Annotated in this window: 52 protein-coding genes and 2 tRNA genes (1 of these 54 running past the window's edge); 27 read left to right on the forward strand and 27 right to left on the reverse strand. The window is 29.7% G+C overall.

What is annotated here, in order from left to right; translation table 11 throughout:
- On the forward strand, window positions 1–438 hold a 438-nt coding region (locus tag HKP59_RS11960; RefSeq protein WP_291807236.1), incomplete at its 5' end, for a FecR family protein.
- Window positions 435–2984 (forward strand): TonB-dependent receptor plug domain-containing protein, encoded by a 2550-nt coding sequence (locus HKP59_RS11965; protein ID WP_291807239.1) that lies wholly within the window; start codon window positions 435–437, stop codon window positions 2982–2984. The genes HKP59_RS11960 and HKP59_RS11965, both read left to right, overlap by 4 nt.
- Before the next feature lie 339 nt (window positions 2985–3323).
- On the opposite strand, the gene HKP59_RS11970 is transcribed toward HKP59_RS11965, so the two are convergent.
- Window positions 3324–3395, reverse strand: a tRNA-Arg gene (locus HKP59_RS11970).
- A 208-nt stretch (window positions 3396–3603) separates the two neighbouring features.
- Between HKP59_RS11970 and HKP59_RS11975 the strand changes: the two genes are divergently transcribed.
- Window positions 3604–4137, forward strand: coding sequence for a DUF4395 domain-containing protein (locus HKP59_RS11975; RefSeq protein ID WP_291807242.1), 534 nt, complete (start codon window positions 3604–3606; stop codon window positions 4135–4137).
- A 16-nt stretch (window positions 4138–4153) separates the two neighbouring features.
- On the opposite strand, the gene HKP59_RS11980 is transcribed toward HKP59_RS11975, so the two are convergent.
- The 4 genes from HKP59_RS11980 to HKP59_RS11995 form a co-directional block, all read right to left on the reverse strand.
- Entirely contained in the window at window positions 4154–4561 is a 408-nt protein-coding gene (locus HKP59_RS11980; protein WP_291807245.1) for a hypothetical protein, read from the reverse strand.
- A 179-nt stretch (window positions 4562–4740) separates the two neighbouring features.
- Window positions 4741–6969, reverse strand: coding sequence for a TonB-dependent receptor (locus tag HKP59_RS11985; protein ID WP_291807248.1), 2229 nt, complete (start codon window positions 6967–6969; stop codon window positions 4741–4743).
- A gap of 349 nt (window positions 6970–7318) precedes the next feature.
- Complete coding sequence (locus tag HKP59_RS11990; RefSeq protein ID WP_291807251.1) at window positions 7319–7681, reverse strand: response regulator; 363 nt, start codon at window positions 7679–7681, stop codon at window positions 7319–7321.
- A gap of 317 nt (window positions 7682–7998) precedes the next feature.
- Window positions 7999–10893: a PAS domain S-box protein gene (locus tag HKP59_RS11995; protein ID WP_291807254.1), complete on the reverse strand. Its 2895-nt coding sequence runs from the start codon at window positions 10891–10893 to the stop codon at window positions 7999–8001.
- A gap of 706 nt (window positions 10894–11599) precedes the next feature.
- Between HKP59_RS11995 and HKP59_RS12000 the strand changes: the two genes are divergently transcribed.
- A complete protein-coding gene (locus tag HKP59_RS12000) occupies window positions 11600–11926 on the forward strand; it encodes a hypothetical protein (RefSeq protein ID WP_291807257.1) in 327 nt (108 codons plus the stop codon).
- 212 nt (window positions 11927–12138) lie between these two features.
- Here HKP59_RS12000 and HKP59_RS12005 read toward each other — a convergent pair.
- Window positions 12139–12212, reverse strand: a tRNA-Asn gene (locus HKP59_RS12005).
- A gap of 301 nt (window positions 12213–12513) precedes the next feature.
- Between HKP59_RS12005 and HKP59_RS12010 the strand changes: the two genes are divergently transcribed.
- Window positions 12514–15249, forward strand: a complete 2736-nt coding sequence (locus HKP59_RS12010) for a 2-oxoglutarate dehydrogenase E1 component (protein WP_291807261.1) — start codon at window positions 12514–12516, stop codon at window positions 15247–15249.
- A gap of 35 nt (window positions 15250–15284) precedes the next feature.
- Window positions 15285–16484, forward strand: coding sequence for a 2-oxoglutarate dehydrogenase complex dihydrolipoyllysine-residue succinyltransferase (gene odhB / locus HKP59_RS12015; RefSeq protein ID WP_291807264.1), 1200 nt, complete (start codon window positions 15285–15287; stop codon window positions 16482–16484).
- Window positions 16485–16538: 54 nt separating this feature from the next.
- On the opposite strand, the gene HKP59_RS12020 is transcribed toward odhB, so the two are convergent.
- From HKP59_RS12020 to HKP59_RS12035, 4 genes are all read right to left on the reverse strand, one after another.
- Window positions 16539–16991: a retropepsin-like aspartic protease gene (locus tag HKP59_RS12020; protein ID WP_291807267.1), complete on the reverse strand. Its 453-nt coding sequence runs from the start codon at window positions 16989–16991 to the stop codon at window positions 16539–16541.
- A gap of 22 nt (window positions 16992–17013) precedes the next feature.
- Window positions 17014–19686: a CHAT domain-containing protein gene (locus tag HKP59_RS12025; protein WP_291807269.1), complete on the reverse strand. Its 2673-nt coding sequence runs from the start codon at window positions 19684–19686 to the stop codon at window positions 17014–17016.
- A 6-nt stretch (window positions 19687–19692) separates the two neighbouring features.
- Window positions 19693–21687 carry a PKD domain-containing protein gene (locus HKP59_RS12030; protein ID WP_291807271.1) on the reverse strand — a complete coding sequence of 665 codons (1995 nt, stop codon included), beginning with the start codon at window positions 21685–21687 and terminating at the stop codon, window positions 19693–19695.
- 152 nt (window positions 21688–21839) lie between these two features.
- Window positions 21840–22889 (reverse strand): hypothetical protein, encoded by a 1050-nt coding sequence (locus HKP59_RS12035; RefSeq protein WP_291807273.1) that lies wholly within the window; start codon window positions 22887–22889, stop codon window positions 21840–21842.
- A 118-nt stretch (window positions 22890–23007) separates the two neighbouring features.
- Between HKP59_RS12035 and HKP59_RS12040 the strand changes: the two genes are divergently transcribed.
- From HKP59_RS12040 to HKP59_RS12065, 6 genes are all read left to right on the forward strand, one after another.
- A complete protein-coding gene (locus HKP59_RS12040; RefSeq protein WP_291807275.1) occupies window positions 23008–23589 on the forward strand; it encodes a sigma-70 family RNA polymerase sigma factor in 582 nt (193 codons plus the stop codon).
- Window position 23590: 1 nt separating this feature from the next.
- Window positions 23591–24331 (forward strand): hypothetical protein, encoded by a 741-nt coding sequence (locus tag HKP59_RS12045; RefSeq protein ID WP_291807277.1) that lies wholly within the window; start codon window positions 23591–23593, stop codon window positions 24329–24331.
- A gap of 139 nt (window positions 24332–24470) precedes the next feature.
- On the forward strand, window positions 24471–25238 hold the full coding sequence (locus tag HKP59_RS12050) for a TatD family hydrolase (protein ID WP_291807278.1): 768 nt from the start codon (window positions 24471–24473) through the stop codon (window positions 25236–25238).
- Window positions 25228–25710, forward strand: a complete 483-nt coding sequence (locus HKP59_RS12055) for a methylated-DNA--[protein]-cysteine S-methyltransferase (RefSeq protein ID WP_291807279.1) — start codon at window positions 25228–25230, stop codon at window positions 25708–25710. Before HKP59_RS12050 ends, HKP59_RS12055 begins: the two co-directional genes overlap by 11 nt.
- Window positions 25711–25743: 33 nt before the next feature.
- A complete protein-coding gene (locus HKP59_RS12060) occupies window positions 25744–29136 on the forward strand; it encodes a hypothetical protein (RefSeq protein ID WP_291807280.1) in 3393 nt (1130 codons plus the stop codon).
- A 62-nt stretch (window positions 29137–29198) separates the two neighbouring features.
- The gene (locus HKP59_RS12065; protein WP_291807282.1) at window positions 29199–29771 is read left to right on the forward strand and encodes a DUF3575 domain-containing protein; all 573 of its coding nucleotides are present in this window, start codon (window positions 29199–29201) and stop codon (window positions 29769–29771) included.
- A gap of 81 nt (window positions 29772–29852) precedes the next feature.
- On the opposite strand, the gene HKP59_RS12070 is transcribed toward HKP59_RS12065, so the two are convergent.
- Together HKP59_RS12070 and HKP59_RS12075 are read right to left on the reverse strand one after the other, a co-directional pair.
- Window positions 29853–31394, reverse strand: coding sequence for a glycine--tRNA ligase (locus tag HKP59_RS12070; RefSeq protein WP_291807285.1), 1542 nt, complete (start codon window positions 31392–31394; stop codon window positions 29853–29855).
- Window positions 31395–31502: 108 nt separating this feature from the next.
- Window positions 31503–32384: a hypothetical protein gene (locus HKP59_RS12075; protein ID WP_291807287.1), complete on the reverse strand. Its 882-nt coding sequence runs from the start codon at window positions 32382–32384 to the stop codon at window positions 31503–31505.
- Between the two features lie 184 nt (window positions 32385–32568).
- Between HKP59_RS12075 and HKP59_RS12080 the strand changes: the two genes are divergently transcribed.
- The 3 genes from HKP59_RS12080 to HKP59_RS12090 all read left to right on the forward strand — a co-directional run bounded on the left by HKP59_RS12080 (window position 32569) and on the right by HKP59_RS12090 (window position 35806).
- Window positions 32569–33255: a phosphoribosyltransferase family protein gene (locus HKP59_RS12080; RefSeq protein ID WP_291807290.1), complete on the forward strand. Its 687-nt coding sequence runs from the start codon at window positions 32569–32571 to the stop codon at window positions 33253–33255.
- Between the two features lie 84 nt (window positions 33256–33339).
- Window positions 33340–34941, forward strand: coding sequence for an Ig-like domain-containing protein (locus tag HKP59_RS12085; protein WP_291807292.1), 1602 nt, complete (start codon window positions 33340–33342; stop codon window positions 34939–34941).
- 70 nt (window positions 34942–35011) lie between these two features.
- Window positions 35012–35806: a glutamate dehydrogenase gene (locus tag HKP59_RS12090; protein WP_291807295.1), complete on the forward strand. Its 795-nt coding sequence runs from the start codon at window positions 35012–35014 to the stop codon at window positions 35804–35806.
- On the opposite strand, the gene HKP59_RS12095 is transcribed toward HKP59_RS12090, so the two are convergent.
- The 3 genes from HKP59_RS12095 to HKP59_RS12105 are packed head-to-tail and all read right to left on the reverse strand — an operon-like array spanning window position 35798 to window position 38684.
- Window positions 35798–36943, reverse strand: a complete 1146-nt coding sequence (locus tag HKP59_RS12095; RefSeq protein WP_291807296.1) for a cystathionine gamma-synthase — start codon at window positions 36941–36943, stop codon at window positions 35798–35800. The two genes, HKP59_RS12090 and HKP59_RS12095, sit on opposite strands and share 9 nt — an antisense overlap.
- A gap of 45 nt (window positions 36944–36988) precedes the next feature.
- Complete coding sequence (locus HKP59_RS12100; protein WP_291807297.1) at window positions 36989–38227, reverse strand: sodium:proton antiporter; 1239 nt, start codon at window positions 38225–38227, stop codon at window positions 36989–36991.
- A gap of 1 nt (window position 38228) precedes the next feature.
- A complete protein-coding gene (locus HKP59_RS12105) occupies window positions 38229–38684 on the reverse strand; it encodes a DinB family protein (protein ID WP_291807298.1) in 456 nt (151 codons plus the stop codon).
- Between the two features lie 80 nt (window positions 38685–38764).
- Here HKP59_RS12105 and HKP59_RS12110 point away from each other — a divergent pair, with 80 nt between their 5' ends.
- On the forward strand, window positions 38765–39106 hold the full coding sequence (locus tag HKP59_RS12110; protein ID WP_291807300.1) for an ArsC/Spx/MgsR family protein: 342 nt from the start codon (window positions 38765–38767) through the stop codon (window positions 39104–39106).
- A gap of 22 nt (window positions 39107–39128) precedes the next feature.
- On the opposite strand, the gene HKP59_RS12115 is transcribed toward HKP59_RS12110, so the two are convergent.
- The 5 genes from HKP59_RS12115 to HKP59_RS12135 are packed head-to-tail and all read right to left on the reverse strand — an operon-like array spanning window position 39129 to window position 43169.
- On the reverse strand, window positions 39129–40196 hold the full coding sequence (locus tag HKP59_RS12115) for a DUF3089 domain-containing protein (RefSeq protein ID WP_291807302.1): 1068 nt from the start codon (window positions 40194–40196) through the stop codon (window positions 39129–39131).
- The gene (locus HKP59_RS12120; RefSeq protein ID WP_291807304.1) at window positions 40193–40795 is read right to left on the reverse strand and encodes a DUF4254 domain-containing protein; all 603 of its coding nucleotides are present in this window, start codon (window positions 40793–40795) and stop codon (window positions 40193–40195) included. The genes HKP59_RS12115 and HKP59_RS12120 overlap by 4 nt, the downstream gene beginning before the upstream one ends.
- Complete coding sequence (locus tag HKP59_RS12125) at window positions 40792–41793, reverse strand: DNA adenine methylase (protein WP_291807306.1); 1002 nt, start codon at window positions 41791–41793, stop codon at window positions 40792–40794. Before HKP59_RS12125 ends, HKP59_RS12120 begins: the two co-directional genes overlap by 4 nt.
- Window positions 41794–41799: 6 nt before the next feature.
- Window positions 41800–42435: a hypothetical protein gene (locus HKP59_RS12130; protein ID WP_291807308.1), complete on the reverse strand. Its 636-nt coding sequence runs from the start codon at window positions 42433–42435 to the stop codon at window positions 41800–41802.
- Between the two features lie 5 nt (window positions 42436–42440).
- Window positions 42441–43169: a hypothetical protein gene (locus HKP59_RS12135; RefSeq protein WP_291807310.1), complete on the reverse strand. Its 729-nt coding sequence runs from the start codon at window positions 43167–43169 to the stop codon at window positions 42441–42443.
- Window positions 43170–43306: 137 nt separating this feature from the next.
- Between HKP59_RS12135 and HKP59_RS12140 the strand changes: the two genes are divergently transcribed.
- From HKP59_RS12140 to mscL, 3 genes are all read left to right on the forward strand, one after another.
- Window positions 43307–43927: a thymidine kinase gene (locus HKP59_RS12140; protein ID WP_291807312.1), complete on the forward strand. Its 621-nt coding sequence runs from the start codon at window positions 43307–43309 to the stop codon at window positions 43925–43927.
- Complete coding sequence (gene alr / locus HKP59_RS12145) at window positions 43917–45020, forward strand: alanine racemase (protein WP_291807313.1); 1104 nt, start codon at window positions 43917–43919, stop codon at window positions 45018–45020. Before HKP59_RS12140 ends, alr begins: the two co-directional genes overlap by 11 nt.
- A gap of 69 nt (window positions 45021–45089) precedes the next feature.
- Window positions 45090–45494, forward strand: a complete 405-nt coding sequence (gene mscL / locus HKP59_RS12150; RefSeq protein ID WP_291807381.1) for a large-conductance mechanosensitive channel protein MscL — start codon at window positions 45090–45092, stop codon at window positions 45492–45494.
- Between the two features lie 49 nt (window positions 45495–45543).
- Here the strand turns inward: mscL and HKP59_RS12155 are convergent, their stop codons facing one another.
- From HKP59_RS12155 to HKP59_RS12180, 6 genes are all read right to left on the reverse strand, one after another.
- A complete protein-coding gene (locus tag HKP59_RS12155; protein WP_291807315.1) occupies window positions 45544–46089 on the reverse strand; it encodes an MOSC domain-containing protein in 546 nt (181 codons plus the stop codon).
- Window positions 46086–47582 (reverse strand): GH3 auxin-responsive promoter family protein, encoded by a 1497-nt coding sequence (locus tag HKP59_RS12160; RefSeq protein ID WP_291807317.1) that lies wholly within the window; start codon window positions 47580–47582, stop codon window positions 46086–46088. Before HKP59_RS12160 ends, HKP59_RS12155 begins: the two co-directional genes overlap by 4 nt.
- 3 nt (window positions 47583–47585) lie before the next feature.
- Window positions 47586–48455, reverse strand: coding sequence for a M23 family metallopeptidase (locus HKP59_RS12165; protein WP_291807319.1), 870 nt, complete (start codon window positions 48453–48455; stop codon window positions 47586–47588).
- An 85-nt stretch (window positions 48456–48540) separates the two neighbouring features.
- Window positions 48541–49122, reverse strand: coding sequence for a nicotinate (nicotinamide) nucleotide adenylyltransferase (nadD, locus tag HKP59_RS12170; RefSeq protein ID WP_291807322.1), 582 nt, complete (start codon window positions 49120–49122; stop codon window positions 48541–48543).
- Entirely contained in the window at window positions 49123–49701 is a 579-nt protein-coding gene (gene gmk, locus HKP59_RS12175; RefSeq protein WP_291807325.1) for a guanylate kinase, read from the reverse strand.
- Window positions 49702–49707: 6 nt separating this feature from the next.
- Window positions 49708–50565: a YicC/YloC family endoribonuclease gene (locus HKP59_RS12180; protein ID WP_291807327.1), complete on the reverse strand. Its 858-nt coding sequence runs from the start codon at window positions 50563–50565 to the stop codon at window positions 49708–49710.
- Window positions 50566–50646: 81 nt separating this feature from the next.
- Between HKP59_RS12180 and HKP59_RS12185 the strand changes: the two genes are divergently transcribed.
- Window positions 50647–51681 (forward strand): glycosyltransferase family 9 protein, encoded by a 1035-nt coding sequence (locus tag HKP59_RS12185; RefSeq protein ID WP_291807330.1) that lies wholly within the window; start codon window positions 50647–50649, stop codon window positions 51679–51681.
- Window positions 51682–51729: 48 nt separating this feature from the next.
- Here the strand turns inward: HKP59_RS12185 and lysM are convergent, their stop codons facing one another.
- Entirely contained in the window at window positions 51730–52197 is a 468-nt protein-coding gene (lysM, locus tag HKP59_RS12190) for a peptidoglycan-binding protein LysM (RefSeq protein ID WP_291807332.1), read from the reverse strand.
- Window positions 52198–52307: 110 nt separating this feature from the next.
- Here lysM and upp point away from each other — a divergent pair, with 110 nt between their 5' ends.
- The 7 genes from upp to HKP59_RS12225 form a co-directional block, all read left to right on the forward strand.
- Entirely contained in the window at window positions 52308–52958 is a 651-nt protein-coding gene (upp, locus tag HKP59_RS12195) for a uracil phosphoribosyltransferase (RefSeq protein WP_291807335.1), read from the forward strand.
- 958 nt (window positions 52959–53916) lie between these two features.
- A complete protein-coding gene (locus HKP59_RS12200) occupies window positions 53917–54114 on the forward strand; it encodes a uracil phosphoribosyltransferase (protein WP_291807338.1) in 198 nt (65 codons plus the stop codon).
- 48 nt (window positions 54115–54162) lie between these two features.
- On the forward strand, window positions 54163–54834 hold the full coding sequence (gene trmB / locus HKP59_RS12205) for a tRNA (guanosine(46)-N7)-methyltransferase TrmB (RefSeq protein ID WP_291807341.1): 672 nt from the start codon (window positions 54163–54165) through the stop codon (window positions 54832–54834).
- Between the two features lie 17 nt (window positions 54835–54851).
- Complete coding sequence (locus HKP59_RS12210) at window positions 54852–55190, forward strand: MGMT family protein (protein ID WP_291807344.1); 339 nt, start codon at window positions 54852–54854, stop codon at window positions 55188–55190.
- A 107-nt stretch (window positions 55191–55297) separates the two neighbouring features.
- The gene (locus HKP59_RS12215) at window positions 55298–56422 is read left to right on the forward strand and encodes an Mrp/NBP35 family ATP-binding protein (RefSeq protein ID WP_291807347.1); all 1125 of its coding nucleotides are present in this window, start codon (window positions 55298–55300) and stop codon (window positions 56420–56422) included.
- A gap of 6 nt (window positions 56423–56428) precedes the next feature.
- Window positions 56429–56677 carry a NifU family protein gene (locus HKP59_RS12220; protein WP_291807350.1) on the forward strand — a complete coding sequence of 83 codons (249 nt, stop codon included), beginning with the start codon at window positions 56429–56431 and terminating at the stop codon, window positions 56675–56677.
- A 303-nt stretch (window positions 56678–56980) separates the two neighbouring features.
- A protein-coding gene (locus HKP59_RS12225; protein ID WP_291807353.1) for a homogentisate 1,2-dioxygenase crosses the window boundary here: on the forward strand, window positions 56981–57671 show its 5' portion. 470 nt of this gene lie beyond the right edge of the window; 691 of the gene's 1161 nt are visible here — the first part of the coding sequence; it begins with the start codon at window positions 56981–56983; the stop codon falls past the right edge of the window.

Consider the following 57671-nt stretch of genomic DNA (forward strand, 5'->3'; position numbering starts at 1 on the left):
GTAAATACCAATTTAGGTTCAGTTAGTGTATTGGGAACACAATTTAATGTTCAAGTAAGAGATGCTTATTTTGAAGTTTTTTGTTATGAGGGTTTGGTAAGTGTAAATTACAATAACGAAACCATAAAATTACCTGCTGGCACTTCTTTTAAAGTATTAAACTCAAACACTGAATTTTCTAATTCTATAACAGGAACAAATCCTTCTTGGTTAAAAAATAACAGCTCATTTGCAAGTGTGCCTTATAGCTACATTATTAAAGAACTTGAAAGACAATACAATATAGAAGTTACTTATGATAAAGCCTTAAAAAATACACTTTTCACAGGAACTTTTACACATTCTAATTTAGAAACAGCTTTAAAAGCCATTTGCATACCGCTGAATTTAAATTACACCATCTTAACTAAAAACAAAGTGAGTATTACTATGCAATGAAATTTAAAGTAAGTACATATTTTTTAGTTTTAAGTTGTTATTTTTTTTCCTTTCATGCTAATTCTCAAGATTTAGAAACAAAAAAAATAACTCTTTTTGAGGTGCTTACAAGTGTTGAAAAACAATATTCAGTTTCGTTCACTTATGCAAATAAAATAATTGAAGAAATAAAAATAGTTCCAAACATTAAAGGCTTGTCTTTAAAAGAAACCATAAACTATTTAAAATCCAAAACACAGCTATCTTTCATCTATTTGACACCAACCAACATATTAATTAATAAACCAATTAAGAAAAATTTAATTTGTGGTTATTTAGTTGATATTAACTTAAAAATACCTATTGAAGGAGTTTCAGTAGCTGTATTAAACCGAAATTCCATTTCAGCAATTGATGGCTATTTTGAACTAGACAACGTTACAGCAAATCAAATTATTACTATAAGTCATTTGTCCTACCCAACTATCTACTTAAATTCTAACGATTTTCTTTCAAAAAGCAACTGTTTAACAATTAATAATACTCAAAAAGTTGAAATGCTAAATGAAGTAATTTTAAATAATTACTTAACATCTGGAATTACAATAACCACTAATAACACTATAACAATTGATGTTTTAAATTCGGGGATTTTACCTGGTTTAATTGAGCCTGATATTTTACAAAAAATACAAGCAATTCCTGGCATAAGCAGTATTAATGAAACCATTTCAAATATTAATATTAGAGGAGGTTCAAACGACCAGAACTTATTGCTTTGGGATGATATTAGAATGTATCATTCTGGACATTTTTTTGGATTAATCTCTGCATTTAACCCTTATTTAACAGATAAAGTAACGCTTACTAAAAACGGTACAAGCGCTCAATATAATGACGGAGTTTCTGGTACTATAAATATTGAATCTATTAATGAAATTAGCAAAAAACCTTTTGGTGGCGGTGGGTTTAATTTATTAAGTGCAGATGCTTTTGCGCATATCTCAATTTCAAACAATATTGGATTTCAATTTACAGGAAGAAGAGCAATTACTGACATAATAAATACGCCTACTTTTGAACAATATTATAAAAAAACATTTCAAGATTCTAAAATTACAGCTTCAAATGCTGGGCTTGATGAAAATAACATCAGTAATAACTCTACCTTTAATTTTTTCGATTATAGTTTTAAGATTTTATATAACTTTAATAAAAATCATAAATTAAGGCTTAGTTATTTAAAAGTAGATAATCAGCTTCATTTTGATGAATTTTTACAATCTGAAACTATTTCAGATTCTAAAACTAGTGAGTTAGAACAAAGTAATGTAGCTGTTGGTTTACATAGTACAAATCAATGGAGTTCCAATTTTAGAACCTTATTTCATACCTATTATACCAAATATAATGTTCATGCAGAAAATTTTACATTATTAAATGACCAACGATTAATACAGATAAATGAAGTTTTAGAAACAGGTATAAAATTGAATACTTATTATAAATTTAATAAGAATATTCAACTATTAAACGGTTATCATTATTATGAATTAGGAATTACAAACTCTGAAGATGTAAATCTTCCATTATTTATTAGAACCATAAAAAATGTTATTAGAAATCATGCTGTTTATAGCGAAATAAATGCCTTCTCTAACAATAATAAAACATTTATCAATGCTGGCTTTAGGGTAAATTACCTTGAAAAATTTAACAACTTTATAATTGAACCAAGAGTACAAGCATTACATAAAATTAGTTCTAACATTTCATTTAAAATTGCTGGAGAATTTAAAAGTCAAAATGCCACACAGATTATAGATTTACAAGAAGATTTTTTAGGTGTTGAAAACAATAGATGGACTTTAGCTGACAATAATGAAATTCCAATTATAAAAAGCAAACAGGCATCTGCAGGTATCAATTACAAGAAGAACAACTTTTTTGTTGATGTTGAAGGGTTTTACAAATTTGTTGATGGAATTACTACAGCAAATCAAGGGTTTCAAAATCAAAATCAACATATTAAAACTTCAGGAAGTTATATTTCAAAAGGAATTGAGTTTTTAGCAAATAAAAAAACTGAAAATTTTAGTATTTGGGTTGGCTACACTTATAATATAAACGACTATGAGTTTAAAGAGCTTACACCTGCAGTTTTTCCTAATAATTTAGATATTACGCATAGCATTTCTTTTGGAAACACCCTTACATTAAATAATATTGATGTTGCTTTAGGTTTAAATTGGCGAACAGGAAAACCACACACTACACCAACTAGCAATAATGCTGTTACTAACAATGGAATTAGTAGCTCTATAAGTTATAACCAACCTAATAGTGAACGTTTACCCAATTATTTTAGAGCCGATATTTCATCAACTTATAATTTTAAATTAAGTAAAAAAGTGAATGGAATGGCTGGAATTTCAATATTAAACTTTTTAGATACTAAAAATACATTAAATACGTATTATGAAGTAAACACAGAGAACTCGATAGATGTTACCAATAATACTTCAATTGGAATAACTCCTAACCTTACTTTTAGAGTTTATTTTTAATTTATTAAAAGTACTATATGGCGTACTTATTAAATATTACTTTTCTCAAAGGGCAAGTGCATATATCAGAATAACCAAAAGCCATTTTATAACCACAATAAATTTTTGAAGTATAATTTACAATGTGAACTTTATTATTTACTCAATTTGTAACATTACAACAACTGCTAAGATTTTTTAAACAACTAAATTCTTTTTTACACTTAGTGGTTTGTTCTAATATTTCTTTTTCAATTTTCATTATTAAAATTAAATTTTTGTAAAGAAACAATCTTAACCATTTCAAATATAAGTTATTACACTCAATAAATTAACGAAAAATTAAAGAGATAATTGTTGTGACTTCACCAGGATTCGAACCTGGATCTAAAGTTTAGGAAACTTTTGTTCTATCCCTTGAACTATGAAGCCTTTTATTAAAAAAGGGAGCTGTTAAGGCTCCCTTTTTTACTACTAACTAAAAAAATCAAAAACTCATTACTTATAGAAAAGCAATGAATAAGTTTGGTAAAAGTAATACGTATTTCCCTTATAAATAATGATAAATGTCATTAAACTAAAAAATTTATTTCTATGAAAGAACTATCTTCGCAAACAGAACAAAATAAAACAAAAATCAATGGGAATAATTAGTTTTGGAGAATATACTAAATACCACAATTACAAAGTTTTAGATGAAAGACAGTTGAGGGCAAGTGCAGGAATTATGCTTTTATTAGGTGTTATAGCAGCTATAAATGGTTTCATTTTAAATAAATACACAATCATTCCTTTTATTTCAGGGTTTCTATTTTTAAATTTTGTGATTGGAATTTTTATAAACCCAACATATGCACCAACAATGCTCCTTGCGAAAGTCATTATCTATAAACAATCACCATTGCCAATTGGAGCTATTCAAAAGAAATTTGCTTGGAGCTTAGGACTTGTTTTATCAGCAATTATTTGGACCCTTTCTCTTTTTCTAATTAACGACCCAACTTATTTTGATCCTGTATGCTTATTATGTGTTATTTGTATTATACTACTTTATGTAGAAACGGCTTTTGGCATTTGTGTTGGTTGTAAATTATACGATGTAGCTATTCTATTAAAACTACTAAAGAAACCTTCAGAAAAACCAAATTGTATGGGTAATTCATGTGAGGTTTAGAAAAAAGAACTAAATTTTAAGGATTCCCAAAAAGTTGGTGTATTTCTTCTTTGGAAAAAAAAGTACTAGACCCAAATGTATTACTAGGCAAATTATTTTGCCTAATTTTTACCATTTTTTGACCCTTAATATTTGAAAATTCAAACTTTACAATCGTATCATTATTGGCTTGAATAATCATTTGATGATTATTTACATTCTTAAAACCATCCATTATAAGAGCATAAACAGTCTCCTTATTTTTAAAATAAAATGAATTTTGTGTTGTTTGAGTTTCACAATTAATATCTGAATATACAAAAGAAAATAAGTTATCTGACTTCAAAAGTTTTATAGAATGACTTCCATTTTTAGCACTCCCAATTTCTTGACCAAACAAGGTTGATGAAATTAAAAAAAGACATAAAAATACGTTAATTCTCATATAACTATACTATAAATGATGTTGTTAAAATCAATCTTAAATTTGTTTATTACTTCGTGGGTTTAAAATATAGGGGAAGCAAATGTACTAAAACAATAAATACCTAAGGCATTATCGTAGATTATTTTTTACAAATACGTACTATTTTTACAATCAAATAACTTATTCTACTGATAGCACTAAAATACGACTTCAAAGCCTCCAAAAATACCAAAAGGATGACCTGGTCTCCAGCCAGCTGGAACTCTTGATACAGCATAAACTCTATCAAAAAGATTGATAATTTGAGTTGTGAGCTTAAGAGAATTACTCAACCTATATTTTCCGGTTACATCAACAATCACATTTGAAGGTAATTCATTAACATTAGCATTCCCACCAGCACTCGTTTGGGTATTAAAGGCGCCATTGTATCTTACATTCGTATTTAATTCAACATGCTCAAATTGTAAACTCGAGGTAATGTTAAACTGGTGTGGCGCAATATATGGCACTGCATCTCCCTCTTGTATTTCTCCCCAAATACTTTCATTACTCTCAAAATTATTTGAAAATACTGCATTGGTATAGGTATAAGTAAATGTTAAAGGAAGTTTTACTTTACTAGTCTTAGGTAATGCATCAACATTTAGTAACAATTCAAAACCGCTCACCAATACTTCACCTGCATTAAATTGGTCGAGTGTTCCTGTACCTCCTGTAGCTGCTAAGTCGTTCCCCAATAAATTGCTATAATCGTTCATAAACCCCGTAAACTCTCCTCGAATACCTTGATAATTAAAACGGCTACCTAGCTCATAGTTCACACTTAATTCTGGTTTTTCCCCTTCTGAAGTTCCAGGAGGTGAAAACCCTTTATGTACACCTCCAAATAGTGATAGCTGCTTGCTAAATTCAATGTTAAACCCAATACCAGGGATAAACACATTTACATTGTTTTCTACCATAGAAAGTCCGCTGTTATCTCTAGTAGCATTGCCAGAACCAAAATCTCTTGACTGTAAACGTATGTTTTCATAACGAGCACCTGGAGTAATGGTTATATTATCTTTTTTAAACTTATAGGTTATATAAGATGCAAAAGCGTTGGCACTGGTAATTCTATTTCCTTGGTCACCTTTTATACCATTTGATGTTTGTACCATGCCGCCATTAGTTATGGAATAACCATCTTCCCACTGAAAACGATCCTCTTCATCATAATGAAAACGTACCCCAATTTCTAAGTCATGAAACGTATTTTGCTTACCAAACCAATGCATATCAAACTTTGTTTGGATTCCTATAGAGGTATACACTCGGTTATTTGCTTTTACTAGTAGGGCATCATTCCCTGAATTTAAATTTCCAGCTACAATATCATAATGTTCTGGATACATTGGATAGTTGTTAATTACGGAGGCAATACCAACTTTCTCGCCATTTTGTATTACATCATCTAACTTATACCAATTGCGTTGAAATTCGTTAAAATAGGCATTCGTAACAAGTTTTATGCGGTCAGACAATCCTAGAATATGTGTCGCCATGTATTGAAAGTGCTCTGCTTGCATATTATCAATTTGTGAACCCTCATAACGCATAAATGGTGTCGTATCAAAATCGTTTTTTGTTAACCCAACATACGTTTCATTTGAAGCTTCATCGTAATATTGAAATTTAAATTCAATTGATTGCGGTAATTTGGCTGCTGCTTTTGAACGATAACTTAATTTGGTTACCACTTCATTAATATCGAATCCGGTATTTTCATTGTTTCCTAATTCTTTAAATCCATCTGAATTCATATTTAAGTACTCTACCACATAGCCCAAACGCTGGTGCTGATTTCCTACTTTAGTATATACTTTTCCTGATTGATAGGTTCCATACGAAGAATTAAATACACCACTTAAAGATGATGGAATTTCAGAAGAAACAAAATTAATAGCGCCACCGGTGGTAAAAGGTCCGTATTGCACTTGACTACTTCCTTTCAATATTTCTACTGCTTGCATTCTAGCTACGGAAGGAAAATAGTAAGCTGCTGGCGCACTATAAGGTGCCGGTGCAATAAGAACACCATCTTCCATTAAGGTAATTTTTGCACTTCGCTGTGGTGAGGTACCACGTAAACTTATATTTGGTCGTAACCCAAAACCATCTTCTTCATAGTAATTTACACCGGGAACCTGACTTAATACTCGGTTGATATCCATATTAGAAAACTTTCCAAGTTCAGCTTTTGAAATATAATAAGCTGATCCGGTTCTGTGACTTGCCACAAATTTATTCCCGAAAATTCTATTGGCTTTGATAAAAACCTCATCTAATTTTTGAAGCGAATCTATCGATTGATTATTCGCACTAGATTGAGCAAAAGTTACTGTTGTAATACACATAAAAGTGAATAGATAAATATATTTCATTGTTCTGTTATTTAGATTCATTTTAAATAAGAACAAAAGTACTATCAAGAATAATTCTAAACAAGCTTATTTAGAATTATTTTAAATAAGGATGACATTTGTCATATTTGTTACATAATTAATCACTGAAGAAATTTAAAAAAGTGCAAAAATTATTACCTAACTACTTGTTTTATAATATCTTAAATTATAATATGTAATAATCCTTAAAAAAATGAAGTTGCCCTAAAATGAACTTTATAGTAGGGCTTTAGCAAAAAATGATTGTAATATTTGCTCTATAAATCGCAAGAATTGAATCTCAATCACTATGTAAACACATTGTGATTACTTGTTTGAAGGCAACAGTTTATAAATACTCACGAATTAACTTTACCAAGTCGTTTTTATGAATGGGCTTTGTAATATAATCATCACAACCAGCTAAAATTGACTTTTCCCTGTCGCCAGGCAATGCCAAAGCAGTTTGAGCAATAATAATTACGTTTTTATTAAATTTTCGTATTTGCTCGGTTGCTTTATAACCATTCAACGTTTCCATTTGAATATCCATTAAAATTAAATCGATATCGGTATTATTTTTACATGCTTTAACGGCTTCAAATCCGTTGGTAACGCTTATAATTTCCTTAGACATACTATTTAACATATATGAAAGCAATTGGCTTGAACCTTCATCGTCTTCTACAATTAATATCTTAAGATTTCCCATTGTATTTTGTTAATAGTATTAGATTTATAATGAATCGCCTCTAAAATAATGTGCTATTTATAAGGCAGCGTAAATTAGAATGTAGAACCCACATTTACTTTTTGAAGTTATATGCTTTTTTATAGCTTTAGTAGTTGTGTTTCTGATTTGAGCCGATATTTTTTTCTTGCTTTCCAAGTTACTGATACGCTTTAGAAATTACTTTTAAAGTTAGGTTATAAATTTTATTTTAATGTAAAACGTATTACTTATTTGAATTAGAACATCTCTACAGATAAATAATTGACCTATCTAATTATTGATAGGCGTTAAAAACTTTATAAATTTTGCGTAAAATACTTTTCTATGAATGACTCTAATTTATCTTTTTTAATAGGTTTGGTCATATAATCATTGCAGCCTGCTGAAATTGATTTTTCTCTATCTCCTGATAATCCATACGCAGTTTGAGCAATTATAATTACATTTTTGTTAAACTCCCTAATTTTACGTGTCGTTTCGTATCCGTTCATTTCAGGTAGTTGAATATCCATTAAAACCAAATCAACATCAGGATTTTTTTTGCACATTTCAATAGCCTCTACACCTGTTCTAGCATTGATAATCTCATTGCTAAACTCACGAATATATATAGACAGCAATATTTCTGATGCTTCATCATCCTCAACAATGAGTATTTTTAAATTTTTAAAATCATTTTTAGTGTTGTGATTTATCTCATTAGGTTTTGGAATATTCTTTTCTTTTGCTTTCCTGTTATAAGGTAATGTAAAATAAAATGTAGAGCCAACACCTTCTTCACTTTCTAACCATATGTTACCGCCTAGCATTTCTACATAGGCTTTTGTAATAGACAAACCAAGCCCAGCTCCTTGTCTAGCCATTTTATCTCCTATATCAGCTTGAATAAACCGTTCAAAAATAGCTTCTTGTCGGTCTATTGGAATCCCAATACCGGTATCTTTCACATAAAACTCTAAGTAGTCTCCTTTTTTTTCATAGCCAAATTCAATAGAACCTTTGTTAGAGTACTTAATAGCATTTTTAACCAAGTTCGTTAAAATAGCAAATAATTTTTCACGGTCTGTTTCAACAATAGCTTCATTTTTTGGCAATGTGTTATTCATGAAAAGTTGCATGCCTTTGGTTTCAACTTCTGGTTTAAAAAAAGTATATAGGTATTCTATTTGCCTGTTGATATCGGATTCCTTCATGTCCATTTTCATCAAACCAGCTTCTATCTTCGAAATATCAACAATATCATTGATAATATTTAACATTCTATTCCCACTTTTTTCAATAACCTCTATATACTTCTGTTGCTGTTCACCAGAAAGATTCGGTATTTTTAAGAGTTCTGAAAACCCTAAAATACCGTTCATTGGAGTACGAATTTCATGACTCATATTTGCAAGGAATGAGGATTTTAATCGATCACTTTCTTCAGCTTTTTGTTTTGCCAAGATTAATTCTAATTGAGCTTTCTTTATGCTTGTGATATCTCGAATTACACCTACCAAATATTTTTTTCCATTAATATCTGAAAATCGAGTTTTACGTGTTGAAATTGTTCTAGTTTCACCACCTCTTACCGTAAGAGATTCTTCATTTATATTTTCAATTCCATCGGTAAGTACTTGTTTGTCAATTTTAAAAAAACTTTCTCTTTCCTCGGGTGATACATCTTCAGCAAGTGTTTTTCCTATAATTTTACTTTTAGCTAAACCAAATAGTTTACAAAAAGCTTCATTTACAAGAAGTAGCCTACTTTCTTCATCTTTTACAAACAAAGGGTCGCCAACTTTGTTAATTATATTATCGAGATATTCCTTACTTTCTTCGGCTTTTTCTTTGGCTTTTTTTAATTCTTTTTCAACTTTTCTTTGTTTGGTGATATCAACATGAGTTCCCACCATTCTTATTGCATCTCCAGATTCATTAAAAATTGCTTCTCCGCGTGATAGAATATCAACCCAATGACCATTTTTGTGTTTCATTTTAAACTCCATTACAAAACGGTCTAATTGTTTTGAAATAAGTTGTTGCTGCATGTCCCATGATTTTTTAACACCTTCAGGATCAGTTATTTTTTCCCAGATGGAGAAATCATTCGGAATTTCGTGATCTTCATATCCTAGCATTTTTTTCCATCCTGGGGAATAGTATATTTCGTTGGTAATTAAATTCCAATCAAATAAACCATCATTCGAAGCATTCATTGCAAGATTAAATCGTTCTTCACTTTCTTTTAGTTGTTTTTCTGTAGCATACTTTTCAGTAATATCTGAAAAAACCAACACCACACCACTAATCAAACCATTTTTATTTTTAATAGGAGCAGCGCTGTCTGCAATTTGGTATTCACTTCCGTTTTTTGAAACTAAAACTGTATGGTTTGCAAGCCCCACAATTTCACCATTTTCCATTACCTTTTCAACAGGATTTTCAACTCTTTTACGACTTTCGGCATTGATAATGTTAAAAATCTTTGTTAAGGGCTTTCCCTTAGCGTCATCAAAACTCCAACCAATAAGCTTTTCTGCAATTGGATTCATGTGTGTAACCCTACCCGCTATATCTGTAGAAATTACACCATCACCAATAGAATGAAGCGTAATCCTTAAGTTTTCCTCGCTCTTGGCAAGAGATTTTTCCGCTAACTTTCGTTCGGTAATATCAATAAAACTAATAACTATTTCTATTATTTCACCCTTAGTATCCAGCACAGGAAAACCATTGATAGTTGCCCAAACCATGGAATTTTTAATGGGATGGTGAATTCCTAGTATTTGATTTTTTATTGATTTTTTAGTTTTTGCAATCCGATTAACAGGATATTCCTCAAACGGCAAAATAGTAGTATCTTCTTTCAATAATTTCCACAATGGATCAATGGCTACTTTACCCTTCATTTGATCGCTTGTTAATCCTAAGATTTTTTCAGCCAATGAATTGGTCATTAAAACTGAAGTATCTGGTGCGTGAACCACCACTCCAGCCTCAAGATTTTGTAACAAACCTAAATACCTCGCCTCGCTTTTACGATATGCATTACAAACTATTTTTTTTTCAGCTACATCTTTTAGGACATCTTTTGGAAGTTTGCTTTGCTCAAAACCTGTTTCAACTGAAAGTAATAAGGAGTCGTATTTTTGCTGTAGTTCTTGTAATTCAAAGTTAAGTTTTGATTTACTTTTAGCTTTATTATCCATATCTAAATATATTACTTCAAATATTACATAGCTATAAATTTAAGCTAAATAAATTCGTTTATTTAAAAATGGATTAGTTTAAAACCATTCTAAGTAGTTTTTGTATGTTAGGAAGTAAATTAAGGGAAGTAAATAGACACTTATATACAAAAAATGTGTTGAAACGTTACCCATAAAAAAAGCCTTTACAATGCTATAAAGGCTTTAACAAAATTTGCGCCCCCTACTATTGTTTTGTCGAATTATTCTAATTAAGAATTGATAAAGTTAACATATCACTTATATTAAACTACACAAATGTTCTATTAACATCTTTACTACAGAATCAAATTATCATAAGTATTGTTTATGGCTTATAAATTTAAATTATATTTATTTAATAATGACTTAGGGTGTATTTTGTTTAAAATAAAGTCTTTTTATGTTAAATTTTTGAAGATGTGTTAAAAAAAGGTTAAATGCTATTTAAAAGCCTTTTCGCTTTATAAAAAGGTATACTTTTGTCTAAGTTTAATTATATATTCATTAGACATTAAAATTTAAATTATGAAAACAACTAATATTACAAACATGACAGCGGATAAGAAATTACTTCCAATTGCTACTGCTGTGACTAGAAGAACACAATGGAATAATTATAGAAGATTCGGTAACAGATTCAATTAAATTATTTAACAAGAAATTAATTAATAATAAATCAAAAATCATGAGAAAATTAAAATTTTTAACATTTGTACTTTTTTTTAGTATCACAAGTTTATTTGCTTCAGAAAAAATAAATAAAGCAAATACTGACATTAGAGAGCAAATTGTTCAACTGCTAGACGATGCAAAATTTGAATTAATAGACGATTACAAAATGTATTTAACTTTTACCTTTAATTCAAATGGAGAAATAGTAGTTCTAAATATTACCTCAAGTAACAAGGAAATAAAAGATTTTATTAGAAAGAACATCAATTACAAAAAACTTGAAAATCCAGGAATTATGAATGAGACGTATACGATGCCAATTTATTTAAAGGCAATCTAATTACACTCTATATAAAATTTTAAACTCGGACTAGATAGTCCGAGTTTTTTTTAATAAATCTAAAATTTAGTTATTGGGTTTAATCTTTTTAAAGTTCAATTTTTCTCAGACTCAATCTATTTTGAATTTAATTAGACAGCCATTAAATAGGATTGCATAGAATGCAAAAGTAAAAAGCCTTTACATTGCTGTAAAGGCTTTAACAAAAGTTGCTCCCCCTCTTGGACTCGAACCAAGGACCCTCTTATTAACAGTCAGATGCTCTAACCAACTGAGCTAAGGAGGAATTTATTCTCTTTTGCGAGTGCAAATATACAAGGATTTCTACTTTTTGCAATATTTTTTTTAAAAAAAATCATTCTTTTATCTTTTTTTTCTACTTTTAAAACTAACATCCTGATAATTAATGCTTCAAAAATTTATAAAAATGAGATAAAGCAACTATTTTAAATAGTAAAACACATAAAAACAGTACAAATTTTTATAATTCTACAATAATCTTAAAAAATAATAAATTGAAATGTTTGTTATTGTAAAAATTGTATTTTTGCAAGAACTAAATAAATCATTGACTACTAAATATCAATATGGATAAATATTCATTTTTAAATGCAGCTCATACAGGTTTCATCTCAGATTTGTACGATCAGTATTTAATTAATCCTGACAGTGTAGAGCCTAGTTGGAGAAGTTTCTTTCAAGGTTACAATTTTGCGAATGAAAATTTTTCGTTAACAGAAGAGGTTGAATCTGAAACTGCAATTCCTGAAAATGTCCTGAAAGAATTCAGAGTAATAGACCTTATAAATGGGTATAGAACTAGAGGCCATTTATTTACAAAAACAAATCCTGTTAGAGCTCGAAGAACTTATACACCAACGCTATCGTTAGAAAATTTTGGTCTATCCAACAATGACTTAAATACAATATTTGATGCCGGTAATATGATAGGAACTGGTAAGGCAACACTTCAAAAAATTATAGCGCATTTAGAATCTATTTATTGCGATTCTATTGGTGTTGAATATATGTACATTCGAAATCCAGAAGAGATTAAATGGATTCAGAAACAATTACACAGAAATTCTAATCACCCAAACTATTCATCTGAAACTAAAAAATACATCTTAAAAAAATTAACCCAAGCTGTTACATTTGAAAATTTTTTACAAACAAAATATGTAGGTCAAAAACGATTTTCGTTAGAAGGAGGTGAAACTTTAATCCCTGCAATTAGTGCTGTAATTAGAAATGCCGCAGTAGTATATGACGCTGATGAGTTTGTTTTAGGTATGGCACATAGAGGTCGTTTAAATACCTTAACTAATATTTTTAGAAAACCAATACGCGATGTATTTAGTGAGTTTGAAGGGAAAGATTTTGAAGATGAAGATATTGATGGTGATGTAAAATACCATTTAGGATTAACTACAACCAAAACGCTAAAAAATAATAAAGAACTAAAAATGAATTTAGTTCCTAATCCTTCACATTTAGAAACGGTTGGACCAATTGTTGAAGGAATTGCACGTGCTAAAATTGACGAAAAATATAATGGAGATAATTCCAAGTTACTACCAATTATAGTACACGGAGATGCGGCAATTGCTGGTCAAGGTTTGGTATATGAAGTTACTCAAATGAGTAAATTGAACGGTTATACAACAGGAGGAACTATTCATATTGTTATTAATAATCAAATTGGATTTACCACTAATTATTTAGACGCACGTTCGAGTACCTACTGTACTGATGTTGCCAAAGTTACCTTATCGCCAGTCTTACATGTAAACGCAGATGATGTTGAGGCGGTAGTTCACGCTATGGAAATGGCGTTAGATTTTAGAATGAAATTCAAACGCGACATATTTATTGACCTTTTAGGCTACAGAAAATATGGACATAATGAAGGTGACGAGCCTCGTTTTACGCAACCAAAATTGTATAAAGCAATTGCAAAACATAAAAATCCAAGAGATATTTATGCACAAAAATTAATTGAAGAAGGTACTATTGATACAGCATATTTAACTAATTCTATCGCAGAATTCAAAAATCTTTTAGAACAAGAATACTTAGAATCTAAAAAAGTTGAAACGTCTAAAGTACGTGAATTTATGCAAGACGCTTGGGAAGGTTTTACGCGAAGAGATTTAGACGCAATGCTCATTTCTGAAAACACAACCTATCCAACAGCAAAGCTAAAAGATATTGCTAAGGTAGTTTCAACAGTTCCTGAAGGTTTAAAATTTTTAAGGAAAGCTGAAAAAATCTTATTGGATAGAAATAAGATGGTTTTTGAAAGAAATAAGATTGATTGGGGAATGGGGGAAACTTTAGCTTACGGAAGTTTGCTTCAAGAAGGTTTTGATGTTCGTATTTCTGGTCAAGATGTTGAACGTGGAACATTTAGTCATCGACACGCCATATTGCGTGATGAAATTTCTGAAGAACGCATTAACCTATTAAATAAATTAGACGATAACCAAGGGAAAATGTATATCTATAATTCCTTATTGTCTGAATATGGAGTGCTTGGTTTTGATTATGGTTATGCCATGGCAAATCCAAATACCTTAACAATTTGGGAAGCCCAGTTTGGTGATTTTAGCAATGGCGCACAAATTATTTTCGACCAATATTTATCGGCTGCTGAAGATAAGTGGAAATTGCAAAATGGTATTGTTGTTCTGCTTCCTCACGGTTATGAAGGCCAAGGCTCTGAGCACTCATCTGCTCGTATGGAGCGCTTTTTACAATTATGCGCAATTGATAATATGATTGTAGCAGATTGTACAACACCAGCAAATTTCTATCATCTATTGCGTCGTCAAATGAAACGCGATTTTAGAAAACCATTAATTGTATTTACACCAAAAAGTTTATTACGCCATCCTTTAGCAACCTCGACTTTAGAAGAATTTTCTGAAGGAGGTTTTCAAGAAGTAATTGACGACGCCATAGATACGAAACATGTAACTAAATTAGTATTTTGCACAGGTAAATTTTATTATGATCTATTAGCAGAACGAACTTCTTTAGAAAGAAATGATGTTGCTTTGGTAAGAATTGAGCAATTATTTCCGTTACATTTAGAAAAATTACAACAAGTAATTGATAACTATCCAAATGTAAAAAATTATGTTTGGGCTCAAGAAGAACCTGAGAATATGGGAGCTTGGAGTTTTATGCTTCAACGCTTTAGATTGGTTAACCTAGAGGTAGCTTCACAGCCTTTTTATGCTGTTCCTGCTGCAGGTTCATCGGCGAGATTTAAAAGAAGACACCAACGTGTAATTGACAAGATATTTAAAACTAACTAATAAAAATTCGTCTAAAAAGACAAAAAATTAATAAGATGATTTTAGAAATGAAAGTTCCCTCTCCGGGAGAATCTATTACAGAAGTAGAAATCGCAGCTTGGCTCGTTGAGGATGGTGATTATGTTGAAAAAGACCAACCAATTGCTGAAGTTGATTCAGACAAAGCAACATTAGAATTACCTGCTGAGGAAAGTGGTATTATTACACTAAAAGCTGAGGAAGGTGATGCTGTTGAGGTTGGTGCCATTGTATGTTTAATTGATATGGATGGCAAAAAGCCTGAAGGTATGGCTGCTAAAGGAGTTAAACCTGAAGCACCAAAAGCAATTGAAAAACCTGTTGAATCAAAAACTACCTATGCTAGTGGATCTACATCACCAGCTTCTAAGAAGATTTTAGATGAAAAAGGAATTGCTCCTTCTGAAGTGAAAGGCACAGGTCGCGATGGAAGAATTACAAAAGACGATGCCATAAATGCTGTGCCAAGTATGGGAACTCCTGCTGGTGGATCTCGTAGTTCTGAACGTTCAAAAATGTCTATGCTTAGAAGAAAAGTAGCACAGCGTTTGGTTTCTGTAAAAAATGAAACTGCCATGCTTACTACTTTTAATGAAGTAGATATGAAGCCTATTTTTGATTTAAGAAAAGAATATAAAGAAGATTTTAAAGCAAAACATGGAGTTGGACTTGGATTTATGAGTTTCTTTACGCTAGCAGTTGTAAGAGCGTTAGAATTATACCCTGACGTAAACTCAATGATTGACGGAGATTATAAAATTTTACACGATTTTAAAGATATTTCAATAGCTGTTTCTGGACCAAAAGGTTTAATGGTTCCTGTAATTAGAAATGCTGAGAACTTAACTTTTAGAGGTGTTGAAAGTGAAGTAAAACGCTTAGCCATAAGAGCACGCGAAGGTCAAATTACAGTAGATGAAATGACTGGTGGAACATTTACAATTACAAACGGTGGCGTATTTGGATCTATGCTCTCTACTCCAATTATAAACCCTCCTCAAAGTGGAATTTTAGGAATGCATAATATTGTTGAAAGACCTATTGCTGTGAATGGTGAGGTTGTTATTAGACCAATTATGTTTGTTGCATTATCTTATGACCACAGGGTTATTGATGGAAGAGAATCTGTTGGATTTTTAGTAGCTGTTAAAGAAGCTTTGGAAAATCCAGTTGAAATTTTAATGGATAATAATCCTAAAAAAGCATTGGAATTATAATTCAAGCCTACATTTTAAAACAAAAAACCGAGCTATTTGCGCGGTTTTTTTGTTTTAAAATTTATACACCAATCTTTTTAAATACAAAAGCTGATTTTTATAATCTATTATTGCTTTGCCCTTTTCAAGAATATCTGCCCCAATAATTCCATCCACAGCATCAGCATTATGCTCAGTTAAGGCCGTATTTACATGTGTCAAATCCAACAATACTAAATGACAATTATGATAGCGCCAACCTTTTAATCCAAGTTTATTTTTTGTGGAAATTTTAGTCTCAATACCAATGGCGCCAGCTCCTGCGGCTTTTGTTTCAGAATCTTTCACCTCTAATTTAAACTTACCATCTAAATGAATATCAACACAAGAATTAGAAGCTCCAGTATCTAAAATAAATCTACCTTTTACACCATTTATAGTTGCTTTTAACTCAAAGTGATTCGTGTTAATTTTCTTGAGTTTTATTTTAGTGTAGCCTTTTCTTATAAGGATGTTGTTTAATTTCATGGAGTGTTAATTTCAGTCAAATTTAACGCTTTTTTAAAAGAAAGTACCCAACTAAAACTAAGATTCCTAGAAATAGAATCCACATAAAATTAAAGCCTTTATTTTCAAAAGAAGTTACCTCACCTATATATATGAAGCTTGCCCAATAGAAAGGTGACTTTTTACTTGCCACAATTGATTTATTTTCAAGATAGGCTAATTTTGAATGATGTAAAGCAGCTGATTTATTTCCTGTGTTCTTATAATTTTTATAAAACGCTGCCATAAGTCTTTCTGTAGACTTATCATTAACTTTCCATAAAGAAACGAGTAAATTTTTTACACCTGCATACGAAAATCCACGTGCTAAACTCATAGCTCCTTCTCCTTTTCTTAAAGTTCCTAAACCTGTTTCGCAAGCACTTAAAACTAACAAATCAGTTTCTAAATTATAGCCATAAATTTCAGGTAAATAGAGTGTTTCATCATAAAACTCAATGGCTGGTGGTGTATAATAATCGCCTGAAGTTGCGTGCGTTGATAAGTGAACAATCTCATACTTTTTTACGAGCGTATTAAAGACTTCTTTTGAAGCATTCTCTTTTAATAAAAAAGTACCCTTCATACTATTCTTAACACTTTCTGATTCTTGCAAGGTATATGTAAGTTCAGCTAATTTGCGATGATTGTTCTCAAAAACCGGAAAAAAGCCAATGAAACTATCCTTTGTATTTTCTTTTATTTTTGCATCATACATTAAAACAGAGGCCGAATACGCAAAGCTTATCCTACTTTTTTTAAGTAAATAGGGTAACTTTTCGAAGTTTGTGTTAACTGTTTTCTCCGTAATTAAAGCATCAAAAGGAAGAAAGGAAAACACACCATCCGGAACAATTATTGTGTTTTTAGGCAACTCAATTGTAATAATTTTTCTAAATAACTCATATCCTAACGAAGTGTATTTTGCAACATTATTTTGTAAAGCAGTTCCTCGACTATCAGCAAATAGGCTTAAAAATTGGGAAATTTGATATTTAAAAGTAGTATCTTTTACAATCTTATCCAATTTAGGTTTAGCTGTTTTAGAAATATAAAAAATATACACATACTCTTTACCATCAAAAAACTCAATAAATTGTTCGTTGTTAACTAATAATTTTTCTTTAATACTTTTAAATGAAATTAAACTGTCATTCCTAATAGCTAACGATGGATATTTCTTTTTAATCTGCTGCTTTACTAGTTGTAATTCATTAAAAACAATGTTACGCCTATTCGTTAAATCTGCTAATAAATTTATAGATGCTTTTTTACCTTTTAATTCTTCAATAGTAATGCTTTTATTTAATTGTGCTTTCTTAAAAGTTAGATCCTTTTCAATTATGAATAAAGAATCATTTTTAATTGTTGACTTTTGAAAAGCTGCTTCTTTAGCTTCTAATAATACTGCCGATTTTGATAGTTCGGCAAAATGAAATGCCTTTTCAAGCCAATTGATAGTTTTAGTTTGTTGATATAATTCGTAACACAAATCAATACAATTTTCACTTCTATTTCTATTTTCTTGTTGTTGAATTACTTTCGCATTCTGACTTAATAAAGAGGCTCTTAATTCATCTTCAACCTTAAAAGCCAATTCATAGTTTTTTAGTGCATTTTCAAAATCGTTTTGTTGAATAAAAAGTTGAGCTCTTCCGTCCAAAGCTTCTTTTAATGTATTTTCAGGATAAAAATAAGTTGCTTTAGGATTCTCAAAAACCGTTTTTGGCTGATACTTTGGAAGCAATGTACTCAACGATTTTTGATAATACGTTAATCCATTTTCAAGTTGATTGGTTTGACCATAAACTTCAGCAAGTTGATTGTAAATTTTAGCAACTTCTCTATCGTGTTCCCCAAAAGCTTTTCGTGCATTTTTTAAAGCATCCTCCAATTCAATAATTGCTTGATCAAACTCTCTAAGTTGAACAAAACAATTTGCTAACGTAATCCTATTTTTGGCTAAAATTGAACTATTAGAATCAACATTGAATTGATTTGAAAATTGTACGTTTTTTTTCGCTTTTTCAATATCTTTTAAATACAAAAAATTAATAGCTAAATCGGAATAAACTCGCGCTTTTAGTTGATTTTCAGTTGATAAATTCAAGCTTAAATTCAAATAAGTAATGGCTTGTAAATAATCTCCTTTTGTTCTAAAAACAGTTGCTAAATTTGAATATCCAGCGATTAACTGGGAGGTATCCTGTTCTTTTTGAGCTTTTTCAATGGTAATTTTTAAAATATCTTCGGCTCTATCAACATCCCCTAATCGTGTATAATTATTGGCTAATGGCTTTAGGCAATACTCAATAATATCGAATTGAATGTTCGTATTGTAAATTGCAAAGGCTTTTTCATATTCAAGTATTGACTGATTAATAAATCCAAATTGTTTTAAATAAAACGCATAATTAATGTGCAAATAAAGTTGTGCTGTTGTTTCACTAGTATTTTTTGGATTACGCCATAGATTGGTTGAAACATCCTCAAATAATTTTAAATTTTCAATAGTTGCGTTTTTTGCATACGCATCTAGTTGTCTATAAATAAATTCAGAAAAATTGTCTTCCGTTTTTAATGAGTCTAAAGTTATTTTAAAATTAGAATCAGTACGTTGAGCAACTGAACTAACACCAAAAAGAAGAAAAAATAAAATGACTATATTTTTTAGCATAGCACCTTATATTTTCCAAATTGCATAAAAATGCAGTTGAGAATGTGGTTGATTTAAATTATACAAATAACGCACTCCAACACTTGGGCCAATTCTAGATGCTCCAATTGTTACATCTCCAAAAATACCGTAATTAATATCACTAAAAGACGAGTTAGTTTCAGTTTCTATTGTTTCATTAAGTGCCTCAATTGGATCTCCAACAATATCTTTTAAATACGTAAAATAGCTAGAGTTTGTTGTATTGCTCGTTTCGTTAGAAACATCAAAAGAAAGTTGAGGCCCAATACCCAAACCAATAACTCCATTTAAATTATATCGAAATGAAATAGGGACTACATCAATATTTAATTTTGTGATTTCTGAGTTTGTTTCATCAAATCGTATAGCACTATCAATAATTACATCTTGATCTAAAATAACTGGACCAAGTTGTTCGCTGCTACTTTTAAAATCTCCAAATTCGTGAGTAGAAATCATGATTTCAGCTTGCAGGTATTTTTTATAAGATTTATAAGGAGAAATTGTGGCTCCAACAAAATAACTTTTAGAATCTTTTACATCTAAATAACTGTTGTACCCAGATTTTACACCAATAGAAATCCCTGGCGAAAAACGTGAAGTTGATGTATTTGTTATGATTGGTTCATTTTTATCAAAAATAATTGCGGTTTTACTTTTAGACTTTTTCTTATGAAAATCGTTTCCAAATTTTAGTGAATATTTTACAAACCCTTTAGTAGAATCCTTATCATGAACTCCTTTTTGAGCTGTTCCTGGTAAATAAATATTTTTAAATTGAAATGAAATCTGGTCTTTTAAAATAATCGTATCCAAACAACTATATCTCACTTCTTCTTCCGGACAAATAGGACATTCAGGATACATATCCAATACTTTTAAACTTGACTTATCTAACATTTCAGGAATATCAACATTTAATTTTATCAATCGAGCTGGACCTTCTCCATCATTTTGAAAACGAACTTTATATTTTAATCGTTTAAAACGAACCAACCTGTAATTTAATCTTGTATCGTAAACTGCCATTTTATTTGGGTCGTGCGAGGTTACAATTTCCATTTCTTTGGTTAACACTTTATGGGAATCGTTACCACGTTCAGGTACATAAATACTTCTAATTGAAATAACAGCACTTGTATCTTTTAACATTTCAGGTGTTGTTTTAAAGCTAAAAAACATGTTACGCTCTTCATTCGCTTCCAAATAATCAACATCATACACTTTAACATCTTGATAATACGCTTTAGCTTCTTCTAAAGATAAGGGTAAGTTTTGCTTTAGTGTATCAGAAACTATTAGTTTTTCATTTATAAATGTTGAAACACCTGTAGTTTTTATGAATTCGTTTTTAGAAATATATCTATTATTATCAACTATTATTTCATCTGAAATTTCTTTTTCATTGTGATGTAACCTCACATCTACTAAATCAAAATTTTTCGCTTTGTATTTCTTTTCATTAAAAAAAACGTACACTCTTCCGCTAGTTGGAAATTCTTTTGTGTTTCCATAACTTAGCACCAACTGCATTTCTTCATCAGGTACTGGATCTCTATTTGTTTGTAACCTAAATCCATTATGAGCAGCTACTAAATTATGATTTTCATTTTCAGAAGTATCAAAATTTGCTTCTTGAATAGCAACTTCTTTTGGACGAGTTGCTGGTGGTTTCCCATCGTCATAATTATTAGTTACCGATAATTGAGTGTTATAGTTCCCTTTCTTTTTATACGTATGCTTTGGCTTTTCTTCAAAACTATAATCTCCATCACCAAACTCCCAGTAATAAGTGTAAAACGCTTTTGGCGCTCCAGCAATTTGATTTAATTGAGGTGTTTTAGGATTAAAAGAAACCCGATTCAAATCCACTGAATATTCAATAGTGGCTGTCCTCTCTATGGTGTCATTTTCTATTGCCTGTCCGTAAAAAGTAAAAGATAATAAAAGCACAAAAAGTGCTGAAACATAATTTTTCATTGTTAGTAGATTTAAACAAATATAAAAAAAGGATTTAAGTAAGTGCAAGACAGCATAAACGTTTGATGAAAAAATGTAAAAAGAGACTCTCCAAAAAGGAGAGTCTCAATTACAGCAATTAACCTATTTCTAACTGTTCTCTAATTGCAATATTATGGTAAATCGTTAATTAATGTTTCTAAAGCTGCTTGTGTAATTGGACTTAAACTTGAAATTACTTCAATATGATCGTCTACAATTGTTGTTCCTTGTATGGCGTAATTTAATTGTCCGTCTATTTCAGCAACCATAATAATGTGTACTTCTAATCCAACTGGAATTAATCCGTAATGTTCTGTAAACATCTCCAACTCGGTATTATAAACATCCATTCTTGCTAAAGCTGTTGGTTCTCCATCGTATGATAAGTAAACAGCACAATTATCTTGATTAAATTCGTTTGGCACATCAATAAATATTTCTGTTTTAGCTCCTGCATAATTGTACCATCTGTCTAAGTTTGTCCATCCAAAATCTCCAATATCATAATTATACGTTGCGAAAGCACCATCAGCACCTTGAGCATCTCTAATTTGAGCATCATCTTGTTCACCATTTCCATCTTCATCAGCTTCAACCCAATCACAATCATCATCAATACCATCACAATCTTCATCCGGTCCTCCTCTAAAAATTTGCATTCCTCCATCTAGATCTGCAAAATCAACTGGTCTACTATTCACGTTTGCCATGGCTAATAATTCTAATTCATTTGACCCTTGTTTTGCATTGATAAAAAATTCTCCCGCTGATTTTAACGCTTCTTTATCGCCATTATCTCTCATTCCTAAAGTTGATTTATTCTTTAATAACATAGAAGCTTTATCATAAATTTCAATAAGTTCTACTGTAACATTTCCAGTAACTGGACTTCCATTTATTCCAAAAGAATTTGGTTGAAAAGTTACTTGTGTTCCTTGAGTTCCTGTAATTACACCACCTGATGCAGCGTCTAATGTAAATTCTTGTAAAGCATCAACTCTATTGTCTAAAAAACGAGCTGCTAGAGCTTCACCGTCTGGTTGAGTTTGAGCAACTTCATTGTTGTCGTCAATACAACTTGCCAAACTTGCAAGAACCATTATTCCTAATACATTTTTAAAAATTCTGTTTACAACTTTACTATTGTTTAAGTTTGTAAAATTTTGTTTTTGTGTTTTCATAATTATTAAATTTTAATTGTTTTTAAATTTGTGTTACACTAACATATCAACAGGTTTCTTTTTTTGTTACCCCTTTTTCTAAAAAAAAAATTAAATTAGCTATCTCTAACATTTGTAAATGAGCCAAAAACCACACGCAGACCATATATATATTGAGGCTTTACTAAAAAACAACAGTAAAGTACTTTCTGAAATTTATTTGAAGTTTTCTCATAAAATTATTTCGTACGTAAAAAAGAACAATGGAAATTCAGATGATGCTCAAGATATTATTCAAGAAACATTAGTCACTATTTATCACCAAGCAAAAGAGAAAAATTTTATACTTACATGTCCGTTTGATGCGTACTTCTATTTATTATGTAAAAGACGTTGGTTGAATGAACTTAAAAAAAGAGGAAATAATAGGGTAACAATTTTTGAAGATGACACATCTATTACTGAAGAGCAAGAACAACAAGTTGAAGAAACTGAAATTTTTGAAAAACAAAGTCAGCTTTTTGAGTCAAAGTTTAAAGAATTAGGTGAAAAATGTCGAGAATTATTAAAAACCACCTTCAAAATTAAATCGATGGAGAAAGTTGCCGAAATTTTAGGTGTTACTTATGGATATGCTCGAAAGAAAAAATCACAATGTATGGGTAAGTTAACGCAGCTTGTGAAAAATTCGAATGAATATCATCAACTAAAAGCGTACTAAAATGAAAGAAGATCACTACATAACATTCGATAACTATTTAAATAATGAATTATCAGGTGCAGAGTTAGCATCTTTTGAAGAACAATTAAATTCTGATGCAGATTTTAAGCAAGAATTTGAAATATATAAAGCCATAGAATCTTCATTAAGTTCAAAATTTGAAAATGAAGAAGAAGAAAAAGCGTTAAGAAATACACTTTCAAAATTAGGTTCAACTTATATAAAACAAGAAAATTCAACTAAAAAGAAAGGAAAAGTAATTTCCTTCTTAAATTATAAAAAATTGATGGTTGCAGCAAGTATTGCGCTCTTAATTGGTTTTTTCTTATTCAATAATGGAGAGCCTGTTTATAGTGATTTCTCCAGCCATCAAGCATTAGAATTAGTGGTAAGAAGTGAAAATAATGAAGCTATAGTAAAGGCTCAAGAAGCGTTTAATTCTAAAAATTATGAAGTTGCTTTAGAGCAATTAACCATATTGTCTGAAACAACTAAAAACGATGCTGAAATTGAGTTATATAAAGGAATTTGCTTTTTAGAGCTAAATAATTATGTGGAAGCCGATGTTATTTTTGATGAAATAAGTGGTGGAAATTCTGCTTTTGTAAATACTGCATCTTGGTATAAAGCGTTAAGTATGTTAAAACAACAACAGTTTGAAGCGTGTAAATATGTTTTACAAAGAATTCCTGAAAGCGCTGATGAATACAATAAAGCTCAAAAGTTATTGAAGAAGTTATAAAGTTTAATATCAAAGAAAATATAATTCAAAAAACGTCATTGCAAACACCGTGAAGCAATCTATTTCTTATGAAAAGATTACTTAGCCACTGCTCTACTCGCAATGACGTTTTTCTTACTTTTTTAGTTACTTTTGCCTTATGATAATTACTGACACACACACTCATTTATATAGCGAACAATTTAATGAAGACAGAAATGAAATGGTGCAACGCGCAATTGATGCTGGTGTTTCTCGCTTTTTTATTCCTGCCATAGATTCAACCTACATGAGTGCCATGTTAGAATTGGAAAAAGAATTTCCAACTAATATGTTTTTAATGATGGGTTTACACCCAACACATGTAAAAGAAAATTTTGAAGAAGAGTTAGCTTTTGTAAAAAAGTGGTTAGATAAACGAAAATTTTATGCCGTTGGTGAAATAGGAATTGACTTATTTTGGGATAAATCCACTCTTGAAATTCAACAAAAAGCTTTTAAAACTCAAATTCAGTGGGCGAAAGAAAAAAAATTACCTATCATAATTCATTGTAGAGATGCCTTTGACGAAATTTTCGAAATATTAGAAGAGGAAAAAGACGAAAGTCTTTATGGAATTTTTCATTGTTTTACTGGAAATTTAGAACAAGCTAAAAAAGCAATTTCGTACAAGATGAAATTAGGAATTGGTGGTGTTGTGACATTTAAAAATGGAAAAATTGATCAGTTTTTACAAGAAATTCCTTTAGAGCATCTGGTTTTAGAAACCGATGCACCTTATTTAGCACCTACTCCATATAGAGGGAAAAGAAATGAAAGTAGTTATATTATAAACGTTTTAGAAAAGTTAGCTGATATTTATAAGGTTACGCCGCAAGAAATTGCAGAAGTTACTACTCAAAACTCAAAAAATATATTTGGAATCTAAGCAAACAGCATATTACAAAACACCTATTGGAACAGCAAAAATTGTTGGTGATAACAAAGGAATAATTGCTATTACTTTGTTAGATGATGCTATTGAAACCTCAACTAAAATTCCTAAAAACTTACAAAACTGTATCGTACAATTAGAAGAATATTTTAATGGAGTTAGAACTGATTTTACACTTAAATTAAACCCACAAGGAACTGACTTTCAACAAAGAGTTTGGAACGAATTATTACAAGTTCCTTTTGGAAAAACACGCACTTATTTAGAGCAAAGTAAAAAATTAGGTGATCCAAAAGCGATTAGGGCTGTAGCTGCTGCAAATAGTAAAAACCCAATTTGGATTGTTATTCCTTGTCATAGAATTATTGCAAGTGATGGATCATTAACAGGTTATGCTGGTGGTATATGGAGGAAAAAATGGTTGTTAGAACACGAAAACCCATCACAACAACAATCATTATTTTAAACTATATTTAACGTTCCAACGTTCGTTTAAAAAATGAAAAAAGGTTTACTTTTCTTAGCTGTTTTAATTAGCGTTACTGTCAATGCTCAAATTCAATCAAAAAATATTCATTTGAAAACTTTTTTGGTTAAAAGTGATACTATAAAAATAGATTCAGTAAGTATAACTCCTTTTAATTTTAAAGTATTTAACAACTCCAACGCTGAAATTGATACCTCAAAATACAATATAGACTTTTCAAAATCCTTATTAATTCTAAAAAAAGATGCTGCTGAATTACTTTCAGAAATAAAGATTCAATATATCTCATACCCAACATTTTTAACTAAGAAATATTTTAAATTTGATGAAAAATTAATTGTTCCTAAAGCAACGGAGCAAACAAAATTATATAGCTTAACTACTAACGAAAACAAATTACCATTTACACCTTTTGACGGTTTAAATACTTCAGGTAATCTTACACGAGGAATTACAGTTGGTAATAATCAAAACTCAGTTGTAAATTCATCGCTCGATTTACAAATTGCAGGGAAATTATCAGATAAAGTTACTTTAAAAGCTTCAATTCTTGATACAAATTTACCCATTCAAGAAAATGGAAATACGTATAAATTAAATCAATTCGATCGAGTTTATATTGAACTATTGAGTGATTATTGGTCTATAAATGCTGGAGATATTTATTTGAATAACCGAGAAAGCGCCTATTTGAATTTTAATAAAAAGGTTATTGGAGTAGATGTAAATGCAACAATAAAACAGAAAAACTCCACACTAAATATTGAAACTTCAGGAGCTATTGTTGAAGGAAAATACAAAAAAGTACAGTTTGTAGGACAAGAAGGAAATCAAGGTCCTTATAGATTATCTGATTTAAATACCAATACTTATATTTTAATTTTATCTGGAACTGAACTGATTTATGTGAATGGTAGGCTTTTAAAACGTGGGGAAAATAACGATTATACGATTGATTACAATAATGCCGAAATTATATTTAGCACCACGTTTCCTATCACTGCCAATATGCGAATTACTGCAGAATATCAATTTACGGACAGAGTTTATTCACGCTTTGTAACCTACAACAATGTGAGGTATAAAAGTGATAAACTTAGTGTTGAAGGTTATTTTTACAATGAAAATGATGTAAAAAATCAACCCTTAGAACAAGATTTAAGCAATGAACAAAAACAGCTCTTAGCCAATGCGGGCAATAATACTAGCGCCATGGTAACACCTTCAGCATATCTTGATACGTTCTCTGAAGATAAAATTTTATATAAAAAAATATTCATTGGAATTGAAGAAGTTTTTGAATATTCAACCAATGAAAATGATGAGCTATACCAAGTAACCTTTTCTTATGTTGGTGAAAATTTGGGAAGCTATAACTTGAAAGAAGTTATTGCTATTGGAAAAGTATTTGAGTATGTTGGTGAAAATTTAGGAAATTACGATCCTATCATACAACTAGTTGCTCCAAATAAATTACAAATAGCCGTTTTTAACGTCACTTATAATCCAAGCAAAAAAACAACCATACATACAGAAACTGCTTTTAGTACAAACGATGAAAATTTATTTTCAACAATTGACGACGCATCAAATGATGGAATTGCAACAAAATTAAATTTAGAGCAAGTTATTTTTGAAAATAAATGGGAACTAAAAAGTAATGTAAAAATCGATTTCATTGCAAAAGATTTTAAACCTGTTGAACGCCTACAATCTATTGAATTTAATAGAGATTGGAATATTGAGACAAGTACCGGAAATCAAAAATTAATAAACACCTCATTGGTCCTTTCAAATAAAAAAAATAGTCAAGTGCAATATGATTTTGGAAATCTTACGTTTGGTGATAATTTTAAAGGAACTAAACATCTTTTGTTTGGAAATATAGCTCATAAAAATGCTTCATTTATTTTTAACAGCAGTTTCTTGGACAACGAAACAACATATGAAAAAGGGACTTTTCTAAGATCCTATTTAAAATCAGTATACAATTTGAAAAAAAGTTGGTTTGGAATTATTCTAAATGCAGAAAAAAACAAACGTACCACTATTGAAACAAATGAGTTATCAAATTTAAGTCATCAGTTTAACGAAGTTGAGGCATTTGTTGGTTTAGGGGACTCAACCAAAGTATTTACTAAAATTGGAGCTATTTTTAGAACGACTGATAGTATTCAAAATATGAGGCTTGAAAAAGTAAATACTTCTAAAACCTGGTATCTAAAGTCGAGCTTTATTAAGTCTGAAACAACAGATTTAAATGCCTATATAAATTACAGAACTGTTAAAAATACCAACTATGATAATGAAGAATCTATAAATTCTAAATTGGTATACAACCAACAATTAATGAATCAATTTTTAACTTTTAATACAGTGTATCAAACGCTATCTGGAACCCTTCCCCAACAAGATTTTACTTACATAAAAACAGAACAAGGACAAGGGTTTTATACTTGGATTGATTATAATGGAAACGGCATTAAAGAATTAAACGAATTTGAAATTGCTCAATTCCAAGATCAAGCTCAATATTTAAGAATTATTCTACCAACGGTCAATTACATTGACACACATCAAAATAAATTAGCACAAACAATTGCTATTAACCCTCAACAATGGAAATCAAAAAATGGGTTTAAAAAAATTGCATCTCACTTTTACAATCAAACCTATATTTTAATTGATAGTAAACAGCAAAAAATAGCTAAAAAATTTAATTTAAATCCATTTGATATCGATAATGAAAAATTACTTGGATTAAATTTTAATTTAAATAACAGCCTTTATTTCAACAAAGGAGAAAAGAATTTTTCAACTACACTTAGGTTTATAAAATCTCAAAATAAAGCTACAACAACCATAGATAATTTAGAAAATAAATTACAACTTCAACAACTTCAATTTGAACATAAAATAGGTGACTTTTGGCAACTTAATTTGGATATGAGTAACGCAAAAAACAATACAAACTCATTAAACTTTACCAATAGAAATTTCAAATTAACCAATGTAACTTTACAACCAAAGCTATCGTATTACTACACTAAGAATTCGTATTTTTCAGTGTTTTATGAACATAAAACAAAAGAAAATAGCATTGGAAATTTAGAGCTATTGAATGCTAATACATTTGGAGGTATCTTAAACTATATTAGTACTGCTAAAAATAGTTTAAAAGCTGAATTTAATTTTTTTAAAAACAATTTTGAAGGAACCGTAAATTCTCCAGTAGCTTATCAAATGCTAGAAGGTTTACAACCAGGAAAAAATTATACTTGGACTTTCTTATTTCAACGAAAATTAAATTCATTTTTAAATTTAAATATCAACTATTTAGGTAGAAAAAGTGAAACTTCAAAAGCCATTCATACTGGAACTGTGCAGTTAAAAGCATTTTTTTAGAATTTTTATTTAATTGGTTTAATTTTTGCTAGTATATTTACTTTTTAATTTAATTGATTTTTATGAAAAAATATTTTTACACTATTTTAATTTTTTTTACAACTTTTGTAACTTTCTCTCAGAATAATTACGAACAAGAAACCACAAAATACAATGAATTAAAAATTAACATGTCTAATTTAATTGGGTTTAAGTTTTTGGATGTTGGTTATGAAAAAATTATAAATGAAGAGTCTACATTTGGTGTTAACCTTCTTTTTAACCTAGATAGTAATTCAGAAAGTACTGGTTTGGATGAATATAGAACCTTTTCAATTACACCATACTATAGGCATTTTTTTTCCAATAAATACGCCCAAGGTTTTTTTGTAGAAGCTTTTACAATGCTTCATTCAGCGAAAGAAGATGATTACTATTATGAAATTTTTGACCCTAATACAGGTATGTATAGTGGCGGTTCAAATTCTAACACTTATACAGATTTTGCTGTTGGAATTTCAGCAGGTGCAAAATGGGTGAGTAGAAGAGGCTTTGTTGCTGAAATTTATCTAGGTATAGGTAGAGATTTATTAGGGAATAGTGATGAAGAAGTAGTTGGTAGAGGTGGTGTTGCAATTGGTTACAGATTTAAATAGTAATAAAAAGTAAACAGATAAAAAAGAAGGCTTTCTAAATTAGAAAGCCTTCTTTTTTTTGTTCTTATATTTTAGTGAAAATTACATTTTCATCAACCAATTTTTAACATCAACATCTTCTTTAATAATTGAACGCAATTCTTCAATTTTAACACGTTTTTGTTCCATAGTATCTCTATAACGAATAGTCACAGAATTATCATTTAAAGTGTCATGGTCAACTGTAATACAAAATGGTGTTCCTGCAGCATCTTGCCTTCTGTAACGCCTTCCTACTGCATCTTTTTCATCATAAGTAACGTTGAAATCCCATTTTAAATCTTCTACAATTTTTCGAGCTACTTCTGGTAGACCATCTTTTTTAACTAATGGTAAAATTGCTGCTTTTGTTGGAGCTAGTACTGAAGGTAATTTTAAAACCGTACGTGTAGAACCATTTTCTAATTCCTCTTCTTGCAAAGAGTTCGAAAAAACAGCTAAAAACATTCTATCTAAACCAATAGATGTTTCAACAACATAAGGAACATAGTGTTCATTTATTTCTGGATCAAAATATTGTAGTTTTTTTCCTGAATGCTCTTCGTGGGCTTTTAAATCGAAATCTGTACGAGAATGGATTCCTTCTAATTCTTTGAACCCAAACGGAAATCTAAACTCAATATCAGAAGCCGCATCAGCATAATGTGCTAATTTTTCATGGTCATGGAAACGGTAGTTATCTTCACCCATACCTAGTGATAAATGCCATTTTAAACGATTTTCTTTCCATTTTTCGTACCATTCCTTTTGAGTACCAGGACGTACAAAAAATTGCATTTCCATTTGTTCAAACTCACGCATACGGAAAATAAATTGGCGAGCAACTATTTCATTTCTGAAGGCTTTACCCGTTTGTGCAATTCCAAAAGGAATTTTCATTCTTCCTGTTTTTTGAACATTTGAAAAGTTAACAAAAATACCTTGTGCAGTTTCTGGACGTAAGTACAAATCCATTGCTGTATCTGCTGAAGCGCCTAATTTAGTTCCAAACATTAAGTTAAATTGCTTCACATCTGTCCAATTCTTTGAACCTGACAATGGACAACCAATTCCTAATTCTTCAATTAATAATTTTACATCTGCTAAATCTTCATTTTCTAAAGATTTTCCCATACGTTGTAAAATAGCATCTCCTTTTTCTTTATAACCTATAACTCTTGGATTCGTAGCTAAAAATTCTTCTTTATTAAAAGCCTCTCCAAATCGTTTTGCTGCTTTAGCTACTTCCTTTTCAATTTTGGTATCTAATTTTCCAACATAGTCTTCAATTAAAACATCTGCTCTATATCTTTTTTTAGAATCTTTATTATCAATTAATGGATCGTTAAAAGCATCTACGTGCCCTGAAGCTTTCCAAGTTGTTGGATGCATAAAAATTGCAGCATCTAAACCAACAATATTTTCGTGCATTTGCACCATTGCTTTCCACCAGTAATTTCTAATGTTTTTCTTTAACTCTACACCATTTTGAGCATAGTCATAAACTGCGCTTAAACCATCGTAAATTTCACTTGATTGAAATACGTAACCGTACTCTTTTGCGTGTGAAACTACTTTTTTAAATTGATCTTCATTATTTGCCATGCTGCAAAAATAGGAAAGGTTTTAATACTAAAAAATAAAAAGTGGAAATAGCCGAAACTATTTCCACCCAATTAACATTAAATAATACTAATCTGGAGTTTACTATAATTACTTTAGGGTAAAATTAGTTGCTCCTACAAGTCTTTCTTCTATGTATATATTTACTTTATACAATCCCTTTTCAATTTGATCTCTATTTACTTCAACCAGCGAAATAATGTCTACTGCTTCATTTAAATAATTAATAATAGTTTGATCACTGTAATTAATAGTTGCATTATTCATCAGCAACTCTCCTTTTTTAGCAATTGTTTCTCCTTTTGAATTCACTAATTGAATATAAACTTGACGCTCTCCTGGTTCGCTAATTTCATTTTTTGCTATTGTGAAATTAATTCTAAATGCGTCCGTATTTCTCGCTCTTGAAGTTTCAACTAATTTTCCATTCGTTTTTTCTCGCATCGCTAATATTCTAGCTGAGCTTACTTTTAAAATTGAACCAATAGCAACTTTTTCAGATAATTGCATATTTTGTAAAGACAATGTGTCGTTTTTAGCTACTTGATTACTTATTTTAACATTTGCACTGTCTAAATTATTGGTTAACAACTGATTTAGACCTTTTAGTGAATCTGTCATAAAAAATAAACGTCTATTTGTTTCCTCCAAATTGGCTATTTCTTTTCTATAGCGACGAATTAAATTATAATTTGTAGCCTTTAAACCTTTAATAGAATCTCTTAAAGAAATTATTCTATCCCGTTCTATTGAAAGTTCAGAAGAAAGCGAAGTATTTTGCCCAATAGCTTCTTCATACTTCACAATCATATTATCTAAATTACCTTCAATCTCTAATTTCTCTTCCTCAATAGCATCTGTAACTTTTTTGTGTTGCTTATTGTTATAGAAAGTATAAGCCACAACGGCAAGCAATAAAACACCTAGTACAATAAGGATGATTTTACTATTTGAATTTTTCTTTTCTTCCATTCTTCTTTTATTTTATACTGCATTAAATTTATTATCAAACGTAAACGATTTTAATAAATTATAAAAAACCAATAAATAATTTTGAGGTGTTTCTTGAGGAATTATAAAATTACGTTATAAAAATTATCTTTCATAATTTTTTATTCTTTTTTTAATTTAGAGTACTTTTAAAAAAAGTATTGCTATGAAATTTTTGAAAGATATTTTTAATATTTTCTTTCCTGAAATATGTTTAAGTTGTAAAGTGCAGTTAGCAGAAAATGAAGGGCCTATTTGCATTAAATGTAGACACGATTTACCATTAACTAATTTTACCTTTGAACCAGCTAATTTAGTTGAAAAAACATTTTATGGGAGAATCCCTATAGAGAAAGCAACTGCATTATTTTATTTTTTTAAAAAGGGAAAGGTGCAACAATTAATGCACGAACTTAAATACAATAAGCAACAACAAGTGGGAACTTTTGTTGGAAATTGGTTAGGTTCAGAAATGATTGAAAGTAAGCGTTTTGAAAATATAGATTATATTATACCCGTGCCTCTTCATAAAAATAAGTTAAAAACCAGGGGTTATAATCAAGTTACTACTTTTGGAGAAAGTTTATCTCAAAAACTTATGATTCCATTCAACGATACGTATTTAATAAAAATTTCATCAACACGAACACAAACAAAAAAATTACGATTAGATCGGTGGAAAAATGTTCAAGAATTATTTGTGGTTCAGCATCAAAACAATCTAATAGATAAACATATTTTGTTAATTGATGATATTATAACAACTGGAGCTACTCTTGAAGCTTGTTGCAAAGCATTTGGAAAAATTGAAGGTTTAAAAATAAGTATCGCTTGCATGGCATATACGAAGTAACATCTTAACTTAAAATATAAAATAACGCTTTGCGTTATTTAAATAAATTAATTGTTATTTTGCAAAAAAGTTACTTAAATAAATATGAATTATAGCGTTCGTAAAATTCTTTTAATAGTTGCACTTGGAATAATTCTAAGTAATTGTGCTAAAAGAGGTAAACCAACTGGAGGCCCATTAGACAGTATTGCTCCTATTCTAGTTAGTGCAAATCCTGAACATAAAAGTATTAATTTTAAAGCAAAAAAAATTAAAATTTATTTTGATGAATATATCAAATTAAAAGATGTTAGTAAGCAATTAGTTGTTTCGCCTCCACAAAAATATGATCCAATAATAACACCTTTAGGTACTGCTAGCAAACTAATTACAATAGAAATCTTAGATACATTAGATCTAAATACCACTTATGCATTTAATTTTGGAAATAGTATTGTTGATAATAATGAAGAGAATGAATTAGGTAATTTTAAGTATGTATTTTCAACAGGAACTTATATTGATTCATTAGAGTTAAAAGGGGAAGTTACAGATCCAAGTGTAAAAGCTCCCACACAAGGTATAGATGTAATGTTGTATGAGTATAATGAATTTTATACTGACTCTATTATTTTTAAAGAAAAGCCGCGTTATATTGCTAATACACTAGACTCTACCCTATATGAAATAACAAATCTACGAGCAGGAAAATATCTTCTAATTGCTTTAGATGATCGCAATGGAAATAAAATTTACAACCCTGAAGTTGATAAAATTGGTTTCGTAAAAGATACAATTACAATTCCAACAGATAAATCATATGATTTCCCGATATTCAAAGAAATTCCTCCATTAAAAGTTATTAAACCTAAAGAAGTTACCAAAGGTCATTTAATATTTGGTTACCAAGGAGATGCAAATGGAATTAATATCAAGTTGACAACTCCTGTTGATAACAATTTTAAATCTGAAATTAACTTTGAAAAAGATAAGGACACTATAAATTATTGGTACACAGGTATTGAAGCAGATTCTCTAAACTTTATAGTTTCAAAAGACGAATTTAGTGAAGAGTTTACTGTAAAGCCTAGAACTTCAAAATTAGATTCATTAGTTATTACAAAAAGTACTGCGAGCGTTCTACATTTAACCGATACGTTTTCACTAGCAACTAATATTCCTATTGAAACTACTAATAAATCGTTGATAAGCTTAAAAGAGCAAGACTCTATTGATGTTGATTTTGATGTAATTCTTTCTGAATCTAAAACAAAATTATACCTAGATTTTGAAAAAAAACACAGCACTAAATACAGTTTTACCTTGTTACCCAAAACACTTACAGATATTTTTGGAATTGCAAACGATTCTTTATCTTTTCAATTAAATACAAAATCACCTGAAGATTATGGTATCTTAAGCCTTGAATTAGTAAGTGTTAAAAACACAAACTTCATTGTTGAATTGATAGATAGTAAAGGGCTCGTGGTAAGAACAAAAATAGTAGAGAAACCACAAAATGTAAGTTTTAAGCTATTACTTCCAGGTAATTATCTTATAAAAGTTACGTTAGATGAAAATAGAAATGGAAAGTGGGATACCGGAGATTTTTTAACAAAACGGCAACCTGAAGAAGTCCTTTATTTTGATCAAGAATTGGAAATAAGAGCGAATTGGGAAGAAATAGAACGTTTTATAATAAAATAACTTACAAAAAAGATATATTTATATTTAGTTTAAAAAATTTATTACTTTTGATACATCTAAAACCCTTATTTTGATTAACTACTTTAAATTATTTACTTTTTTATTATGTTGCTTTGCATTGATTTCTGTTAAAGGACAAGATAGAAGTAGTCATGAAATTGGATTTATCACTGGGGCAGCTTCTTTTACCACTGACTATGGTCAACGCAATAATTTCAATAGTAATGTAGGTGGTAATATAGGAATGGGTGTAGGTCTTATTTATTATATGAATTTTTCAGATTATAGATATGGATGGAGTCAACGAACCAATTATTTTAATGAACATTTTAGATTAAGAGGTGAGTTATCATTTATGACTGCTGATTTAGATCATTTTGGTAAATGGATAGATATTATAGATAATAATACTGGAGAATTGTCTCTAGGTGCTCAACAGTTGCGTGCAATGCATGGAAAAACCAAATTAATTAATTTTGGCGCACAATTAGAGTTTCATATTGTAGATATTGTAGATTTTGGCTCTCGAAGAATTCCAGATTTAAAATGGTCTCCTTATGCAAGTGCTGGTTTTATGTTAGATTATTATGACCCTGAATTAAAAATTGATGAACCATATAGCCTGTTTCCTAAGTGGAATGTAGATGGTGCAACAAATATGAGATCTAATATTACAGGATCATTAACTTTTGGTGTTGGAACTAGACATAAATTGGGTGAATATTCTGATATATTAATAGAATCGCGTTGGCAATACTTTTTTTCAAACTTTGTTGATGGTTTAAATGCCAGAGATGATTCTGCTAACAAATACAACGACTGGTTGCTTTGGGTTCACGTTGGTTATGTATATTACCTAAATTAAATCCAACGCCTTCTTCAAATCAGCAATTAAATCATCTATATCCTCAATACCAACACTTAATCTAATTAAAGAATCAACAACACCTGTTTTCTCTCTTTCCTCTTTTGGAATAGAAGCATGAGTCATACTTGCAGGATGCCCTGATAACGACTCCACACCACCTAATGATTCGGCAAGCGTAAATATTTTTAAATTTTCAACAATTTTAAAAGCATCTTTTATCTTATTCCCTTTAGTAACAAAAGAAACCATTCCTCCAAAATCTCTCATTTGCTTCTTTGCTACATCATGATTAGGATGATTCTCAAAGCCAGGCCAATAAACCTTTTCTATTTTAGGATGTTTTGCTAAAAACTCAGCTACAGCTTTTCCATTTTCACAATGACGCTGCATACGCACATGCAACGTTTTTATCCCTCTTAGAACCAAAAAACTATCCATAGGCCCGCAAACAGCACCGCAAGAATTTTGAATAAAGTATAATCTTTCTGCTAAATCTTTATCATTAACAACTAAAGCTCCCATGACAACATCACTATGGCCCCCTAAATATTTAGTAGCTGAATGCATCACAATATCTGCTCCTAAATCTAATGGATTTTGCAAATAAGGTGTGGCAAAAGTATTGTCAACAGCCATTAAAATTTGATGTTTTTTAGCGACATTAGAAACTGCCTGTATATCAATAATATTCATCATTGGGTTTGTTGGAGTTTCAACCCAAATTAGTTTTGTTTTTTCCGAAATGTATTCCTCTATTCTATCTGCATTCTCCATTCCAATAAAATGAAATTTAATACCGTAATTTTCAAATATTTTTGTGAATATTCGATATGAACCACCATATAAATCATTCGTTGAAATAACTTCATCTCCAGGGCTTAAAAGTTTTATAACACAATCAATTGCTGCTAATCCTGATCCAAAAGCCAAACCAAAATTTCCATTTTCGATACTTGCAAAGGAATTTTCAAGTGCAGTTCGTGTTGGATTTCCGGTTCTTGAATACTCATACCCTTTATGATCTCCTGGAGAAGCTTGAGCATAAGTTGATGTTTGGTAAATTGGCGGCATTACAGCTCCAGTTGAAGGGTCGTGTTGCTGTTTTCCGTGTATTGTTTTTGTATTGAATTTCATAATGATTTAATTTCTAGTTCTGCTTCCTTTCGCGAGCAAATGTACTTATTCTTTACTTAATTTTTTTATTAATTTTCCTACAGTTAATCCTTGTCCAATAATGGAAAAAACAACAATTATATATGTAATTACTAAAAATAAATCTCGGTGCATTTCATTTGTTAAACTTAATGCTAAGGCTATGGAAATTCCCCCACGCAAACCACCCCAAGTCATAATTAAATTGGTATTAGGAATAAAATCTAATTTTTTAGCATACAGTTTAATTGGTAACATTAACGATACATACCTTGCAAACAATAAAGTTGGTACACATAATAAACCCGCTAAGATATATTGATTATTATAGGTTAGTACCAAAATTTCCATTCCTATCATTACAAATAATACCGTATTTAGAAGTATATCAACTAATTCCCAAAATTTATCAACATATTGCTCTGTAATTTTACTCATGGTAGTTTCTCTAACGGTATCGTGACCAACAATTAAACCGGTCGTAACCATAGCTAATGGTGCCGATAAATGAAAATATTGTGCTAAAACAGTTCCGCCCATAACAGCGGCTATTGTTATAATTACTTCGACATCATAGTCATCAATAGATTTTAATAACTTATAGGTAATCCAACCTAATAAAAAACCCAGAGCTATGCCTCCAACAACTTCAACCAAAAACATTTCTGCAACATGACCAAAAGTTACTGTGTTCCCTTCTTTAGCAATTTGATATATTGTTAAAAAAACCACCACTCCAATTCCATCATTAAATAAAGACTCACCTACTATTTTTGTTTCTAGTTTTTTGGGTGCTCCCACTTGTTTTAGAATTCCTAAAACGGCAATTGGGTCTGTTGGTGAAATTAAAGCTCCAAATAGCAAACAATAAATGAAATCAATTTCTAAATTAACTACTTTTAATAAATAATAAGAAAATACACCAACCAATAAAGTGGATATAAGTGTACTAAACGTTGCGAATATTAAAACCGGTTTTCGTTGCACTTTTAATTGTTGAAAATTAGTGTGTAAAGCACCTGCAAATAACAAAAAACTTAACATCACATCTAATAATACTGTTTCAAAATCTATTTGAGCTATCAGCATTTTTTCTTGCTCTAATAGCGTATCATTAAAAAGACTAGTTGCTAACACTAATAGTGTAAAAACGATTGTAATTACCATTAAACCTATTGTAGTTGGCAACTTTAAGAACCTTACATTTATGTAACCAAAAAGTGCTGAAATAACAATTAAAACAGCAATTACTGCAAATACACTCATCTTATATAAATTTTAGTAGTTGTAAAATAATTCCGAGGTGAATACCTTCATGATAATTGTTAAACACAATTCCATCTTCAATAGTTTCCAATGTAACATCAACGCTTGTAGTGTATTTTGTGTATTTTTTAAATATTCCTTTAGAATAGTCTTCAATTAAAGTTTTAGGGAATGCCATGAATTGTTTTTTTATGGTTTCAAATTCACTTTGTGAAACACTATAAGTTGGGGCGGTTCCTTTTTGAAAATTTGTAATCAATTCATTTGAAACTAAACAATCTAAATCAGATAATTTGTAGCACAGCAATTGCTGAGTTACTACTAAGTGTGCAATATTCCAAGCAATACTATTTTTAAATCCATTTGGAATTTTATTCAATTGTTCTATGGTGCAATTCTCAATTGCCTTTAGGGTTAATGCCCTAGATTTTAATAAAATATTAAATTGTTGCTGCATTATTTTTGATTTTTTTTAAAAGTCCTCAAATTTAACACAAAAAGGCATTAATTTTACAAAACACATTTATTATAAATAGTATGAAAAAAATTTACCACTTAAAAACTTGTGATACCTGCAGAAGAATCTTAAAAGAAATGGATACAACAGGCTATACTTTACAAGAAATAAAAACAGAGCAAATTACTGTAAAACAATTAGATGAATTGTATAAACTAACTAAGAGTTACGAAGTTTTGTTTAGTAGACGAGCCAAAAAATACAAACAAATGGACTTAAAAAATCAAACACTCACTGAACAAGATTTTAGACAGTTAATTTTAGATGAATACACTTTTTTAAAGCGTCCGGTTATTATAGATGGAACTAAAGTTTATGTAGGTAACATTAAGAAAAGAGTTGATACTTTTTGTAAAAGTTAGTTTAGATAGGATTCTTTTTTTCTCAATTTGAGTTTTGAGTAATCATTTCATTCTTCTTCAAATAAGAGTGTACTCTTACTAATGCATTTTCTCTAATATCTTCCCAAAATAAATTAATATCTCCTTCATGATATCGCTTTTTTCCTAAAATAAATATTCTGTATGGAAAATGAGGCAAGCTAGTCCATAAAATTCCATCAGCGACTTTAACTTTTAATGCTTGTTTATATAGTTTCCCATTACTAAATAAAAACCCTTTATGATCTTTTCTACTAGATGTTTTAGCAGTATTCCAAGAAATAGGATTTGAAACTACACTTCCTTTATACCAACTTGAATATCGTTTAGGATAATGATTCATTTTAAATGTATTCCAAGAAACAAACCCTCCAGTTTCTGTTGGACTTGTCATTAAAGGAATATTTATAAATTCATTTTTTTTAATCGCAATTCCTGGAATATAGGCGGCTATTAATTTAGAATGCAATGGTTTTCCATCAAAAAAATCTTTTAACAATTGAATTGCATGAGTAGTTCCTTGGCTGTGCGCTGCAATAATTATTGACCTTCCATTATTATACTTTTCTAAATAGGCAATAAACGCATTTTTAATATCTGCATATGCAATATTTAATGCTTTATCTCCACCATTATCATATTCTGAATAAGATCTTAAGTGCGCTTGCCTATAAAACGGAACATATAATTTCCCTGCATTTAAGAAAGCTGAAGCTTGAAAATAAACCGCTTTTTCTAGTACTTTTTCTTGTTGTAGAATATCTTCAATAGGAACATTCCATCTTACATCTTTCTTTTCAATATTTAACGTAGGATATACATAAAATACATCGGCAACTAAACTGTCCTTAGTGGTTTTCCAGTCACTCAATTTATCAGAATATTTATTTGGCAAAACCGCCCATGAAGATGGTTCATTATAATTTGGTACTGCTGGTGATACTTGAGAAGAAAATGTGGGAACAGTTAGACTTTTACAACTGGTTATGCTAAATAAAACAACTATAATAAAGACTTTAAAAAAACCTCTATTATAGTTGCTCATCATTTTATTAAATGAAATAACTATCATTTTTTTGCATACAACATGGGATTTGTATCCTCATCGTTATACATTTTCATTTGCTTATACACTTTCATAAATTTATCACCTGAAGCAAAATCAGCTAATAAATCATCAATAGCAGTTGATAAATCAACTCGCTGCTCTAAAAGTATATCTAATTTTGATTGACATTTTGCGCGGTGCTCATCTGTAGCCGATTCACGAGTTGCTTCTTCATTCATATGGTAAATTTTCAAGGCTAAAATTGATAATCTATCAATAGCCCAAGCAGGAGTTTCAGAATTAATTTTAGCTCCTTCCTTCACTTTTACATCTTTAAATTTAGTTAAGAAATAACTATCAATAAATTCAACCATATCTGTTCTATCCTGATTAGAAGCATCTATTTTTCGTTTTAATACAATTGCTTCATTTGGATTAATATCTGGTAATCTAATAATATCTTCATAATGCCATTGCACTGTGTCAATCCAATTTTTACGGTATAATAAATGTTCAAATGTATTTTTATCAAATGGGTTTTCAAATGGTTGATCAACATCATCAATAATATGATATTTTGCGATTACCTCATCAAATAATTTGTTGTATTCTTTTGCGCTCATAATTCTTTTTCTAAAATGTGTAAATATTCAACTGTTGAAGTTGCTTTGTGATTTCTATTTTCGGTTTTATCTGCTTTAAATCGTTGATAATCTATAGTTTTCAAACTGTAATTTCCATAACGTGATAATATATCTCTTACTCCTTTTTCAGTCATTAAACCCTCATTATTATAACTTAAAAAAATGTGCTTAAAGTTAGCATTTTTTATCAAATTTTCGAAGGAATTTTCAACTTCATTTTTTCTACAATAAGAAGACTTATAATAATCTCTTAATCCAGTTTTTCCTTTTGGCTGAAAGGTATCATAGTTAGAAATTGTATTTAACAAATGATAATTTGACCCATATTGTCTTGCATTATAAGGTGGGTCTAAATACAAAATATCACCTTTAATTTTTTGAATCAATTCATTACCATCTTCATTAAAAACTTGATGTGAATTTGCGGTAACACTAAAATCAGCTACTTTTAAAATTAATGATTTTTGTGCTGTGTTTTTTAATTTCTTTAAATAAGCTCCATAAACTGATGCTGTATTTGCAACTTTGTCGGCACTTTCAATTAACGACGCAACTAATAAATAATACACATCTTCATTGATTTCTTGCGACAATTTCCAAGCTTCTATTTGCTGTCGGATTGCATCAATTTTTTGACCATTAGAAGACGAAAAATACAATCTTTTACTATTTCCGTTTTCGCTATAATTATGAAATATAAAACCTTTGATACCTTCCAAATTATTTAGAAAATCAATTCTATTTTCAACATTTAAAGCTTTATGATTTCCAATATAATTTCTGTTTAAAACATAACTATAGTGCTCTACATCATTCGCAATAATTTGCTTTACAAAAGGTTTGAATGTTCTTCCAACAATGCCTGTTCCTGCAAATAAATCACAAAAAACAAGATTTGTTAAGTCTTTATCAACAGCATCAACTATGGATTTTTTTAAAAATGAAGAAAGTTTATGTTTAGAGCCTATATAATTCACGTAACTTTATTTAATTGCCCAAATTACATCTGCTTTTACAATGTTATTTTTATGTGTAAAACTATATAAATTAGAAATATCAAATTTACATAAATAAGTTGATATTATTTGTTGTAACCAACTAAGCTCCGATTTTAATTTCCAATGTTTATTTTCATCCTCATAATTAACCAATACAATAAAAATTCTATTACTAAAGTGTTTTCGCTGCTGCTGACTTTGATTTTGATACAACCACTCTATAAGTTCATTCTTATGTTCAATCGCATAAGGAACAGATTTATTAAAACCTTTTGGAAAAACAGTTGTTTTATGGTCAAATGGTATTTCATCAATAAAAAAATCAGTGAATTTATCTTTTAAATTAGGATAAGGTTTTACAATTTCATGTTCACAAAAGAAATATTCTACAGCAGTCGCAGACCAGAAATTGAACCAGCGATTTAGTGCATAGTTTTTTAAATCATTGTATTTAGAATTGTCTTTAAATTTAGTTTCAATTTCTAACAAAACAGTCTCAAATGAATTTATTTTGTAAATAAAATTAGTTTGTTTGTCAAAATCATCTGCTTGTTTTCTTCCCCAAAAATATTCAAATTCTACTCTTTTTTTAAGTTCTTTCTCTAGCAAAAGGTACTTCATAAATTCTACAAAAATTTTCGCTCAATTAAACTTATTAAACGCTCTTCATACTCCTGTTTAGTGCTCCAATCATAATCTGGTTTTACCATTTTTTTAATAAAAGTTTTTGCTTCATTTTCACTTTTAAAAGTGTTTAACTGTGACAATACTCGGTTAAAATCGCCTTGATCACCTTCAAATAAGTGTTTTACAAATGCTATTCTATCATTTAATTCTACTTGTAAATTATTTTTAAACAACGTATCATTTAACGATTTTTTATAGCTCTCTGGAATTTCTTCAACTACTGGATTTTCTTTTGTTACTCTTTCAAAAAGCTCCGTAGCAACATCAGAAGAAATGGCATCTTTTAATTCTTCTTCTAACGTGCTTTGAATAGAAGGAATATCGTGTTCATCATTTTTCGATAAGGTATCTTCAATTCCAAAAATTTCTTCAACCTGCTCTTGAGAAATAACTTTTTTTGGACTCATTTCGTCCGAAGAAGGAAAAGAGATTGCCGTGATATCTTTTTCTATACTCTCCTTAATTGGTTCAATTTTACCAACAATTTCTTTTGAAAAAACTTCATTTTCAGCAACATTGTTCATATTTGAATCAACAAACTTTAAAACGGTTAATTTTTCATACAATTCTTGTGATTTATTGTGTAATTCAACAATATCATCACTATTTTTCATTTCTAAAATACTGTGCGCCAGACTTACTAATTGGGCTTTTAATTTTTTGTGCATAAGTTGAACTATTAAATGATTTTTGATGTATATTTTTTAATAAATTTGTATGAAATCAAAACGAATGTACTACTATTTTTTAGTGCATTTAGATAACATAAAAAAATACGATAACCTTTCAAGCGTGAAATTACAAAATGTTTCTTGAAAATACAGTAAATCATAACGAACAATTTGGATGGATTGAAGTTGTTTGCGGATCCATGTTTTCTGGCAAAACAGAAGAGCTAATTCGTAGATTAAAACGTGCACAGTTTGCCAAACAAAAAATTGAGATCTTTAAGCCTGCTATTGATACTCGATATGATGAAGAAATGGTAGTTTCACATGATTCAAATGAAATTAGATCTACGCCCGTGCCGTCTTCTTCTAATATTCTAATCTTAGCTGCAGGAGTGGATGTTGTTGGAATTGATGAAGCACAATTTTTTGATGATGGTATTGTTGCTGTCTGTAATGAACTTGCGAATCGTGGAATACGAGTTATTGTTGCAGGGTTAGATATGGACTTTAAAGGTAATCCTTTTGGGCCTATGCCCGCGCTAATGGCAACTGCTGAATATGTGACAAAAGTGCATGCTGTTTGTACAAGAACTGGTAATTTGGCACACTATAGCCATAGAACTGCTGCGGGTGATGAATTGGTATTACTTGGTGAAACTCAAGAATATGAACCTTTGAGCCGTGCAGCATATTATAAAGCCATAAAAGAAGAAACGCAACAAAAAAAAGTTGACCAAAATACAGATGAAAAATAATCATGTTACTACACTTGATTTACATTTAAATGCCATTGATTTTAATTTCAATTATTTTAAATCTAAACTTCATAGTACTACAAAAATTTTAGTTGTTATTAAGGCGTTTGGGTATGGAACTAGTGCTATTGAAATTGCCAAACACTTAGAACAAAAAGTTGACTATTTTGCTGTTGCATATGCCAATGAAGGAATAGCTCTTAGAAATGCAGGGATTGAAACTCCAATTTTAGTACTACATCCTCAAAAAAATAACCTTAAAAAAATAATTGATTTTTGCTTAGAACCAAATATATATTCAATCAATATTTTAAAGGCTTTTATTGAAATTTCCAAAGAATTGAAGGTTCAAAATTATCCTATTCATATAAAATTTAATACAGGTTTAAACAGATTAGGATTTACCGAAAAAAATATTTCTGAAATAGTTTCTTTAATAAAACCTCAAAAAGAGGTTACCATAACTTCTGTTTTTTCACATATTGCTGCCAGTGAAGATTTAAATGAACGAGAATTTACCTTACAACAAATAACTACTTTTAAAAAGGTATCTTCAATATTAATAAATCAAATACCATCAACTCCTTTTAAACATATGTTAAACACTTCAGGAATAATTAATTATGCTTCTGAAGCGCAATTTGATATGGTTCGCTTAGGTATTGGTTTGTATGGTTTTGGAAATAGTAAAAATGAAACTTCTAAATTAAAAAATGTAGTAGTTTTAAAATCAATTATTTCTCAAATTCATACCATTAAAAAAGGTGAAACTGTAGGATACAATCGTGCTTATAAAGCTACTTCGACCGTAAAAACAGCAACTATTCCTATTGGGCATGCCGATGGTATTTCTAGACAACTTAGCAATGGAGTTGGCTACGTGTATATCAACAATCAAAAAGCTTATATTGTTGGAAATGTTTGTATGGATATGATTATGGTTAATATTACTGAAATTAATTGTAATGAAGGCGATGAAGTTCTAGTTTACAAAAACCAACAACATATAGAATCTCTGGCAAAAGCCATACATACAATTCCTTATGAATTATTAACGGCTATTTCACAACGAGTTGGAAGAGTGTTAAAATAATGTTAATATTATCTATTTTTTTGTTATCTTCGCTTTTGTATTAATCAATTAAAAGAACTTAAAATGGGAATGTTAAAAGAATTTAAAGATTTTGCAATGAAGGGAAACCTTGTTGACATTGCAGTTGGTTTTGTAATGGGTGCTGCATTTAAAGCTGTAGTTACTTCATTTACAGGAGGAATAGTATCTCCGCTAGTTGGTCTAATTTTCAATTCAGACTTCAAAGATTTAAAGTACGTAGTAAAAGATGGTGTAGCCGATGAAGCAGGTAAAGTTGTTGGTGAGGTTGCTGTACTTTATGGTGATTTTATTACTAATATTATTGACTTTGTTATTGTTGCATTTGTAATGTTTATGGTAATTAAAGGAATAAATAAAACCAAAAAGAAAGAAGAGCCAGCTCCTGAAGCTCCAAAAGGTCCTTCTCAAGAAGATTTATTAACTGAAATTAGAGATTTATTATCTAAAAAGTAAACCAAACTTTATTCAGTAAACTAAAAGGCTTGCATCTGCAAGCCTTTTTTTATTTCTCTTTTTTAGTTTCGTAAACCTCTGCAATCGTTGGTGAGTTTTTGTTTTCTTTAATTAAGATAAGCTCATCACATGCTTTTACTTTTCCTCTTTGAAGCACCTTAAAGTAAACCCCACATTTTGTTGAATTCCAAAATTGTTTTACCACTTTTTGGGTCCCAAAAACTAAACCTAATTTCATACAAGGTTGTCTAGACTTAGAAACTTGTATAATAGCTTCACCCAATTTATAGGTATTTCCTACTTTTATATTTGTTTCTTCAAGATTTGAAATGGTTAAATTTTCACCAAACATTCCAAATCTCCAATCTAAGTTTGGATATAATTTTTTCCAATACTCATAATGATATTCAGAATATGCATAGACTGCTTGATCTATTCCTCCATGATATTTTCTATCAACTACAGCATCATTAACTACATCTTCCTCTCCTAATAAAAGTTCATCCACTGGAAATTTAAAAATGCCTGTTTCAACTATTCTACCCTTATAATCAATGGCTTTTTTTTCTCCAATATTTACTGATACTACTTTCATTTTACTTTAAATTTTGAAAGTTCATTCGCAATTTTTCTATCGTTAGCAAGTCTTGGAACTTTGTTTTGCCCACCTAATTTTCCAACAGATTTCATATATGCATTAAAACCGCCTTTTTCAATTACTGTAATTTTTAGCGGCTGCAATATTTTTCCTGCAATTAAATCTAAGTAGTACATGTTTTGTTGTTGCATGGAAGCATCAAGATGAGTTGCAAATTCTTCCAAATTTTCTGGTATATTTTCAAATTCAATAAGCCATTCATGGTATGGCAACCCTTCTGTAGGAGTAATTTGAGGTGCTACTGTAAATTCAGAAATACCAATTGCAGTATTCACTGTATTCTCCTGCATTGCGTGTTCAACTTCTTTACCAATAACATGTTCTCCAAAAGCTGAAATAAAGTGTTTTATTCTACCTGTTACAATAATTCTAGGCGGATTTACAGAAACAAATTCTACAGTATCTCCAATATTATAACCCCATAGACCCGCATTTGTATTTAAAATAAGCACATAATTTACACCTACTTTAACATCAGCTAAAGAAAGTCTTTTTGGATTTTCACTAAAGAATTCTTCAGAAGGAATAAATTCATAAAACATTCCATTATCAACCAACAACATCATTCCCTTTTCTGCTTGTGAATCTTGGTATGCAATAAAACCTTCGGAAGCTGGATACAATTCAATTGTATCTACTTTTCTTCCAATTAAATCATCAAACTTGTTTCTATAGGGCTCAAAATTTACACCTCCATAAACAAACAAATTAAAGTTTGGGAAAACTTCTCCAACTTTTTTTCCTGTTCTTTCTATAATTTTTTCAAAATACATTTGAACCCAAGAAGGAATTCCACTTATTAGTGTCATATTTTCATTGATTGTTTCACTAACAATAGCGTCAACTTTAGTTTCCCAATCTTCAATGCAGTTTGTTTCCCAACTTGGCAAGCGATTTTTTAACAAATAATTAGGAATAAAATGTGCAGAAATACCCGAAAGACGACCTGTTTTTATACCATTTTTTTCACCTAGCTCTGGACTTCCTTGTAAAAAAATCATTTTTCCGTTTACAAAATCGGTTTTGCTAGTTTCAGCAATATACAGTAATAATGAATTTCTAGCCGCGCTAATATGCATTGGCATAGATTCTTTTGTAAGTGGAATGTATTTTGCACCAGAAGTTGTACCCGATGTTTTCGCAAAATACAAGGGTTTGCCTTTCCATAATATATCAGGTTTCCCGTCTACAACTTTCTCAACATATGGCTTAAGCGCTTCATAATCTCGAATTGGAACTTGATTTTTAAAATCGGAGTACGAATTAATTTTTTCAAAGTTATGGTCTTTTCCAAAAGCTGTATGTTCAGCTTCTGAAATTAATTGTTTAAAAATAGTTTGTTGAACTTTTACTGCATTTTTACTCTGCTTGTAAAATTTTCCTGCAATATATTTTGCAAATGGTTTTGCTAAAATTGATTTAATACTCATATTTTATTCAAAATCGATATAATTAGTTGGGTCAACTGGATAACCTTCATTCCATAACTCGAAGTGCAAATGAGGACCTGTGCTATATTCACCAGAGTTCCCTGCCGAAGCTATTACCTCTCCAGATTTTACTAAATCTCCTTGACGCTTATGCAATGTTGAATTGTGTTTGTAAATAGATATAAACCCGCCTGCATGTTTTACAATAATAACATTCCCTGTGTTTGCCGTCCACTCAGCAAAAATTACAGTTCCATCAGCAACAGATTTTACAGGAGTTCCCATTTCTACAGCAATATCAACTGCGAAATGTTTGGTTTCCAAATTATACCCATCACTTAACGTTCCTACAACAGGTGCAAAAAAAACAATATCAACATCTTTTGTCGCTTGTTCAAAAATGCTATACCTATCAGCTAGTTCGATTTCTTGTCGAAACTCTAAATCTAATTGCGAGGGCTCTAAGCTCATTGTATCTTTGTCATACTGAATAGCTTGTAAAATTGAATCCTTATCAAAATGATCTTCAGAGATTTCACCTGTTAATAAAGCTCTTACCCTTTGAATATATAAATTATTTACCTCTAAAACCTGTTCTAAAGAATCAGCTTTGTAAACCAATTTTGTGGCATCTTTTTTTAATTTAGTTGAGGAATAACCTGGAATATATTCTCTTAAAGGGGTAAAAGCAATTAAAAAAATGGTTCCAACAATTAAAAATATAGAAAAAACACTTCCTAAAATAAATACGTTTAATCTGGTTAATTTAAAGGATAATTTTTCTTCAAAAGTATCCTCGTTTAAAACTACTAAACGATATTTATGAATTAACTTTTTTCTGAATTTTCCTTTATTTTGAGGTTTGTTAGCCATAATTATGAATGAAACAAATATACAACGAATTTTTATTTAAATCATTTCAAATAACTTAAGTACCCATGTTAAAAATAAGCCAATTTTAACTTTTATAAAAGTTCATTTCGTCTATATAATTCCAAACACTAGCAGGTAACATAGTACTTATATCTTTCTTCTCATAAATTGCTTTCCTTATAAAGGTTGAAGAAATTTGCACTATAGGTGCGTTCACTTTATGTACTTTTTTATGATTTGAAAACCTGCTTTCAGTTTGCTCTTTAGAAATTCTTGGATACACATACAACTCATAATTTTGAAGAATGGTTTGATAGTTTTTCCATTTGTGAAAACCTTTTAAATTATCTTCACCCATAATTAAACAAAATTGTTTTTCGGGATATTTCTCCTCAATATATGCCAACGTATTTATAGTATAATTGGGTTGAGGAAGATTAAATTCTATGTCAGATGTTTTTAGTTTCGGATAATTTTCAACAGCGATATTTGCAATTGATAATCTATGATGGTTGCTGAGCATAGACATTTTTTGTTTAAAAGGACTTTGAGGCGTTATTACAAACCAAACCTCATCTAAATCAGAAAATTCAACTATATAATTTGCAATAATCATATGACCAATATGAATTGGATTAAAAGTACCAAAAAATAACCCTACTTTCATTTAGTTTATAAAGTTTTTAACTAATTCATATGCATTATTTTTTGCTGTATCTAAATCATTATTAACTAAAATAACATCAAAATCATCTGCATATTTCAATTCTTTTTCAGCTTTTGCAACGCGTTCTTTTATTTTTTCTTCACTGTCTGTTTGTCTATTTCTAAGTCGGCGCTCCATCTCTTCAATTGATGGAGGTTGAACAAAAACAGCCAAAGTTTTTGTTGGAAACTGACTTTTTATACTTAAGCCTCCAACTACATCAATATCAAAAATTACATGTTTACCTAATTCCCAAATACGTTCTACTTCTTTTTTTAAAGTTCCATAAAAGTTATTGGTGTATACTTCTTCCCATTCAATAAAATCTTGATTATTTATATGTTTTTTAAAATCTCTTAACGACATAAAATAATAATCTTCTCCATGAACTTCTGTACCTCTTTTATCACGAGAAGTTGCAGAAATAGAAAAATCTAAATTTAATTCAGGCTGTTGTAATAAATGATGTACAATTGTTGTTTTTCCTGAACCAGAAGGGGCCGAAAAAACAATTAATTTCCCTTTCTTTTTTGCTGACATACGTTGCTATAATACGTTCAAATTTTGTTCTTTAATTTTTTCTAGTTCATCTTTCATTTGAACTACTAATTTTTGCATATCTGCAAAGTTAGATTTAGAACCAATAGTATTAATTTCTCTTCCCATTTCTTGCGTAATAAACCCTAGTTTTTTACCATTAGAAGTTGTCTCGTTTAATTCTTTTGTGAAATAATCTAAATGATTTTTTAAACGAACTTTTTCTTCTGTAATGTCTAATTTTTCAATGTAATAAATTAGCTCTTGTTCAAATCTACTTTCATCAATCTTTGCAGCTAATTCATCAATTGCTTTTTTAATTTTATCTTCAACATGTGTAATTCGTTTTGGATCAACTTCAATTACTTTATCAAGTAACAATTCTATATTTGAAATACGCAACACAAAATCAGTATGCAACGATTTTCCTTCATCCGTTCTGTACAAAATAATTTTATCTATAGCCTGAATTATTCCTTTTTCAATTTGCAACCACTCTTGTTCATCTAGTTCCTCTCTTTCAGTTTTTAAAGCATCTGGCAAACGAACCGCCATTTTTAGCAATTCTATTTCATCAGAATCAACAATTTCTTTCAACTGTTTCATGTATTCTTTAACCGCATTCTGATTAATTTTTGATGAAACTTCACCTCCGTTATTTTCAATATAAATTGAAAAATCAATTTTACCTCTTACTAATGATGATGCAAGTTTTTTTCTAATATTTAACTCTTTTTCTTTATAATAATTAGGAATTCTAACATTTACATCTAAGTTTTTACTGTTTAACGATTTCAGCTCAATCGTAATTTTTTTAGTAGGAAGCTGTATAACGGTTTTACCGTATCCGGTCATTGATTGTATCATCTAATTCTAAAATTTTAGCAAATTTACGGATTTTATAAATAGTATTTAATATAGTACTTTTACATTTCTTAAATCTATATTTTGAGCAAAGAAAAACACCTTTTAGTGATTAGATTATCCGCAATGGGAGATGTTGCCATGACAGTCCCCGTGCTTAGAGCTTTTATAAAACAGCACCCATCCACAAAAATAACAGTTTTATCAAAAGGTTTTTTAAAACCACTTTTTTCTGATTTAAAAAATGTTACTTTTTATACTGCTGATGTTAACGGAAAACACAAAGGGGTTTTTGGAATATTCAAACTTTTTAAAGAATTAAGAGGTTTGAATATTAGCGCCGTTGCAGACTTGCATAATGTGCTACGATCTAAAATTTTATGCACATTTTTTAAACTCTCATTTATAAAAGTTGCCACTATTGATAAAGGGCGAAAAGAAAAAAAAGCATTAACAAGCACCAAAAACAAAGTTTTAAAACAATTAAGAACTACTCATGAACGCTATGCTGATGTTTTTAGAAGTTTGAATTTTAAATTAGATATTTCTAAACCAGAGTTTCCTTCAAAATCTGAACTATCAAAAAGTGTTGTAGCTATTACAAATGTTAAAAAAAAGAAATGGATAGGTATTGCTCCTTTTGCTCAATATAGCTCAAAAATGTACCCGTTAGATTTAATGGAAAAAGTAATTTCAGAATTATCAAAAGAAAAAGATATATCAATATTTTTGTTTGGTGGTGGTACTAAAGAAGTCAAAATTTTAGAAAAAATAGCCAATAAATATATCAATACAATTAATGTTGCTGGTAAAATAAAGCTAACCGAAGAATTAAACTTAATTTCTAATTTAGATGTTATGCTTAGTATGGATTCTGGAAATGCTCATTTTGCAGCAATGTTTGGTATTAACACCTTAACCCTTTGGGGAATAACACATCCTTACACAGGGTTTGCACCGTTTAACCAACCCTTTAAAAATGCAATTTTACCAGATTTAGTGACCTATCCAAATATTCCTTGTTCTATTTATGGTAATAAAGTTTGTGACGGATATAATGATGTAATGCGAAGTATTTCTCCAAAGTTTGTTGTGGAAAAAGTATTAGAATCTATTTGATAAAAAAGACTTGCGTATTGCAAGCCTTTTTTTACAGTCTTAACTACTTTAATCTTTCAATGCTGGAATTCTTAGCACTTGACCTGGATAAATTTTATCAGGATCTGTCAACATTGGTTTATTTGCTTCAAAAATCACAGGATATTTCATCGCATTTCCATAGTATTTTTTTGCAATTTTACTTAAATAATCTCCTTTTACAACAGTATGAAATTGAGCTTCTGGCTCTTGAATTTCAACAGTCATTCTATCATCTACTGACGCTATTCCTGCAGTGTTTCCAATTACTAATACAACTTTTTCACGTGTTTCTTGTGAATTTGCTTGCCCCCAAACAGTTGCACTATCTCCACTGACTTCAATGTTCAAATCTAAAACTTTAAATCCTAAAGTTTCAACAGCATTTGTTAATTTACTTGCTTTTTCTCTAGCTGCTTCAGCAGATTCTTCTTCAGTAGTTTTTCCAATTCCAAAAACTTTTGCTCCTGCATTCTTAATAAACGAAAATAATCCCATAATACTTAATTTTATATTTTTAAATTAGAAATTAAAGATACAAAAATTAACCTGAATATCTAACTGAATTTATGATATTAATGTGCTATTTTTGTATAAAATAATTAAATATGATTGTTAAAACTTTAGATGCTAAAAATTCTATATTAAATAAATTTATTGCTGAAATTAGAGATGTAACTATCCAAAAAGATAGCATGCGCTTTAGAAAAAATATAGAACGTATTGGTGAAATTTTAGCGTACGAAATAAGTCAATCTTTAGTTTATGAAAATAAGGTAGTGACTACACCTTTGGGAACTAAAATAGTATCAATTCCAAAAAGTGATATTGTTTTATGTTCTATTTTAAGAGCGGGCTTGCCATTACATAATGGACTTTTAAATTATTTTGATGATGCAGAAAATGCATTTATTTCAGCCTATAGAAACCATATAAACGAAACTGAATTTGAAATTAAAGTTGAATATTTTGCTTCACCTAATTTAGATGGTAAAACATTAATTTTAGCTGACCCTATGTTAGCAACTGGTCAATCAATTGTAAGCGTTTATGAAGGTTTGAAAAAGCATGGAACTCCAAAAGAAATTATTTTAGCCTGTGTAATTGGATCAAATGAAGGCATTAAATTACTTGAAAAACAATTTCCGAGTAGCACAAAACTATGGATTGCTACCGTAGATAATAAACTGAACGACAAAGGATATATTGTTCCTGGGTTAGGAGATGCTGGTGATTTAGCTTTTGGTGAAAAATTATAAAAAATTAACAATAACAGCTAGCATCAAAAACAAGTATAGAATTAAATTTTTAAATGTTTTAGATTTGGTTTTTTGCAAAAAATTAGTGACAAGTATTGCTAAAGGGAATATCAAATAAAAAAATTCTGTTCCATTTTTAATTGGTGCCATTATAATAACAAGTACCGTTATTATTAAATGATTTAATAATAAAATCCAAGAAAACTTTAAATAATTACTCACCAAAATAATTTTTGGTGTTGCTATAGCTATAGCCCATAATAAAATTGTAATTAAAAATGTAATAGGTATTAAAAATTTAAAAGAATTATATATTAAAAAACTAAAATTTACGCTATAATCAAAGCTATTATAGAATATCTCAAGATTATCAAAATAAAAACTATATGAGAAATAAATAAAAATAGGAGTTGTAAATCCAATTAAAGGAATGAACAAATTTTTATAATTTAATTTATTATAAATTACAATTGCAATAAAAATTAAAAGTAAATAAAGGATACTCCAAAAATAGATAATTGTAGAAATACCAATCCAAAAGGAAGCGTCAAAAAGTTTTAATTTTGTATTAATACCACTTCGTAAGCTATAAATTTTTCTAAAACTTAATAGTAATAGTATATTAGAAAAAAGTATGCTATAAGAGAAAAAAACTTCAGGAAAAATTCCTAAAACAGTTACAGCAATAAACAACGCAAAAGTATTATCTTTTGTCAATTTATTTTTTTCAATTATAAATTTTAAAATAATAAAATATAAATTATAGAGAAAAAAAAGAGCTAAATTTTTAAAAATAAAAGCTATTGAAAAAACTTCTGGTTGCCTATTAAAAATTGCAACCATATACATGAAAAAAAGTAAAATAGTTATACTAAAAATTTTAATTGGCTTTGAATTATTAAAAAAATTTGCAATCATTACTATATTTTATACTTTTGCCTGTAAATATAAATAAGATATGATTGCAAACAATATTTTTAAAGCAATAGGTGATTTTTTTACAAACGTTTTATTTCAACCTTACCATGCTTTAAGGTCAATGGACAATTGGTGGTTACAAAGCACCATAAGTTGGATATTTATTGCTATTACTTTTGTGGCTTTCTTTTACTGGCTAGGAGAATTAAAAAAATATAAGAAAGCTGGAAACGAGTAGTTTCCCATTTTAATTTCATTTTCAATTCTTTTTTAAAACTCAAAATCTGTGGGGAGTAAGAATAAACTTAAAAGATTTCGTGAAAACGAAACATTCTCTAATGTAATTCAACCTGCACGAGAGGAGCTACTAAAAGGCTCACAATTAAAAGGAAATTGGCACAATCATTTTAATAACAACAATCCTATTGTATTGGAATTAGGTTGTGGAAAAGGGGAATATACCATTGATTTAGCAAGAAAAAATTCAACTATAAATTATATTGGTATTGACTTAAAAGGAGCTCGTTTTTGGCGTGGTGCCAAAACAGCTTTAGAAGAAAATTTGACTAATGTTGCTTTTATAAGAACTCAAATAGAGCTCATCGATTTACTTTTTAGTAAAAATGAAGTATCTGAAATTTGGATTACTTTTCCCGATCCTCAAATAAAATATACCCGTACAAAACATCGACTAACAAATACTGACTTTTTAAAAAAATACCATTATATTCTTAAATCTGAAGGCTTCGTAAATTTAAAAACTGACAGTGAATTTATGCACGGTTATACTTTAGGCTTATTACACGGAGAAGGTCATGAAATTATATATGCACATCACAATATTTATAAAAATCCGCATGCCCCAGTTGAAGTTACCTCAACACAAACCTTTTATGAAAGTCAATATTTAGAAAAAGGAAAACCTATTACTTATATTAAATTTAAAATTCGATATTAAATCATTATTTTTATTGAATGAAACAGTCAGAAAACTTTTTTGAAAAAGTTTATGAAGTTGCTAAATTAATTCCCTTCGGAAGAGTAACTAGTTATGGTGCCATAGCGAAATATTTAGGAACTGCTAGATCTGCTCGAATGGTTGGCTGGGCTATGAATGCTTCACATTCTAATCAGGATATTCCCGCACACAGAGTTGTAAATAGAAATGGGCTATTAACAGGAAAACTTCATTTTGATGGTACTAATTTAATGCAACAATTATTAGAAAACGAAGGGATTACCATCAAAGAAAATCAAGTCCAAAATTTTAAAGAACACTTTTGGGATCCATATATTGAATTGAACAAAAAATAATATTCTCCGCTTTGTAACACCCTCTACATTTCTTTTTAATAGGTTTTTTTTTATATCCGATTGAACTCTGTATATTTGTTGTTTAGAATGATTTTAGATAAACAATTATGGCATTTAGTAAAAAAGATATAACAAAAGTACTTGAAACTATTACTGCACCAGGTGAAGGTAAAAGTTTAATTGAAAGCGGATCGGTAAAAAATATTGTAGTTTTCGATAAAGAGGTAGTCGTAGATGTTACCATTAGTAATCCTACATTACAGGCAAAAAAGAAAATCGAAATAGAAATCATGAAAGCTATTCATGAGCAAATTGATCAAAAAATTGATGTAAAGGTAAATGTTTCAGCAGTTGTTCCTGTAAAAGAAGTTGAAGCTAAAGAAAACTCAATTCCTGGAATTAAAAATATTATCGCTGTTGCTTCTGGTAAAGGTGGAGTTGGAAAATCTACTATTACAGCAAACCTTGCAGTTTCTTTACAAAAAATGGGGTTCAAAGTTGGTATTTTAGATGCTGATGTTTATGGGCCTTCTATTCATTTAATGTTTGATGTTGCTGATGCAAAACCTCTTTCAGTTGAAATTGATGGTCGTGCTAAAATGCAACCTGTTGAAAGTTATGGTGTAAAAATCTTATCATTAGGGTTTTTTACTGATGCAAATCAAGCTGTAATTTGGCGTGGAGCTATTGCCTCTAAAGCATTAAATCAAATGATTTTTGACTCTCATTGGGGAGAATTAGATTTTCTATTAATTGATTTACCTCCAGGAACTGGTGATATTCATTTATCAATAGTACAAGCAGTTGCAGTTACAGGTGCTGTAATTGTAAGTACTCCTCAAAATATTGCACTAGCTGACGCTAAAAAAGGAGTTGCCATGTTCCAACAAGAGAACATTAATGTACCTGTTTTAGGTATTGTTGAAAATATGAGTTATTTCACACCTGCTGAATTACCAAATAATAAATATTACATTTTTGGTAAAGACGGTGCTAAAAATTTAGCCGAAGATATTGACACTAAATTTTTAGGTGAAGTTCCTTTGGTACAAAGTATTAGAGAAGCTGGTGATGTGGGTCACCCAGTAGCTTTACAAGATAATACACCTTTAGAAAAAGCTTTTTCTGAAATAACAAAAAATACACTTTCCCAATTGGTTAAAAGAAATACAGATTTACCTCCAACTGAAATAGTTAGAATTACAACTATGAGTGGGTGTAGTACTAAATAATAAACGATGAGTACGGAAGAACTTAAAGCAACTGTAGAAATTGCGCTACAAGAAATTAGACCTTATTTAGAGGCTGATGGTGGTAACATTAAATTAGTTGATGTTACAGAAGATACTGTTAGAGTTGAGTTAGAAGGTGCTTGTTTGGGTTGTTCTGTGAATCAAATGACTTTAAAAAATGGAGTTGAAGCTACTATAAAAAGGCATGCACCACAAATTAAAAATGTTATTGAGATTAGTGGAATTTCATTTTAGTTTGATACATATACTTTTTAAAAAGAGCGCAATAGCGCTCTTTTTTGTTTAAAACAAGGATCAAAAAAATATTTCTATATTTGTGAAATATGAAAACAGGTTGGACAGAATTATTACTTCATATTAAATTCTTAATCAAGAGAAATCCTGAGTGAAATTTCTTGTATACTGGTTTTCAATTTTATATCTTATAATTTTGTAACTTTAGTAAGTACATATTATTATAGTTATTTTATATAAATAGCTAAAATCTAAAAACTTTTATATTCCCTTTTGGGGATTCACAAACTAAACAAATAACATATGCCTAGATATTATTCATTAGGTAAAATTCCACCAAAACGTCATACTACTTTTGAAAAACCAACTGGTGGATTATACCAAGAAGAACTTTTTGGTACAGCAGGTTTTGTTGGCATGTCTTCTTTATTATACCACTTAAATCCGCCAACTGTTGTTTCTGAAATTAAGCAACTTAAAAGTGTGACTCCTAAAATAGCCATTGAAAAGAATATGAAAGCGTTAAGTTTTAAAGGATTTTCTTTAAAACCTGAAGTTGATTACTTAGAAAGCAGAAAAACACTATTTGTAAATAACGATTTGCACATTGGTTTGGCTGCTCCTAAAGAATTTTCTTCTTCTTATTTTTACAAAAACGCTGACGCTGACGAAATGATTTTCATTCACGTAGGTTCAGGTACATTAAAAACAATGTATGGAAATATAGAGTTTAAATACGGTGATTATTTAATCATTCCACGAGGGACCATTTATCAAATTGATTTTAATACTGAAGACAATAGACTATTATATGTAGAATCATTCAGCCCAATTGTTACACCAAAACAATATAGAAACAATTTCGGACAACTATTAGAGCATTCTCCTTTTTGTGAGCGGGATTTTAGACTACCGAGCAATTTGCAAACACATGATGAAAAAGGATCTTTTAGAGTTTTAATAAAAAAACAAGGTGTTTTATGGGAATACATGT

The organism is Lutibacter sp. (genome assembly GCF_013041805.1).
GTDB lineage: Bacteria > Bacteroidota > Bacteroidia > Flavobacteriales > Flavobacteriaceae > Lutibacter.

Coding starts and splice junctions, on each gene's coding strand:
- HKP59_RS11965 (WP_291807239.1), top strand. CDS start 435: ATGAAATTTAAAGTAAGTACATATTTTTTAGTTTTAAGTTGTTATTTT.
- HKP59_RS11975 (WP_291807242.1), top strand. CDS start 3,604: ATGGGAATAATTAGTTTTGGAGAATATACTAAATACCACAATTACAAA.
- HKP59_RS11980 (WP_291807245.1), bottom strand. CDS start 4,561: ATGAGAATTAACGTATTTTTATGTCTTTTTTTAATTTCATCAACCTTG.
- HKP59_RS11985 (WP_291807248.1), bottom strand. CDS start 6,969: ATGAAATATATTTATCTATTCACTTTTATGTGTATTACAACAGTAACT.
- HKP59_RS11990 (WP_291807251.1), bottom strand. CDS start 7,681: ATGGGAAATCTTAAGATATTAATTGTAGAAGACGATGAAGGTTCAAGC.
- HKP59_RS11995 (WP_291807254.1), bottom strand. CDS start 10,893: ATGGATAATAAAGCTAAAAGTAAATCAAAACTTAACTTTGAATTACAA.
- HKP59_RS12000 (WP_291807257.1), top strand. CDS start 11,600: ATGAGAAAATTAAAATTTTTAACATTTGTACTTTTTTTTAGTATCACA.
- HKP59_RS12010 (WP_291807261.1), top strand. CDS start 12,514: ATGGATAAATATTCATTTTTAAATGCAGCTCATACAGGTTTCATCTCA.
- odhB (WP_291807264.1), top strand. CDS start 15,285: ATGATTTTAGAAATGAAAGTTCCCTCTCCGGGAGAATCTATTACAGAA.
- HKP59_RS12020 (WP_291807267.1), bottom strand. CDS start 16,991: ATGAAATTAAACAACATCCTTATAAGAAAAGGCTACACTAAAATAAAA.
- HKP59_RS12025 (WP_291807269.1), bottom strand. CDS start 19,686: ATGCTAAAAAATATAGTCATTTTATTTTTTCTTCTTTTTGGTGTTAGT.
- HKP59_RS12030 (WP_291807271.1), bottom strand. CDS start 21,687: ATGAAAAATTATGTTTCAGCACTTTTTGTGCTTTTATTATCTTTTACT.
- HKP59_RS12035 (WP_291807273.1), bottom strand. CDS start 22,889: ATGAAAACACAAAAACAAAATTTTACAAACTTAAACAATAGTAAAGTT.
- HKP59_RS12040 (WP_291807275.1), top strand. CDS start 23,008: ATGAGCCAAAAACCACACGCAGACCATATATATATTGAGGCTTTACTA.
- HKP59_RS12045 (WP_291807277.1), top strand. CDS start 23,591: ATGAAAGAAGATCACTACATAACATTCGATAACTATTTAAATAATGAA.
- HKP59_RS12050 (WP_291807278.1), top strand. CDS start 24,471: ATGATAATTACTGACACACACACTCATTTATATAGCGAACAATTTAAT.
- HKP59_RS12060 (WP_291807280.1), top strand. CDS start 25,744: ATGAAAAAAGGTTTACTTTTCTTAGCTGTTTTAATTAGCGTTACTGTC.
- HKP59_RS12065 (WP_291807282.1), top strand. CDS start 29,199: ATGAAAAAATATTTTTACACTATTTTAATTTTTTTTACAACTTTTGTA.
- HKP59_RS12070 (WP_291807285.1), bottom strand. CDS start 31,394: ATGGCAAATAATGAAGATCAATTTAAAAAAGTAGTTTCACACGCAAAA.
- HKP59_RS12075 (WP_291807287.1), bottom strand. CDS start 32,384: ATGGAAGAAAAGAAAAATTCAAATAGTAAAATCATCCTTATTGTACTA.
- HKP59_RS12080 (WP_291807290.1), top strand. CDS start 32,569: ATGAAATTTTTGAAAGATATTTTTAATATTTTCTTTCCTGAAATATGT.
- HKP59_RS12085 (WP_291807292.1), top strand. CDS start 33,340: ATGAATTATAGCGTTCGTAAAATTCTTTTAATAGTTGCACTTGGAATA.
- HKP59_RS12095 (WP_291807296.1), bottom strand. CDS start 36,943: ATGAAATTCAATACAAAAACAATACACGGAAAACAGCAACACGACCCT.
- HKP59_RS12100 (WP_291807297.1), bottom strand. CDS start 38,227: ATGAGTGTATTTGCAGTAATTGCTGTTTTAATTGTTATTTCAGCACTT.
- HKP59_RS12105 (WP_291807298.1), bottom strand. CDS start 38,684: ATGCAGCAACAATTTAATATTTTATTAAAATCTAGGGCATTAACCCTA.
- HKP59_RS12110 (WP_291807300.1), top strand. CDS start 38,765: ATGAAAAAAATTTACCACTTAAAAACTTGTGATACCTGCAGAAGAATC.
- HKP59_RS12115 (WP_291807302.1), bottom strand. CDS start 40,196: ATGATAGTTATTTCATTTAATAAAATGATGAGCAACTATAATAGAGGT.
- HKP59_RS12120 (WP_291807304.1), bottom strand. CDS start 40,795: ATGAGCGCAAAAGAATACAACAAATTATTTGATGAGGTAATCGCAAAA.
- HKP59_RS12130 (WP_291807308.1), bottom strand. CDS start 42,435: ATGAAGTACCTTTTGCTAGAGAAAGAACTTAAAAAAAGAGTAGAATTT.
- HKP59_RS12135 (WP_291807310.1), bottom strand. CDS start 43,169: ATGCACAAAAAATTAAAAGCCCAATTAGTAAGTCTGGCGCACAGTATT.
- HKP59_RS12140 (WP_291807312.1), top strand. CDS start 43,307: ATGTTTCTTGAAAATACAGTAAATCATAACGAACAATTTGGATGGATT.
- alr (WP_291807313.1), top strand. CDS start 43,917: ATGAAAAATAATCATGTTACTACACTTGATTTACATTTAAATGCCATT.
- mscL (WP_291807381.1), top strand. CDS start 45,090: ATGTTAAAAGAATTTAAAGATTTTGCAATGAAGGGAAACCTTGTTGAC.
- HKP59_RS12155 (WP_291807315.1), bottom strand. CDS start 46,089: ATGAAAGTAGTATCAGTAAATATTGGAGAAAAAAAAGCCATTGATTAT.
- HKP59_RS12160 (WP_291807317.1), bottom strand. CDS start 47,582: ATGAGTATTAAATCAATTTTAGCAAAACCATTTGCAAAATATATTGCA.
- HKP59_RS12165 (WP_291807319.1), bottom strand. CDS start 48,455: ATGGCTAACAAACCTCAAAATAAAGGAAAATTCAGAAAAAAGTTAATT.
- nadD (WP_291807322.1), bottom strand. CDS start 49,122: ATGAAAGTAGGGTTATTTTTTGGTACTTTTAATCCAATTCATATTGGT.
- gmk (WP_291807325.1), bottom strand. CDS start 49,701: ATGTCAGCAAAAAAGAAAGGGAAATTAATTGTTTTTTCGGCCCCTTCT.
- HKP59_RS12180 (WP_291807327.1), bottom strand. CDS start 50,565: ATGATACAATCAATGACCGGATACGGTAAAACCGTTATACAGCTTCCT.
- lysM (WP_291807332.1), bottom strand. CDS start 52,197: ATGGGATTATTTTCGTTTATTAAGAATGCAGGAGCAAAAGTTTTTGGA.
- upp (WP_291807335.1), top strand. CDS start 52,308: ATGATTGTTAAAACTTTAGATGCTAAAAATTCTATATTAAATAAATTT.
- HKP59_RS12200 (WP_291807338.1), top strand. CDS start 53,917: ATGATTGCAAACAATATTTTTAAAGCAATAGGTGATTTTTTTACAAAC.
- HKP59_RS12210 (WP_291807344.1), top strand. CDS start 54,852: ATGAAACAGTCAGAAAACTTTTTTGAAAAAGTTTATGAAGTTGCTAAA.
- HKP59_RS12215 (WP_291807347.1), top strand. CDS start 55,298: ATGGCATTTAGTAAAAAAGATATAACAAAAGTACTTGAAACTATTACT.
- HKP59_RS12220 (WP_291807350.1), top strand. CDS start 56,429: ATGAGTACGGAAGAACTTAAAGCAACTGTAGAAATTGCGCTACAAGAA.